General features: G+C 39.8%; 50 protein-coding genes and 1 riboswitch (1 of these 51 running past the window's edge). Of the genes, 26 read left to right on the top strand and 24 right to left on the bottom strand.

What is annotated here, in order from left to right:
* The 4 genes from JEP36_RS15545 to JEP36_RS15530 all read left to right on the top strand — a co-directional run.
* Window positions 1-923 carry part of the coding region annotated (locus JEP36_RS15545; RefSeq protein WP_198630437.1) for a phage tail tape measure protein on the top strand (this coding region is incomplete at its 5' end). Its footprint begins 1,859 nt before the window's first position, so 923 of the 2,782 annotated nt are shown.
* Window positions 923-1,387, top strand: coding sequence for a phage tail protein (locus tag JEP36_RS15540; RefSeq protein WP_036907694.1), 465 nt, complete (start codon window positions 923-925; stop codon window positions 1,385-1,387). The genes JEP36_RS15545 and JEP36_RS15540, both read left to right, overlap by 1 nt.
* Complete coding sequence (locus JEP36_RS15535; protein WP_198630436.1) at window positions 1,387-2,484, top strand: phage late control D family protein; 1,098 nt, start codon at window positions 1,387-1,389, stop codon at window positions 2,482-2,484. Before JEP36_RS15540 ends, JEP36_RS15535 begins: the two co-directional genes overlap by 1 nt.
* Before the next feature lie 52 nt (window positions 2,485-2,536).
* Window positions 2,537-2,755 carry an ogr/Delta-like zinc finger family protein gene (locus tag JEP36_RS15530; RefSeq protein ID WP_071233994.1) on the top strand — a complete coding sequence of 73 codons (219 nt, stop codon included), beginning with the start codon at window positions 2,537-2,539 and terminating at the stop codon, window positions 2,753-2,755.
* A 46-nt stretch (window positions 2,756-2,801) separates the two neighbouring features.
* On the opposite strand, the gene JEP36_RS15525 is transcribed toward JEP36_RS15530, so the two are convergent.
* Window positions 2,802-3,005 (bottom strand): hypothetical protein, encoded by a 204-nt coding sequence (locus tag JEP36_RS15525; RefSeq protein ID WP_064505875.1) that lies wholly within the window; start codon window positions 3,003-3,005, stop codon window positions 2,802-2,804.
* 94 nt (window positions 3,006-3,099) lie between these two features.
* On the opposite strand from JEP36_RS15525, the gene JEP36_RS15520 reads away from it, so the two are divergent.
* The gene (locus tag JEP36_RS15520) at window positions 3,100-3,423 is read left to right on the top strand and encodes a hypothetical protein (protein ID WP_072070640.1); all 324 of its coding nucleotides are present in this window, start codon (window positions 3,100-3,102) and stop codon (window positions 3,421-3,423) included.
* A 281-nt stretch (window positions 3,424-3,704) separates the two neighbouring features.
* Here the strand turns inward: JEP36_RS15520 and JEP36_RS15515 are convergent, their stop codons facing one another.
* Together JEP36_RS15515 and fabG are read right to left on the bottom strand one after the other, a co-directional pair.
* Window positions 3,705-4,829: a glycosyltransferase family 9 protein gene (locus JEP36_RS15515; RefSeq protein WP_196564333.1), complete on the bottom strand. Its 1,125-nt coding sequence runs from the start codon at window positions 4,827-4,829 to the stop codon at window positions 3,705-3,707.
* Window positions 4,830-5,043: 214 nt separating this feature from the next.
* Window positions 5,044-5,799: a 3-oxoacyl-ACP reductase FabG gene (gene fabG / locus JEP36_RS15510; RefSeq protein ID WP_198630435.1), complete on the bottom strand. Its 756-nt coding sequence runs from the start codon at window positions 5,797-5,799 to the stop codon at window positions 5,044-5,046.
* 532 nt (window positions 5,800-6,331) lie between these two features.
* On the opposite strand from fabG, the gene pfkA reads away from it, so the two are divergent.
* Both pfkA and JEP36_RS15500 read left to right on the top strand, forming a co-directional pair.
* A complete protein-coding gene (gene pfkA, locus JEP36_RS15505) occupies window positions 6,332-7,309 on the top strand; it encodes a 6-phosphofructokinase (protein ID WP_075673000.1) in 978 nt (325 codons plus the stop codon).
* 257 nt (window positions 7,310-7,566) lie between these two features.
* On the top strand, window positions 7,567-8,568 hold the full coding sequence (locus JEP36_RS15500) for a sulfate ABC transporter substrate-binding protein (protein WP_198630434.1): 1,002 nt from the start codon (window positions 7,567-7,569) through the stop codon (window positions 8,566-8,568).
* 101 nt (window positions 8,569-8,669) lie between these two features.
* On the opposite strand, the gene tpiA is transcribed toward JEP36_RS15500, so the two are convergent.
* Together tpiA and JEP36_RS15490 are read right to left on the bottom strand one after the other, a co-directional pair.
* Window positions 8,670-9,440 carry a triose-phosphate isomerase gene (tpiA, locus tag JEP36_RS15495; RefSeq protein WP_069366847.1) on the bottom strand — a complete coding sequence of 257 codons (771 nt, stop codon included), beginning with the start codon at window positions 9,438-9,440 and terminating at the stop codon, window positions 8,670-8,672.
* Between the two features lie 106 nt (window positions 9,441-9,546).
* Complete coding sequence (locus tag JEP36_RS15490; protein WP_198620343.1) at window positions 9,547-10,182, bottom strand: DUF1454 family protein; 636 nt, start codon at window positions 10,180-10,182, stop codon at window positions 9,547-9,549.
* Between the two features lie 97 nt (window positions 10,183-10,279).
* On the opposite strand from JEP36_RS15490, the gene JEP36_RS15485 reads away from it, so the two are divergent.
* Window positions 10,280-10,711 carry a DUF805 domain-containing protein gene (locus JEP36_RS15485; RefSeq protein ID WP_198626430.1) on the top strand — a complete coding sequence of 144 codons (432 nt, stop codon included), beginning with the start codon at window positions 10,280-10,282 and terminating at the stop codon, window positions 10,709-10,711.
* Between the two features lie 73 nt (window positions 10,712-10,784).
* Here JEP36_RS15485 and fpr read toward each other — a convergent pair whose 3' ends face one another.
* Window positions 10,785-11,531, bottom strand: a complete 747-nt coding sequence (gene fpr, locus JEP36_RS15480; RefSeq protein ID WP_198620345.1) for a ferredoxin--NADP(+) reductase — start codon at window positions 11,529-11,531, stop codon at window positions 10,785-10,787.
* Window positions 11,532-11,868: 337 nt separating this feature from the next.
* Between fpr and emrD the strand changes: the two genes are divergently transcribed.
* A complete protein-coding gene (gene emrD / locus JEP36_RS15475) occupies window positions 11,869-13,053 on the top strand; it encodes a multidrug efflux MFS transporter EmrD (protein ID WP_198620346.1) in 1,185 nt (394 codons plus the stop codon).
* A 116-nt stretch (window positions 13,054-13,169) separates the two neighbouring features.
* Here emrD and glpK read toward each other — a convergent pair whose 3' ends face one another.
* Window positions 13,170-14,702 (bottom strand): glycerol kinase GlpK, encoded by a 1,533-nt coding sequence (glpK, locus tag JEP36_RS15470; protein ID WP_151436595.1) that lies wholly within the window; start codon window positions 14,700-14,702, stop codon window positions 13,170-13,172.
* Between the two features lie 42 nt (window positions 14,703-14,744).
* Complete coding sequence (locus tag JEP36_RS15465; RefSeq protein WP_198620347.1) at window positions 14,745-15,560, bottom strand: MIP/aquaporin family protein; 816 nt, start codon at window positions 15,558-15,560, stop codon at window positions 14,745-14,747.
* 294 nt (window positions 15,561-15,854) lie between these two features.
* On the opposite strand from JEP36_RS15465, the gene zapB reads away from it, so the two are divergent.
* The gene (gene zapB, locus JEP36_RS15460) at window positions 15,855-16,097 is read left to right on the top strand and encodes a septal ring assembly protein ZapB (protein ID WP_109373414.1); all 243 of its coding nucleotides are present in this window, start codon (window positions 15,855-15,857) and stop codon (window positions 16,095-16,097) included.
* Window positions 16,098-16,190: 93 nt separating this feature from the next.
* Here zapB and rraA read toward each other — a convergent pair whose 3' ends face one another.
* The 7 genes from rraA to priA form a co-directional block, all read right to left on the bottom strand.
* A complete protein-coding gene (rraA, locus tag JEP36_RS15455) occupies window positions 16,191-16,694 on the bottom strand; it encodes a ribonuclease E activity regulator RraA (protein ID WP_100157725.1) in 504 nt (167 codons plus the stop codon).
* A gap of 109 nt (window positions 16,695-16,803) precedes the next feature.
* Complete coding sequence (locus JEP36_RS15450) at window positions 16,804-17,721, bottom strand: 1,4-dihydroxy-2-naphthoate polyprenyltransferase (RefSeq protein WP_109373415.1); 918 nt, start codon at window positions 17,719-17,721, stop codon at window positions 16,804-16,806.
* A gap of 97 nt (window positions 17,722-17,818) precedes the next feature.
* Entirely contained in the window at window positions 17,819-19,153 is a 1,335-nt protein-coding gene (gene hslU, locus JEP36_RS15445; protein WP_099073971.1) for an HslU--HslV peptidase ATPase subunit, read from the bottom strand.
* A gap of 12 nt (window positions 19,154-19,165) precedes the next feature.
* Window positions 19,166-19,696, bottom strand: coding sequence for an ATP-dependent protease subunit HslV (gene hslV, locus JEP36_RS15440; RefSeq protein WP_006534149.1), 531 nt, complete (start codon window positions 19,694-19,696; stop codon window positions 19,166-19,168).
* Between the two features lie 112 nt (window positions 19,697-19,808).
* On the bottom strand, window positions 19,809-20,600 hold the full coding sequence (locus JEP36_RS15435) for an SPOR domain-containing protein (RefSeq protein ID WP_198630433.1): 792 nt from the start codon (window positions 20,598-20,600) through the stop codon (window positions 19,809-19,811).
* A gap of 70 nt (window positions 20,601-20,670) precedes the next feature.
* On the bottom strand, window positions 20,671-21,702 hold the full coding sequence (gene cytR, locus JEP36_RS15430; protein ID WP_100157721.1) for a DNA-binding transcriptional regulator CytR: 1,032 nt from the start codon (window positions 21,700-21,702) through the stop codon (window positions 20,671-20,673).
* A gap of 305 nt (window positions 21,703-22,007) precedes the next feature.
* Complete coding sequence (gene priA / locus JEP36_RS15425) at window positions 22,008-24,209, bottom strand: primosomal protein N' (RefSeq protein WP_198630432.1); 2,202 nt, start codon at window positions 24,207-24,209, stop codon at window positions 22,008-22,010.
* A 203-nt stretch (window positions 24,210-24,412) separates the two neighbouring features.
* Here priA and rpmE point away from each other — a divergent pair, with 203 nt between their 5' ends.
* Complete coding sequence (rpmE, locus tag JEP36_RS15420; RefSeq protein WP_006534140.1) at window positions 24,413-24,625, top strand: 50S ribosomal protein L31; 213 nt, start codon at window positions 24,413-24,415, stop codon at window positions 24,623-24,625.
* A 200-nt stretch (window positions 24,626-24,825) separates the two neighbouring features.
* The gene (gene yjjJ, locus JEP36_RS15415) at window positions 24,826-26,130 is read left to right on the top strand and encodes a type II toxin-antitoxin system HipA family toxin YjjJ (protein WP_198630438.1); all 1,305 of its coding nucleotides are present in this window, start codon (window positions 24,826-24,828) and stop codon (window positions 26,128-26,130) included.
* Between the two features lie 201 nt (window positions 26,131-26,331).
* Here the strand turns inward: yjjJ and metJ are convergent, their stop codons facing one another.
* Window positions 26,332-26,649 (bottom strand): met regulon transcriptional regulator MetJ, encoded by a 318-nt coding sequence (gene metJ, locus JEP36_RS15410; protein ID WP_006534139.1) that lies wholly within the window; start codon window positions 26,647-26,649, stop codon window positions 26,332-26,334.
* A gap of 283 nt (window positions 26,650-26,932) precedes the next feature.
* Here metJ and metB point away from each other — a divergent pair, with 283 nt between their 5' ends.
* From metB to ppc, 3 genes are all read left to right on the top strand, one after another.
* Window positions 26,933-28,093, top strand: a complete 1,161-nt coding sequence (metB, locus tag JEP36_RS15405) for a cystathionine gamma-synthase (protein ID WP_198620349.1) — start codon at window positions 26,933-26,935, stop codon at window positions 28,091-28,093.
* Window positions 28,094-28,102: 9 nt separating this feature from the next.
* Window positions 28,103-30,541, top strand: a complete 2,439-nt coding sequence (locus tag JEP36_RS15400) for a bifunctional aspartate kinase/homoserine dehydrogenase II (protein WP_198630431.1) — start codon at window positions 28,103-28,105, stop codon at window positions 30,539-30,541.
* Window positions 30,542-31,467: 926 nt separating this feature from the next.
* Window positions 31,468-34,104, top strand: coding sequence for a phosphoenolpyruvate carboxylase (ppc, locus tag JEP36_RS15395; protein ID WP_109373421.1), 2,637 nt, complete (start codon window positions 31,468-31,470; stop codon window positions 34,102-34,104).
* An 82-nt stretch (window positions 34,105-34,186) separates the two neighbouring features.
* On the opposite strand, the gene phrB is transcribed toward ppc, so the two are convergent.
* Window positions 34,187-35,614 (bottom strand): deoxyribodipyrimidine photo-lyase, encoded by a 1,428-nt coding sequence (gene phrB, locus JEP36_RS15390; RefSeq protein ID WP_198630430.1) that lies wholly within the window; start codon window positions 35,612-35,614, stop codon window positions 34,187-34,189.
* 10 nt (window positions 35,615-35,624) lie between these two features.
* The gene (gene proP / locus JEP36_RS15385; RefSeq protein ID WP_198620353.1) at window positions 35,625-37,127 is read right to left on the bottom strand and encodes a glycine betaine/L-proline transporter ProP; all 1,503 of its coding nucleotides are present in this window, start codon (window positions 37,125-37,127) and stop codon (window positions 35,625-35,627) included.
* Window positions 37,128-37,836: 709 nt separating this feature from the next.
* On the opposite strand from proP, the gene JEP36_RS15380 reads away from it, so the two are divergent.
* Window positions 37,837-38,850, top strand: a complete 1,014-nt coding sequence (locus JEP36_RS15380) for a LysR substrate-binding domain-containing protein (protein ID WP_109373424.1) — start codon at window positions 37,837-37,839, stop codon at window positions 38,848-38,850.
* A 61-nt stretch (window positions 38,851-38,911) separates the two neighbouring features.
* Here the strand turns inward: JEP36_RS15380 and JEP36_RS15375 are convergent, their stop codons facing one another.
* The 3 genes from JEP36_RS15375 to JEP36_RS15365 are packed head-to-tail and all read right to left on the bottom strand — an operon-like array spanning window position 38,912 to window position 41,357.
* A complete protein-coding gene (locus JEP36_RS15375; protein ID WP_109373425.1) occupies window positions 38,912-40,090 on the bottom strand; it encodes a M20 metallopeptidase family protein in 1,179 nt (392 codons plus the stop codon).
* On the bottom strand, window positions 40,090-40,539 hold the full coding sequence (locus tag JEP36_RS15370; RefSeq protein WP_109373426.1) for a hypothetical protein: 450 nt from the start codon (window positions 40,537-40,539) through the stop codon (window positions 40,090-40,092). The genes JEP36_RS15375 and JEP36_RS15370 overlap by 1 nt, the downstream gene beginning before the upstream one ends.
* Entirely contained in the window at window positions 40,536-41,357 is an 822-nt protein-coding gene (locus tag JEP36_RS15365) for a DUF3100 domain-containing protein (protein ID WP_023583450.1), read from the bottom strand. The genes JEP36_RS15370 and JEP36_RS15365 overlap by 4 nt, the downstream gene beginning before the upstream one ends.
* A gap of 567 nt (window positions 41,358-41,924) precedes the next feature.
* Here JEP36_RS15365 and poxB point away from each other — a divergent pair.
* Window positions 41,925-43,649, top strand: coding sequence for a ubiquinone-dependent pyruvate dehydrogenase (poxB, locus tag JEP36_RS15360; protein WP_198620354.1), 1,725 nt, complete (start codon window positions 41,925-41,927; stop codon window positions 43,647-43,649).
* A 62-nt stretch (window positions 43,650-43,711) separates the two neighbouring features.
* On the opposite strand, the gene argE is transcribed toward poxB, so the two are convergent.
* Window positions 43,712-44,875 carry an acetylornithine deacetylase gene (argE, locus tag JEP36_RS15355; protein ID WP_198620355.1) on the bottom strand — a complete coding sequence of 388 codons (1,164 nt, stop codon included), beginning with the start codon at window positions 44,873-44,875 and terminating at the stop codon, window positions 43,712-43,714.
* Between the two features lie 100 nt (window positions 44,876-44,975).
* Here argE and argC point away from each other — a divergent pair, with 100 nt between their 5' ends.
* The 5 genes from argC to oxyR all read left to right on the top strand — a co-directional run bounded on the left by argC (window position 44,976) and on the right by oxyR (window position 50,634).
* Window positions 44,976-45,980 carry an N-acetyl-gamma-glutamyl-phosphate reductase gene (gene argC, locus JEP36_RS15350; RefSeq protein WP_198626435.1) on the top strand — a complete coding sequence of 335 codons (1,005 nt, stop codon included), beginning with the start codon at window positions 44,976-44,978 and terminating at the stop codon, window positions 45,978-45,980.
* Between the two features lie 20 nt (window positions 45,981-46,000).
* On the top strand, window positions 46,001-46,774 hold the full coding sequence (argB, locus tag JEP36_RS15345) for an acetylglutamate kinase (RefSeq protein ID WP_198620357.1): 774 nt from the start codon (window positions 46,001-46,003) through the stop codon (window positions 46,772-46,774).
* A gap of 75 nt (window positions 46,775-46,849) precedes the next feature.
* A complete protein-coding gene (locus JEP36_RS15340; RefSeq protein ID WP_198620358.1) occupies window positions 46,850-48,058 on the top strand; it encodes an argininosuccinate synthase in 1,209 nt (402 codons plus the stop codon).
* An 85-nt stretch (window positions 48,059-48,143) separates the two neighbouring features.
* Entirely contained in the window at window positions 48,144-49,526 is a 1,383-nt protein-coding gene (argH, locus tag JEP36_RS15335) for an argininosuccinate lyase (RefSeq protein WP_198626436.1), read from the top strand.
* A 190-nt stretch (window positions 49,527-49,716) separates the two neighbouring features.
* Window positions 49,717-50,634, top strand: coding sequence for a DNA-binding transcriptional regulator OxyR (oxyR, locus tag JEP36_RS15330; protein WP_198630429.1), 918 nt, complete (start codon window positions 49,717-49,719; stop codon window positions 50,632-50,634).
* Here the strand turns inward: oxyR and sthA are convergent.
* Entirely contained in the window at window positions 50,626-52,023 is a 1,398-nt protein-coding gene (gene sthA, locus JEP36_RS15325) for a Si-specific NAD(P)(+) transhydrogenase (protein WP_109373435.1), read from the bottom strand. The genes oxyR and sthA overlap by 9 nt on opposite strands.
* Before the next feature lie 199 nt (window positions 52,024-52,222).
* Between sthA and fabR the strand changes: the two genes are divergently transcribed.
* Both fabR and JEP36_RS15315 read left to right on the top strand, forming a co-directional pair.
* Window positions 52,223-52,909, top strand: coding sequence for an HTH-type transcriptional repressor FabR (fabR, locus tag JEP36_RS15320; RefSeq protein ID WP_069366914.1), 687 nt, complete (start codon window positions 52,223-52,225; stop codon window positions 52,907-52,909).
* A complete protein-coding gene (locus JEP36_RS15315) occupies window positions 52,909-53,310 on the top strand; it encodes a YijD family membrane protein (protein WP_109373436.1) in 402 nt (133 codons plus the stop codon). Before fabR ends, JEP36_RS15315 begins: the two co-directional genes overlap by 1 nt.
* A gap of 123 nt (window positions 53,311-53,433) precedes the next feature.
* Here the strand turns inward: JEP36_RS15315 and trmA are convergent, their stop codons facing one another.
* Window positions 53,434-54,531, bottom strand: a complete 1,098-nt coding sequence (gene trmA, locus JEP36_RS15310) for a tRNA (uridine(54)-C5)-methyltransferase TrmA (protein ID WP_198620360.1) — start codon at window positions 54,529-54,531, stop codon at window positions 53,434-53,436.
* 112 nt (window positions 54,532-54,643) lie between these two features.
* Window positions 54,644-54,851, top strand: a riboswitch (cobalamin riboswitch).
* 69 nt (window positions 54,852-54,920) lie between these two features.
* Between trmA and btuB the strand changes: the two genes are divergently transcribed.
* Window positions 54,921-56,777: a TonB-dependent vitamin B12 receptor BtuB gene (btuB, locus tag JEP36_RS15305; RefSeq protein WP_109373438.1), complete on the top strand. Its 1,857-nt coding sequence runs from the start codon at window positions 54,921-54,923 to the stop codon at window positions 56,775-56,777.
* Window positions 56,722-57,588 carry a glutamate racemase gene (murI, locus tag JEP36_RS15300; protein ID WP_109373439.1) on the top strand — a complete coding sequence of 289 codons (867 nt, stop codon included), beginning with the start codon at window positions 56,722-56,724 and terminating at the stop codon, window positions 57,586-57,588. Before btuB ends, murI begins: the two co-directional genes overlap by 56 nt.
* Window positions 57,589-57,671 lie beyond the last annotated feature (83 nt).

Raw genomic sequence — 57,671 nt, 5'->3', positions numbered from 1 at the left:
CATGGCAAGCATTGAAAGAGACTATTTTAAAAGCATGGGAAGGGATTAAATACATCTTCTTTAACTGGACGATTCCGGGCTTAATTGCAAAACATTGGGATAGTATTATTGGCTATACCAAAACCGCGTGGGCGTCGGTTAAATCTGTAATTTCAGGTATCTGGGAAGGAATAAAAACCTTTTTCATGACACAAACGTTACCGGGGATTATTTATAGCAATTGGGATCAAATCGTTAAGTACACCCAAGAAAAATGGGAATTCCTTAAAACGACAATATCGACTAAATGGGATGAGATTGTCGAAGACACCAAAGCGTTACCGGCTAAATTTTTACAGTTTGGTAGCGACCTGATTGATTCCATTATTCAGGGAATAAAAAACAAATGGACAGACTTTAAAAATAGCATTGGGGAATTGGCAACCGCTGCCAAAGAAGCATTGACACCGGAGTTTGCTAAAACCTCCGATCCAAAAGTGCAGTCTGCGTTAGATTCTTACAACAGTAATTTTGCCGGTATGTATGATTCAGGCGGTTATATTCCCCGTGGTCAGTTTGGTATTGCCGGCGAAAATGGCCCTGAAATTGTTGAGGGCCCTGCGAATATCACAAGCCGTAAACACACCGCCATGTTAGCGACAGCCGCATTATCGCTAGGCAGTGCCTTTTCATTACAGGCACAAAATGCCCCGTTACACCCGTACAGTTTGCCGGTTGAAAACTATCGTACGGCACCGGCTAACGTGAACATTCAGCAACAACGTTATCAAGGCGCGCCGGCACATTATGAAATTAATATTCATCCTCAATCGAATCAATCCGCGCAAGATATCGCACAACTTGTTATCGCGGAAATTGAACGCCGTGAACGTGACAAACAAGCACGATTAAATAGCCGTTATCAAGATAATGAGGTGTGGTAATGATGGCAGCACTTGGGGTATTTGTGTTTGAGTTACGCACAGTACCTTATCAATCTCTACAAAAACAACAAACGTGGCGACATGGTTTTACTCAACGTGTCGCACGCCGACCGGCACAACAATTTATTGGCCCTGATACTGATGTGATCACTTTATCGGGAGCGCTTTATCCCTCATTAACCGGCGGTAAAGTGTCGTTGTTAGCATTGGAATTAATGGCGGATAGTGGTAAAGCGTGGTCGTTTATTGATGGTACGGGCACCATTCACGGCATGTTTGTGATCACCGATTTACAACGCACCCATACCGAATTTTTCCAAGACGGCGCCGCCAGAAAAATTGATTTCTCGCTGACATTAAAGCGTGTTGATGACTCCATCAGTCAGATGTTGGGAGATTTAAGCGACCAATTAGGCATGATGGCCAATGGTGCCGGTGAAGCGATGAAAGGAGTTTTATCATAATGCTGCCAGAAATGATCACCGGTAAAAGTAGCACGCCAGCTTTCGTGTTAATTGCCGGTGATGAAGATATTAGCGCCAAAATTCAAGGGCGATTAATTTCACTTTCATTAACGGATAATCGGGGCTTTGAAGCTGACCGGCTTGATATTGAGTTAGATGATTCTGACGGCGCATTAATGATGCCAAAACGGGGTGAGGTATTAACTTTACATCTTGGTTGGCAGGGTGAAAACCTTATTCATAAAGGCTCGTTTACGGTCGATGAGATAGAGCATTCAGGTGTACCCGATAAAATGACATTACGTGCTCGTAGTGCCGACTTTAGGGCAACGCTGAATGTTCGCCGTGAAATGTCGTATCATCAAAAAACATTAGGCGATATCGTGAGAACCATTGCAGGGCGTAATAATGTCACGGCGGTGGTTGATCCTGGTCTTGATACAGTGAAGATTGAACACATCGACCAGACCAATGAGTCAGACGGCAGTTTTTTAACCCGCTTAGGGCAATTAAATGGTGCCACCGCCTGTGTTAAAAACGGGAGTTTGCTGTTTATGGTGCAAGGGGGCAATACCACCGCCAGTGGTCAAGCATTACCGCTAGTACAAATCACCCGCAGTGTGGGGGATGGACACCGTTTTTCATTAGTCGATAGAGGTGCTTACACTGGCGTGACTGCCAATTATTTAAATACCCGTAAGCCACAAGAAAAAACACAGTCACAAATTCGCCGTAGAAAACCGACTACCGATAAACCGAAAAAAGAAGAAGAGAAACAAGGGGAGTACCTTGTCGGTGAAGAAGGTAATGTGATGGTGTTGTCTCACACTTATGCAAGTAAAACCAATGCCGAACGCGCTGCTAAAGCCGCATGGGAAAAAATACAGCGGGGCGTTGCTTCATTTAGCATTACCCTTGCAAAAGGACGTGCGGATCTCTTTCCTGAATTGCCGGTACAAGTGAGCGGTTTTAAACCTGAGATTGATGAAGCCTATTGGACATTGGTCACGGTGAGCCATTCCCTGAACAATAGCGGGTTTACCACCTCGTTAGAATTAGAAGTTAAAAGCAGTGAGATAGATATGGATAAGGAATAGTGCCTGTGTATAATTACAGGTAATTTCCACATCATAAAGAGGTAACCCGTTTATGATGATTTGTCCTGTTTGTGGTCATGCCGCACATACTCGTAGTAGTCAGCAAATATCTTCCGATACCAAAGAACGTTATAACCAGTGCCAGAATATCAATTGTGGCGCGACGTTCGTCAGCCATGAAACCGTAACGCGGTTTATTTCAAAACCTCAATTGATTGAACGAGTAGAGCCACATCTTGATAAGTATTGCCAACAGGCGTTAGCGATTTAATGAAAATGCCCGGAGTGTTCCGGGCGTTGTTTATATCTGAAATGTTCTATTTTTTCTTTGTATCACTTTCATCAGTACAAACTCGTTTTGATTTACTTGTGCTTCCATCATTACAAATAAATTTACCATTCTCACAGTGAGATACACCGCCTTTTTTACCAGAACAAGGGTAGTTTTGAGCTGATACAGTATTTATTGAAAGCAGATTAAGGACTGCAATCACTAGTACAGAAATGACAATTTTACTCATTGTAGATACACTCCTTTATAATTACAGAAATTGAAGTAATTGAACCGCTATTTAGTTTAGTTGTTTAAATTGAAAAAAGTTATAAGGATTTTTAATGAGAAAAAATATTTTAGGGATGTTATTTGCATTGCTACCAATGGGCGTTGCAAATGCAGCATATCTTTCTAATGATTATCCTGTTTGTATTTCAGAAGATTCATTTAACAGGTTATCAGCCGCGGCTAAACATAAAGACTTGGATGCGATAGAAAAAATGTTAGCTTCAGAATGTACTTACGTGAAAGACGGAACGGAAATTGAGAAAGTGGTATCTCAAGGGTGGACGTCAGGTATTGCTCATGTAAAAGTTTATGTTTCTGGAAATTTTATTGATCTATGGACAAATTCAGAAAATCTTAAATCGGGTACAAAAGAGTAAGCCTTCCATTTTTAGAAGGCTTATCTTTTTTTTCAATGTGGTCGTTTTTTCGTGGATGTGGACAGTTGGTGGACGGTGTACTGTTAGAATTCAATAAAAACAAAGAGTTAAGTTCTATTTTTGGACACCATCCCTGTCTTTTGCAGCCCCTCTGGAGAGGGGCTTTTTTTTATTGAGTAACTCTATTTAAAATTACAAGATAAGAAATTTCAAAAGTGCCTTATATTTTATCTGAGTATTTTTTCATTATTTTAGTAGTTCTTTTATAAAAAGAGTTACTGCTATTTGGGGGCTAAATATTTCTCTGATGCAGCTATTATTTGTTCAACAATATTATTGTCTTCATATGTTTTTGCATTAGAAACGAAAATTTGTTGAGAATTATCATAGCCGGGTCCCCACAATTTATTATTGTGGATAGCATCTTTATATATTGCTACTAGAGGGCGTCGGAATGTTGCAGAAATATGCACAATAGAGGTATCGGGTGATATAACAAGATCTGCTTTTGAGATCAATGCAATAGTGTGTTGTAGTGATTTTGGTATATATATTTTTGCATGGTTAAATGTATTGTCTGGTATTACTTTTTTATGATCTAAAATAATAATATTAATATCATTATAGAGGGAATTTAATTTTTCATCTATTTCTTTAGCTTGAGTTAAAGATAAACAACGGTCATCACTACCAGCAAATATGTTTATTATAATATTCTTAGTGTTTTTAGGTAGAGTAAATAAATAACTCTCTATTTCTTCATCAATATCATTGGGATAGCAAATATCATAATCTATGCTTTCCTCATTAATATTAAATTCTGCTAATAATAGCTCATATGATTTTTTTATATGATCTAAATTATAATCAAAATAAATTGATTTACTATAATGTTTTAACCAACTTTTCTTATTAAAACTAATAACGTTTTTTGCTGAAATTTCTTTTAAAAGCCTAGGTCTATGTATAGGAATATTAAACATAGATGGATCTATGATTAAATCATAATTATTTTCATTTAATTTTCTCACAACGTCCTTACTAACATTGTGATTGTGTTTCTTCATGAAATCATTAAGACTTATATTATTGGCAATATATATTTTTCTTATATTATTATTATATTTTAATATCGAGTCATTTGTTGATGTAACTAAAATATCAATTATATAGCCGTGTTGAGATAGTATCTTTATAATTGCAGTGTCTACAATGACATCACCTATTTTTCCTTCATTGCGCAAAATTAGTATTGTTTTTACTGAGTTGAAATCAATAGTTGTTTTTTTAGGTTTATCCCAAAGGATTTTTTCTATAAACAAGTTGAAATAATAGCGAATATCTTTCATCACATAATTTCGTTTTCTATTCCAAGCTCTTAATGTTGCAAATTTTTTTTTCTTCATAAAAATACAGCTAATAATAGATATTGTTAATGTATATAGATATGGTTACATGCAACGGTAACACATAACAATAAATGATTGTATAGTATTTTAATATACAGCTTTGATTTCAATTTAACCCGTTGATTTAATTGAACTAAATCAGGTGTATGGCTGGAGGGTAATTAAGGTAGTATAGAGATATCATAAAAATAATATCTCTATACTATATAAGCTACAACAACTCCTCTGGAGATTCAGGTAAAATCTGCCCGCCATCCACGATAATTGTTTGACCTGTAATATACTTGGCTTCATTCGACGCAAAGAATGCGGCGGCATAGCCGATATCTTCTGGTTCACCTAAAGTATGTGTTGGAATAGACGCTTTCATCTGATTTAAATAAGCTTCACCTTGCGCCTGTAAGCCTTCGGTGAGGATATTTCCTGGCATCACAGCATTGATGGTAATACCATGGCGTGCATATTCTAGTGCTGCGCTACGCATAAAACCCAATTGTCCTGCTTTACTTGCACCATAGTGGCTCCAACCCGGGTAACCCGTAATAGCGCCTGTAATAGAAGAAGTGATAATTACACGACCTTGTTTTTGTTTTTCCATTACGCGAAGGGCTGCTTTTACTAAGAAAAACATCCCCTTGAGGTTAACGGTGTGCATTTTATCCCAATCGGCTTCCGTCATCTCTTTAATAGTGGCTTGAGGGAAAATACCAGTATTGGAACAAAGAATATCGAGTTTACCGTACTCTTTCACTACATCATCAACCACTTTTTCGCAGGCAGATTGATGAGTGACATCAAGGTGCATAAACTCAATATTCAATTCTTGTTTTGTTTTATTGCCTGCAACATCATCAATATCGGCAATAATCACTTTCGCACCACTATTTTTTAGGGCAATAACGATACCTTTACCAATACCTTTTGCACCACCTGAAACCAAAGCGATTTTACCCGTTAAATCAAACATAAAACCTCCTATTAAGTGTGAGTTCCACTGTATCAGTCTAGATTGAAAAGCGGTAAATCAACCAGAGAACTTTGTTGATGGTCACAAATGTACCCTAGATCATCTTTTTCGTTGAAAGGATGACATCACAAAATAGAGAGATAAACGGTAGATAGAACATCACACCAGAGAAAACTGAATATTTATCAAAATATGCCGATGCTATTTTTTAGCGTAAATAGCGTTTTTTTGAGATGAATGCAAAAAGGCAGTAAAGTGTCTGTATAAAAAGTGTTAACTTATTGGCGAAATGCGTTTGAGATAGACTAGTATAATATTTATACAGGCTACTTGATTAGTTTAATGCGCATCAAGTTTATGAAAAAAAATGTACGATAATGATGAACTGGTAAAAAATATGCGTACAATGGTATTGTTGAATCAATTCAGCATTTACGATATCGGAAAATTACACCAGATAAGCCGGTATTGAAATAAAAAGTTATTCCAACAATTTTGCAATAATTACATCGAATAAGAATCAGAGGTAATCATGGTCAATGGGATCAAAAGAATTGGGGTTTTAACAAGTGGTGGTGATGCACCAGGTATGAATGCCGCGATCCGTGGTGTTGTCCGTGCCGCACTAAGTGAAGGTTTAGAGGTTTATGGGATTATGGATGGCTACATGGGGCTATACGAAAATCGCATGAAAAAACTCGACCGTTTTAGCGTGTCAGACATGATCAACCGTGGTGGTACATTCCTTGGTTCTGCTCGTTTCCCTGAGTTCCGTGAAGACAATGTACGTGCTGTTGCTATCGAAAACATGAAACAAAATGAGCTTGATGCCTTAGTTGTTATTGGTGGTGATGGTTCTTATTTAGGTGCAAAAAAATTAACGGAAGCAGGTTTTCCATGTATCGGTTTACCAGGCACAATCGATAATGATGTTGCTGGTACTGACTACACTATCGGCTATTTCACTGCATTAGAAACGGCTGTTGAAGCCATTGACCGCTTACGTGATACTTCAACTTCTCACAAACGTATCTCTATCGTAGAAGTGATGGGACGTTACTGTGGTGACTTAACACTGTCTGCGGCAATCGCAGGGGGCTGTGAATTTGTTGTTCTGCCTGAATCTGAATTACCTTTTAATCGTGATGAGTTATTGGCAGAAATCAAAGCGGGTATTGAACGTGGTAAACGTCACGCCATCGTTGCAATCACTGAACACGTTTGTGATGTGCATGAATTGGCTCGTTTTATTGAGGCTGAAACTAAACATGAAACGCGTGCAACGGTATTAGGTCATATCCAACGTGGTGGTTCTCCAGTTGCTTACGACCGTATTCTTGCTTCTCGCATGGGTGCTTACTCTGTACAACTGCTATTAGAAGGCTATGGCGGTCGTTGTGTCGGTATTCAAAACGAAAAACTGGTTCACCATGATATTATTGATGCGGTTATGAATATGAAACGTGTCTTTAAGGCTGATTGGTATGAAACAGCGAAAAAATTGTACTAAGCAATAGCCTCACCGTAATACCAAAGCCTTTCTGAGTTCTATCCTTATTCGTGAACTGCTCTGATACTTTTTTGTGTCAGAGTAGTTTCTCGAGTGAAAACATTTCATTTAGCGATCTCTATCCTCCTTTATTTCTTCTGCTCCCCTTTATATTGATAGATATATTCCTGTTGTGTATATCCATCGGCTTTTTGTTATTTCATCGTTATAAAACTTTCTGTCAGCCTAGTTAAATACTTAACGATAGGGGGATAGATATGTTTAAACAATGGGGTGTGTTATCAACCGTTTTAATGGCATTACTTTTTTCCAATATTTTATGGGCTAAAGATATTCAATTATTGAATGTCTCTTATGATCCAACGAGAGAACTTTATCAGCAGTATAATCAAGCATTTAGTCAGTATTGGGAGCAGAAAACGGGAGATAAAGTGACTATTCGTCAATCACATGGTGGCTCAGGAAAGCAAGCAACATCGGTAATAAATGGTATTGAAGCGGATGTTGTTACCTTAGCACTAGCTTATGACATAGATGCAATCGCTCAAAGAGGGAGTATTGATAAACGGTGGCTAAAACGACTTCCTGATAATTCAGCCCCTTACACGTCAACAATCGTTTTTCTGGTCAGAAAAGGAAACCCTAAACAAATAGTCGATTGGGATTCATTAATCAAACCAGGTGTTTCAATTATTACCCCTAATCCAAAAACCTCAGGCGGTGCGAGATGGAACTATCTTGCAGCGTGGGGATATGGATTAAAAGCCAATCATCAAGACAGTGAAAAAGCCAAAGCCTTCGTCAAAGCACTTTATCAGCAAGTTGAGGTGTTAGATTCAGGTGCAAGAGGAGCCACAAACACCTTTGTTGAACGGGGCATTGGTGATGTATTGATTGCATGGGAAAACGAAGCTTTATTAGCGATTAATGAATTAGGGGCTGATAAATTTGAAATTGTTACTCCATCAGTTTCTATTCTTGCAGAGCCTACCGTTTCTGTCGTTGATAAAGTGGTTGATAAGCGAGGCACACGAGAAATCGCTACCGCTTATTTAGAGTATCTTTATTCACCACAAGGACAAGAAATCGCTGCGAAAAACTATTATCGCCCTAGAGATAAAGCGATAGCGGAAAAATATCAAAGTAGTTTTCCAAAACTAGAGTTATTTACGCTTAATAACGTTTTTGGCGATTGGCAATCTGCACAGAAAACACATTTTGCGACAGGCGGTGTGTTTGATGAAATAAGTCGTCGCTGATCACACGGCTAGAAACAAAAAAATCACCTTCTGCTTTATCTTCAGTAAGGTGATTTTCTCTATTTTTTATCGATTAATGGCATAGGCCAGAAAGATAAAAATTATTTTTTCGCTTTAGCTTGTGCTGCTGCTTTAACGATAACGGCAAATGCGTCCGCTTTCAGTGAAGCGCCACCAACTAATGCGCCATCGATGTCTGGTTGACCAAACAGTTCGGCTGCATTTTTATCATTAACAGAGCCACCGTATTGAATGATCACTTGTTCAGCGATAGCAGCATCTTTTTTCGCGATATGATCACGAATAAATTTATGAACCGCTTGAGCTTGTGCTGGAGTTGCAGATTTACCTGTACCGATAGCCCAAATTGGCTCATAAGCAATAACGGCATCTTTAAATGCTGCTGCACCATGTGCATTTAAAACAGCATCAATTTGGCGAGCACACACTTCTTGTGTTTTGCCTGCTTCATTTTCTGCTTCAGTTTCACCGATACATAATACAGGTGTTAAACCTAACTCTTTTAACACGCCGAATTTTTGAGCGATAAACTCGTCAGATTCTTTATGATAAGTACGACGCTCAGAGTGACCAATGATAACGTATTTAACATCAACGTTTTTCAGCATTTCTGCTGAAGTTTCACCAGTGAAAGCACCTGATAAGTTAACACCTGTATCTTGAGCACCTAATGCAATACGGCTTCCACCAATTTCATGGCGTGCTTGGCATAGGTAAACTGCTGGTGGTGCGATAGCAACATCACAACCCGCAACACCGCTAACTTCTTTACGTAATGCAGCAATTAATTCATGAACCATATGAATGCTGCCGTTGAGTTTCCAGTTACCCATGACTAATGGATGGCGCATAACTTTTCCTCCAACCGAGTGGTTTAAATTTAGTTTGCTAATAAACACGAATTCTGTTGATGCACAACAGTATAGAGAACAATGAATAGAATAGCTTTGTTTTTTATCACGGAATAGCTGAAACGATCTTGCTGTTTAAAGAAAGCTTAATCGGTTCAATGGCGAAGGTGGTTAATTGGTCATCTTCATGGGCAATAATATAGCGAATAGCACCCACATCATGGCTAATGTAATCAGAATTTTGATTTTTAAATGCGAATAAATTGAGAGCTTCTTGAATTTGCTCTTGGGTTATTGATGAGTCAAATTGGGCGATCAAAGTGATAATATATTGTGTTGTTAGCTCGCGATTTATTTTTTCTAATTCAGGTGAATCTGGGGAGTGGATCAGCGTGAGTTGTAAACTTTTTATTTTTTCACTCCCGCGCTCTAATATTGCAGATGAATAGAGATAAGGCGTAATACGCGTTGCAGCTCTAACAAGAGGGATCGCAATATCGTGATTAGTAATAATTTTATATTCGTTAAGCGATAACAACGGATTTTGTTGATTGAACTTAGCTCTTAGCTCTGGAATGGTTATCTCAAAAACAGGTGCATCTTGTTTAAGATAGGCAATATCATCTTTAGTGGGCTGTTTTTGTGTGACAGACATTTCTGTTGCAAAAACAGAAGTTGGCAAACAAAGAGCAATACTTATGATTATCAGGTATAACGTAGAAAGTGTGTTTGCTTTTATCATCTGTCCTCCGCTTATCTGTGCTGTTATTGGCTAGTCTGTATTATTTGATACCAAATGGACAGTGTAATTCACAAATTAAGTAAATTATTGAGAATTTATGACCTTACAACATTGGGCATTTTCATTCAAAGGACGAATTGGACGTCGTGATTTCTGGGCTGGTTTAGGGGCTTGTTTTGCTCTTTTTTTAGGCTTATTTATTATTAATGATATGATTTATCCATTACCAGCTATTGTTATGTGGATACTCATCTTTTTTATTCTTTATCCTTTATGCGCGATTTTTACAAAAAGACTGCATGATAGAAATAAAAGAGGAATATGGCTCTTATTACTCTTACTTGCCGTGATGTTAGGATTAGCCGATACCAGTAGTTTAGAACCTTTTTGGCAATGGGCGATTGGACGTTTTCTTCCTTCTTTTATTGGGATGATTATGTTGCTTGATTGTGGTGTATTTATTGGTAATGACGGTGAAAACTATTTTGGTAAACAAACTGAGCAAGTGGATTACCGACGCTTACGCTAATACTTTTTATTAAAATAAATTAATAAGGGCGAAAGAGAAGAATTCGCCCCTATTATTATTTCTCTTTTTCATATTACCAATATTGCTCACTGGTGATATGCCCGGGTTTTCGTCGTAAATGCTTACGCATTTCCCGCTGCTCTTTCAAGAGTTGTTGAGTGTCTCTGACCATTTGTGGATTACCACACAACATAATATGGCTCTCTTCTGGGCTGATGGTTAGGCCAACTGTTTTTTCTAAAGCCCCACTTTCAATGAGTGCAGGAATACGTCCTGTTAATGAGCCAATATGATTTTCACGGCTGACAACGGTTTGAATGCGTAATTTGCCTTGATAACGTTCAACGAGTTTTTCCATTAAAGGTAAATAGCTTAAGTCATTAGCATATCGAACAGCGTGGACAAGAACGATATTTTCAAATCGAGAAAGATCTTCACCTAATTGTAAAATAGAGAGGAAAGGGCCGATAGCGGTGCCTGTCGAAAGCATCCAAAGTGTATTCGCGGTGGGTACTTCTTCTAATACAAAAAAGCCACTGGCTTGTTCGGTCACAAGAACTTCATCACCTATTTTTAGTGCGCACAATTTAGGGCTTAATTTTCCATCAGGCACAGTCACCAGATAGAACTCTAAATTGGGATCATTAGGTGCATTCACATAAGAGTAGGCTCGTTGTACTCGCTCGCCATCAATATCTAGCGCTAATTTTGCAAATTGCCCAGCTGTAAACTTATCAATAGGAGCATTGACGACAAGACTCATTAACGCATCAGTCCAGTGATGAACTTGAGTAACTTTTCCATTCACCCAATTAGCCATAGAGATTATCTCCTTTTGATAAATATGCTTATGTTGATTATTTATTCTAAATAGGAAGCGATTTTTTATTTATCAAGATGGTGTGGTGATGTTATTTATCTGAGATTTTGTCAATCAATGACACAATATGTACATTTATATTGACAGCTATGGTGTTTTTCTCTGACATTAGGTGTCATACAAAAATTGCTGGCTATCTCGCAAATTTCTCCAAATTTGTTAACTTAGTCTCATTCTGAAAAGGCATGCATTTTGCAGAGTTTATTTTTATAAATTCTCTGTGGTGTGTGCCTGTCCGTTAATTTATTTATCTGAAATTCTTGAGCAAAGAAAAGAAATGAGAAAGTTAGAGCATGCAAATCTATTATTATTGATAATTGCACTGGTTGCTGTGGGTCAAATGACTCAAACTATTTATGTTCCTGTTATTGCTGATATGGCCGTTTACTTTGGTGAGCCAACCGGAGCGGTACAGCAAGTTATGGGTGCCTATCTTTTTTCTTATGGTTTTTCACAGCTAATTTATGGACCTATTTCCGACAAAGTAGGGCGCCGTCCTGTTATTTTAGTTGGTATGACTATTTTTTGTTTATCAACACTCGTAGCGATTTTCTCGCAAAATTTAACCACACTGGTGATTGCAAGTACCTTACAAGGGATGGGAACCGGTGTTGCAGGTGTAATGACACGTACCCAACCTCGTGATTTATATACAGGAACTGCATTACGTTACGCCAATAGTTTGTTAAATATGGGCGTTTTAGTTAGCCCATTATTAGCGCCGATGATTGGTGGTGTTGTCGCTCACTTCTTTGGCTGGCATGCGTGTTATATCTTCTTATTATTATTGGGAAGTAGCGTTCTTTTCTGTATGTATCGTTGGATGCCTGAAACACGTCCTGTACAAGTTGAAAAACGTAAAATGTTATCATCATTTTACTTACTGCTTTCAAACAGTACCTTCAGTGCATTTTTAATTATGCTGATTTGTGCGTTATCAGGTATTGCGGTCTTTGAGGCATCAAGCGGTGTATTGATGGGCGGCGTGTTGGGATTAAATAGTATTACTATCAGTATATTATTTATTTTGCCTATTCCCGCTGCATTTTTTGGTGCTTGGTATGCAGGCCGTGAAGGCAAAACCTTTGTACAGCTGATGTGGCATTCTGTGTTTTGTTGTTTATCCGCAGGGATTTTAATGTGGATCCCCGGTTGGCTAAATATTATTAATATTTGGACTTTATTAGTACCCGCAGCACTATTTTTCTTTGGTGCAGGTATGCTATTCCCATTAGCAACAACAGGGGCGATGGAGCCATTCCCTTATTTAGCGGGTTCAGCAGGTGCACTGGTGGGTGGTTTACAAAATGTAGGTTCCGGTGTAGCAACATGGTTTTCTGCTTTACTGCCACAACATAATCAATTCAGTTTAGGTATGATTATGTTTGCTATGTCAGTAGTGATTATGCTTTGTTGGCTTCCTTTGGCTCATCGTTTTAGCCATGAAGAACATACTATTTAGTTGATTGATGTAGTGACTGAAATAAAAAATGCCGAGATAAAAATCTCGGCATTTTGGTTTTGTAGCCTAGGCTACTTCTCTCTCAAACAGTTTTACTGCAATTAACCTTTACTGAATTAACCGCGATCTTCCCATTCTTGAGCGCGAGCGACGGCTTTTTTCCAGCCGTTATAGCGATAGTTACGCTCAGTGGTTTCGATGCCAGGGCGGAATTCCTTATCAATAGCGGCTTTGTTTTTCACTTCTTCTAAATCACTCCAAAAACCGATAGCAAGACCAGCAAGGAATGCAGCACCTAATGCGGTACTTTCACGAACAACAGGGCGTTCTACACGCGTACCTAAAATATCGGATTGGAACTGCATTAAGAAGTTGTTGGCAACAGCACCACCATCAACACGCAGTGATTGTAAACGTGCGCCTGAATCAGCTTGCATTGCATCAAGCACATCGCGTGTTTGATAAGCGATAGACTCTAAGGTTGCACGAATAATGTGATTACGGTTAGCGCCACGGGTTAAACCAAAAATAGCACCACGAGCATACGGATCCCAATATGGTGCGCCTAAACCTGTAAATGCAGGAACAACATAGACGCCATTAGTATCATTAACTTTAGTTGCGAAGTATTCAGAGTCAGTAGCTTCATCAATGAGTTTTAGCTCATCACGTAGCCATTGAATAGAAGCACCACCAACGAATACCGCACCTTCTAGGGCATAGTTCACTTCACCGCGAGGACCACAACAAATTGTTGTTAACAAACCATGATTAGAACGAACAGCTTCTTTACCTGTATTCATCAGTAAGAAGCAACCCGTACCATAGGTATTTTTTGCCATGCCGCTTTGTACGCAAAGCTGACCATAAAGTGCAGCTTGTTGGTCACCCGCCATACCGGCAATAGGAATACGTGTCCCCCCTTTACCACCAATGTTTGTTTGGCCATAAACTTCTGAAGATGGCACTACTTTTGGTAGCATATTGCGAGGAATATCCAGCAGATCGAGGATTTTTTGATCCCAATCTAAAGAGTGGATATTAAATAACATGGTACGTGAGGCGTTAGTGAAATCTGTAACGTGAACGCGACCTTGTGTCATTTTCCAAACTAACCAAGTATCAACAGTACCGAATAACAATTCGCCTTTTTCTGCTTTTTCACGAGCGCCTTCGACGTTGTCGAGGATCCATTTTAATTTTGTACCAGAGAAATAAGGGTCAACCATTAAACCCGTGTTTTGACGGATATATTCTTCAACACCTTCTTTATCTTTTAAGCGAGTACAGAAATCCGCAGTACGACGGCATTGCCATACAATTGCATTATAAACAGGTTTACCTGTTTCTTTATCCCATACAATGGTGGTTTCACGTTGGTTTGTGATACCAATACCTGCAACGTGGTCGGATGGAATATCTGCTTTTGCTAATACTTCAACTAAGGTTGCACTTTGTGTCGCCCAAATTTCCATTGGATCGTGTTCAACCCAGCCTGGCTTAGGATAGATTTGGGTGAATTCACGTTGTGAAATACTGACGATATTGGCATCGTGGTCAATGACTACGGCGCGTGAACTGGTTGTACCCTGATCCAGTGCAACAATGTATTTTTTCTCGGTATTCGATGTATTTGTTTCTGTCGTCATGTTAGTAACCTGTTCTGATAATCAACAATATTGCTCTTAATTTTATTTATCGTCTTCAATTTTGCAGGTATCGCAAGGTAAGTGACGGCCAATTAATTTACGGTAAGCCAATGCACCTAAGATACCACCGATAAATGGAGCAATCATTGGAACTAAGAAATAAGGGATATCACGTCCACCAGTCAGCGCAATATCACCCCAGCCAGCAAAGTACGCAACCAGTTTTGGACCAAAGTCACGAGCTGGGTTTAAGGCGAATCCAGTTAATGGGCCAAATGCACCACCGATTACGGCAATTAAGATACCAATTAATAAAGGTGCTAATGGACCTTTAGGTACACCGTTGCCATCATCAGTTAAGGCTAAAATTAAGCCAACTAATATAACGGCAATGATAACTTCAACAAAAAAGGCATGTACAACGGAAATTTGAGCTGCAGGATAAGTTGAAAATACACCAGCAGTGAAGAGACTTTCTTGTGAGCCTCTGACAATGCCATTAACTTGTTCGTAGTCGAGGAAAACACTGTAGTACATAAAATACACAATAGCAGCGGCAAAGAAGCCACCTAACATTTGTGCAATAATATAAGGGATAACTTTTCTGCGTTCAAAGCAAGCAAATAACCAAAATGCAACGGTAACTGCTGGGTTTAAGTGAGCACCAGATGTGCCCGCGGTAAGATAAACGGCTAAGGCAACACCCAGCCCCCAGATAATACTTATCTCCCACAGTCCTAGCTCTGCGCCTGCAATACGTACCGCAGCAACACAACCAAGACCAAAGAAGACTAGTAACGCAGTTCCGATAAATTCAGAAATGCATTGACCCATAAGAGAGGTTTTCGTCTGGCTCATATATTCTATCCTGAAAGAGGGTTATTTATTGTTAGTATTCTTTTCGAATTGAAAAGATAACTGTGAATTTATCGTTAATGAGCGTAAACGAGAATAAGCGAAATTGAAATTTGTGTGTCTCATCAAGAAAATGAGTGAAAACGCTCTTAATTAGTGACTTGTTCGACATTTGTAATGTGATCTGACCAGTATTTTTGATAAATTGAAAAAAGAATGTAATTCCTCGGAAGATGCTAGACAGTTGTTGATAGGCTACTTACAATCGGAAGTATCGATTATATGGGGGATTACAGTATGTCATTTGAAGTTTTCGAGAAGTTAGAATCAAAAGTACAACAAGCAATTGATACCATCACGTTATTACAGATGGAAATCGAAGAGTTAAAAGAAAAAAATAACGCGCTGAGCCAAGAAGTTCAAGAAGCAGCAGGATCACGCGAAGCCCTTGTTCGTGAAAATGAAGAACTGAAACAAGAGCAATCAACTTGGCAAGAGCGTTTACGCGCGCTGTTAGGCAAAATGGAAGACGTGCAATAATTGTCTTTATTTGCTTAAAGCCTAAAAAACAAAAGCCACCGTTAGGTGGCTTTTGAGTATTGAAATCGTAAGAACGCAGATAAAAAGTAACAATTACTCTTCAATCAAATCTTCATCTAAGCCTAATGGCTCTTCAGATAAAATGATCCCTGTGTTATCAGCATAAAGATAATCACCAGAGAAGAAGGTAACACCACCGAAGTTAACACGGATATCACTTTCACCAATGCCTTCACTTTGGCAACCCGCAGGAATAGCAGCCATTGCTTGAATACCTAAATCAAGCTCTGATAATGCATCAACTTGACGTACGGCGCCGTAAACGACAATGCCTTCCCATTCATTAGAAACAGCAAGTCGCGCTAGTTCAGCATCAACTAAGGCTTTACGTACAGAGCCACCGCCATCGACCAAAAGAATACGACCCTTGCCATTTTCTTCGAGTAAGTCATAAAGCAGGCCATTATCTTCAAAACATTTAACGGTGATGATTTGCCCGTTAAAGGCACTTTGACCACCAAAGTTTGAGAAAAGCGGTTCTACGACATTGATATCTTCTTGATAGATATCACAGAGTTCAGAAGTATCATATTTCATAGGAGATTACGTCAGGTTGCCACAGGAAAGTCCAGTATATCCCTTAACAGGGGCGGTTGGCAAAAGACTCACTGAAAATTCAGTGAGTCAAATCAACAATCGAGTGAAATTATTCTAAAACTAAACCTAAAGAGAAAAGAACGTTAGTTAACAGTGCTGCTTTTACCATATGTTCGAGTAGTGGACGCATCGCCTCACCTGAATGATCGGCATTCACACGTTTGATATGCAGTAAAAGCATAGGGGTGGCGAGTAAAAATAACCACGCGGTCCAGCGATGCATATAAAGTAGAGTGAAGATAATTAAGCAGGCAATAGAGAGAAAAATAACACACGTATGGTAAGTTCGTGAGCCAGCAGGGCCTAAGCGAACAGCTAATGTATGTTTACCTGCCTGAATATCACTTTCTAAATCGCGCATATTATTGATGTTTAGAACAGCGACAGAAAGTAAACCACAGGCTGTGGCAGGAAGTAGGGTAACAATATCAAAAGTGTTGGATTGTAAGTAATAAGTTCCGATGACACTTAACCAGCCAAAGAAAATTAAAACAGAGATATCACCCAGCCCCATATAACCATAAGGGCGCTTACCCACGGTATAAGTAATCGCAGCAACAATAGCGAGTAAACCCATCACTAAGAAGCCAATAGCATCTTCTGGCTTTTTACAGGCGACAATAATCAGTGCAATACCACAGATACAGGAAATAATAACATTTAGGATCAGCGCTTTTTTCATTTGAGCCGCTGTTATTATGCCTTTTTGCATTCCACGAAGTGGCCCTAAACGCTCTTCAGTATCTGTTCCTTTTACGGCATCACCATAGTCATTGGCAAGGTTTGATAAGATCTGTAACGTTCCTGCTGTCAATATAGCAAGCAGTGCAATAGGTAGCTCAAAATGACCCATCCAATACGCTAATGCGGAACCAGTCACAATGGCAATTAACCCTAAAGGTAGAGTTTTGGGTCGTAAACTTTCAAGCCAGGCTTGGGTCCGGCTAGTGGAATTTAGAGAGCTCATGCTGAAATTCGATACTCATGTTCGTTGTTATTATAAAAATAAGAATGGGAGGCAAGCCTCCCACGTAAATATTGCTGATAAGGATCGCACAAGTTGATTATAAAATAAATCGACTCAGATCTTCATCTGCGACAAGCTCATCCAGATGCTGTTTCACATATTCTGCATCAATCAATACTGATTGACCTTGACGTTCACTTGCATCGTAGGAAATTTCTTCCATCAAACGCTCTAAAACAGTATGCAAACGACGAGCACCGATATTTTCAGTGGTTTCGTTTACGCGCCATGCTGATTCAGCAATTTTGCGAATACCGTCTTCGGTGAAGCTAATAGACACACCTTCGGTTGCCATTAATGCTTCATACTGTTTTGTTAACGATGCATTAGGTTCAGTTAGAATACGCTCAAAATCTTCTGCTGTCAGCGCTTGAAGTTCAACACGAATTGGCAGACGTCCTTGTAATTCAGGAATTAAATCAGAAGGACTTGAAACTTGGAAAGCGCCTGATGCAATAAACAGAATATGGTCTGTTTTTACCATACCGTGTTTTGTTGAAACTGTACAACCTTCAACCAGTGGTAAGAGGTCACGCTGTACACCTTCACGAGAAACGTCAGGGCCAGAACTTTGTCCACCACGTTTACAGATTTTATCTACTTCATCAATAAAGACGATACCGTGTTGTTCTACCGCATCAATAGCTTGCTGTTTAAGCTCTTCAGGGTTAACTAATTTAGCAGCTTCTTCTTCAACAATAAGCTTAAACGCATCTTTGATTTTCATCTTGCGCGCTTTTTGCTTTTGTCCCGCTAAATTTTGGAACATAGATTGTAATTGGTTCGTCATCTCTTCCATTCCTGGAGGAGCCATAATTTCAACACCCATTGGTGTTGCAGATAACTCAATTTCAATCTCTTTATCGTCTAATTGGCCTTCACGTAATTTTTTACGGAAAGATTGACGTGCAGCTGAAGGTTCTGATGCTTGTTCTGTTACGCCCCAGTTATTTTTTGCTGGTGGAATAAGTACATCAAGGATACGTTCTTCAGCCATTTCCTCAGCGCGGAAGCGATTTTTTTCAATTGCTTGGCTACGTACCATTTTTACCGCAGAGTCGGTTAAGTCACGGATAATAGAATCGACTTCTTTACCCACATAACCCACTTCGGTGAATTTAGTTGCTTCGACTTTGATGAAAGGTGCATTTGCCAATTTTGCTAAACGGCGTGCAATTTCAGTTTTACCAACACCGGTAGGTCCAATCATCAGAATATTTTTAGGTGTGACTTCATGGCGTAGCGCTTCATCAAGCTGCATACGACGCCAGCGGTTACGTAGGGCAATCGCCACAGCACGTTTCGCTTTATCTTGACCAATAATAAATCTATCAAGTTCACTGGCAATTTCGCGAGGAGTCATTTCAGACATGCTCTCTAATCCTTACTCTTTTGAAGAGAGTTCTTCAAAGTTGACATTATGGTTAGTGTAAATACAGATATCTCCAGCGATGCTAAGTGCTTTCTCAGCAATTTCTCGTGCAGAAAGTTCAGTATTTTCTAGCATAGCTCTAGCCGCTGCTTGTGCATAAGGGCCACCGGAACCGATAGCAATTAAATCGTTTTCTGGTTGAACCACATCACCATTACCTGTGATGATAAGAGATGTATTTTCATCTGCAACAGCAAGCAACGCTTCTAATTTGCGTAGCATTCTGTCTGTGCGCCAATCTTTAGCAAGTTCTACCGCAGCTTTAGTTAAATGCCCTTGGTGAAGTTCTAATTTGCGCTCAAACAGTTCAAAAAGAGTAAAAGCATCAGCAGTGCCGCCAGCAAATCCCGCAATGACTTTGTCGTTATAAAGACGGCGTACTTTGCGAACATTGCCTTTCATGACGGTATTACCCATCGTCGCCTGTCCATCACCACCGATTACAACTTGGCCCTTACGGCGAACACTTACGATTGTAGTCATGAGTCAGCCCCTGGTTTAATCAATAAAAATGAGACGGGAAGTGTCTTTATTTAAGATAAAGCACTGCCCGTTGTGTGAATTAGAATTATAGGTGGGGGAGAAAATTTATTTTTCAACCCCCAGAAGAGCGAAGAATACAACCTGATACGCCAGCTCCAGCTGCTTGTCTACTCACAGAGTTGGCTTGTTCTTTACTGTAAGGACCTGATAAGACGCGGATCCAACCATCATTTCCTTTCGTTACTCGGCTTTCAACACCAGAAAAAGCCAGAGTTGCTCTCACTGATTCAGCTTGTTCGGTATTTTTAAATGAGCCGCATTGCACTAAAAAGTTTGCTTCAGTAACAGCAGGTTTAGGCGGTGTAACAATTGCAGGTACTTGCGGTGGTTGAGTTTGTACAGGCTGTTGTGCAACAGAAGGTGTTGTTGTTGCAGGTGGTGTTACAACCACTTGTGAGCGCGGTACTTCACCATTGTAAGGCACTTCTGGCAGTTGAACAGCAGGTTGACGCTTATCCGCTTCAATTTGTTGTAAAAAACGTAACTGCTCAGGCGAAAGTGTTGCTTTCGGATTAATCTGGCTACCCGATGAAGGATATTCAGGCTGTAAAGGCGTACCGACCTGACGATTTTCCAATTCTTTAATATATTGCCAACGCTCTTGCGGTTTTGGCGGTAGGCTATTCGCTGGATGTTGCCCAGTGATGGTTGGCGTTGTTTCTACGGCTTCTTTTTTATCATGTGTAATAAAATAGAGGCCGCCGATAAACAGCGCCACAATAGCGATTGCCGCAATAAGCGTCGTTAAAGGCAGCCCTTTAGCAGCCTTTTTGCTTTTACTTTTCGTTGTCTTTTTACGACGAGCAGATGTCTGCCCTCGTCCCACATAGTCTCGTTGTGCCACAGTTCGATTCGCTGATAATTAAAGGAATAGGTATCACAAACGATATGTTACTTAACATAGTGTGTTTTGCCTAGCTTTTAAGCCGACAGACACTCTCTCTTATAATTAGCTCACAATCTAATAAGCGAGAACCAGGTGCAACAGGTCTACCTTGTAGTTGGTCGAGTAATAACAACATAGATTCACGACCAATTTGATAACGAGGTTGCTCCATTGTTGTTAGGGCTGGTTCGCTATAACGTGTGATATCAAGATTATCAAAACCAATCACAGAGAGATCTTTAGGGAGCTCTAATCCTAATTTTTTCGCCTGCCACATAACGCCAATTGCCATAATATCACTATGACAGAACACGGCTGTTGGTGGCTCAGGTAAAGAAATCAGCTTTTTCAGACTTTCTGCACCGCTTTCATGGGTAAAATCACCACGGATAATATAATCTTCACGCAAAGGTACGCCTGTTCTACGCATGGCTTGAATATAGCCTTGCAAGCGATAACGACATAAAGGCATATCTTCAGGGCCTGTAATACATGCAATACGCTTATGACCCATTTGCTGTAAATAGTGTGTTGCTCTAAAAGATGCCGTGAGATTATCAATATGCACGGTAGGTAATTCGAGTTCAGGCGCAAACTCATTTGCCATGATCATCGGCGGTAAATTTTTCTGTTCTTCTTTGGAAACATCAAAAGGGATATGTGAGCCAAGAAGTAACATACCGTCAATTTGTTTGGTGATAATGAGATTAATAAAGGCATTTTCATGTTTTTGCTGATGTTTACAATCACCAATTAACACGAGATAACCATGTTGAGCAGCGGTTTCTTCGATGCCACACACAACATCAGTAAAAAATGGATCGCTGATGTTAGGTACGATCACAAGGATCGTTTTTGACTCGTTACGCTTAAGGTTTTTTGACAGGTTATGTGGGTAATAGCCCACATCAAGAACAGCCTGTTCAACTTTCTGACGGGTTTGTGAGGATACTTTTTCCGGATTCATTAAAGTACGTGACACAGTTGCTGTGGACACGCCGGCTGCAAGGGCAACATCTTTCATTGTTGCTTGCGTATTATCTTTATTATTCTGTTGCAAACCCCATACCTCCCTTCTGGATGGTTTAGTTAAACGATTGCTTTTTTGTTGCAAAAAAACCGCCAATATTCAAAAAAGGATTTTATCGACGGTTTTTAATTCAAGAAATATTCTAAATTGTTATTCTACCCACTTTTTAAATAGATACTGTTACCTAGTTTGCATAAAAAATGTGATACCAATCGTTTTTATGAGGTAGTTCGCAAAATTGATAAATAATCTCGGGCTGTAACGAGTATTCAAGCAAAATTGTATCCGCAGCATAAGTCTGACTAAAATATTCCCAATTTGAGCAGGAAAGATCCTTAACAGTCTGTTGGGTCAACATCAATATTCCATTTCACTTTTTTACTCTCAGGTAAGGCGACAATCTGAGGATAAGTGACAGACATCAATTTTTGTAAATAACCCCGTGAAGGATGCTGGAGCAATAATTGCCAACGATAATTTCCACCTCGTTTAGCTTGAATTGCTGGAACGGGTCCCATTACCCATAAATTCGCGTCTCGCATTGGGTGTTGTTCAAAAAACTGTTTGAGCTGTCGTAAGAACTGAGGCGCACGCTGATTATTGTGATCTTCAGAGCGGATCATAATATGGCTAGAATAAGGCGGTAAAAAAGTCGCTTGTCGCTCTTGCAAAGCTTCTTTAGTGAAAGCGTCATAACCTTTTTCTAATAGTGTCAGCAAAAGAGGGTGATCAGGCTGGTGAGTTTGTAAATACACCGCGCCTTGTTTACCCGCACGACCCGCACGACCTGATACTTGTATATAAAGCTGAGCAAAGCGTTCGGCTGCACGAAAATCACTGGAGAACAGAGCGCCATCCACATCAAGTAAAGCCACTAAGGTGACATCAGGAAAGTGATGCCCTTTGGCTAGCATCTGTGTACCAATAAGAATGCGTGAGCCACCCTGATAAATATCTTCCAGTTGTTGCTCTAAAGCACCTTTGCGACTTGTTGTATCTTTATCAATTCGCGTCACTGGTGTATCAGGAAATAATTCACCAATCCCTTGCTCAAGTTGTTCGGTTCCTAATCCTACGGGGATTAAATTAGTTGAACCACATTGTGGACATTGTGCTGGAATTCGTCGCTGACTATCACATTGATGGCAACGTAACATGCCATGTTTTTGGTGGATCGTATAATAGTGATCGCAGCGAGGGCATTCTGCTATCCAACCACATTCATGGCATAACAATGCAGGTGAAAATCCTCGGCGATTTAAAAAGAGCATTACTTGGTTACCTGCATTAAGGTGCTCTTTTATTGCTTTAATCAGAATTGGAGACAACCCTGTTGTCAGCGGTTGCCCTTTTAAATCAATTAAATGCTCTGTTGCGGGTTTTGCATTGCCTGCACGTTGAGTCAGCGTGAGTTGTTGATATTTCTTTTGCTCAACATTAAAACTAGTTTCAATTGATGGGGTTGCGGTTCCCATCACGATAGGAATGTTTTCTTGCTTTGCTCGGAAAACGGCGAGATCACGAGCATGGTAACGCCAACCATCTTGTTGTTTATAAGAGCCATCATGCTCTTCATCGATAATAATAATGCCAAGATGCTGAAAAGGGGTTAGAAGTGCCGATCGTGTGCCAATAATAATGGCGTTATCACCTCGTTTTGCTCGTAACCAAACGGCTAAGCGTTCAGTATCATTTAATCCTGAATGAAGCACATCAACAGGGGCATTAAAGCGTGCTTTAAAATGGCGGATTGTTTGGGGTGTTAAACCAATTTCAGGCACCAGTACCAGTGCTTGTTTACCTTGCGCGAGAATTTTTTCTAATACACTTAAATAAACTTCCGTTTTTCCTGAACCTGTAATACCCAATAATAACCAAGGTGAGAACTGGTCAGCCTGCGCGGTGATTGCACCTACTGCAATAGCTTGTTCTGTGTTTAACTTAAAACGTTCGCCTTGAACCGCAAGATCATTGTGCCAGTGTATAGGAGCTGGTTGAATAGGGCGAAGGTCTGCAAACTCTTTCTTTTTTAAGTTATTAAGTGTTGCAGTTGTGATTTCAAATTCATCAAGTTGATGGCGATATAAAGGTGTACGGCGAAGGGCAGCTAATGCTTGTTGCTGTTTTTTCGCACCTTTTAAACTATTGAGATCGAGATTAATCCCCTCTTCAGTAGCATACCATTGCCATAATGGTGTGAATTCTGCGGGTTTTCCTTGTCGTAATAAAATCGGCATAGCATGAAATAGCACTTCCCCTAAAGGATAGTGATAATAAGCCGATGCCCAATTTAACATATCCCACAAAACACCCGGAAAGAGTGTTTCGCTATCAAGGATCTCATCAATTGGCTTTAGCTTTTCGATAGGAAACTCACTGTGTGTACTGAGTCCTTTGACAATACCAAGAGAGCGGCGTTTATTACCAAAAGGCACGATCACCCGACTGCCGATAACAGGCGCATCAATCCCTTCTGGTAACAGGTAATCAAAAGAGGAGAATAGTGGTACAGGTAAAATTACCTGAACTATAGTCATATCAGGGTTTCCGAGAGTTTTAGCGAAAAGATGACACTAAGAATATCACAAAAAGTGTGCAGATTTCATTGCGCGTTTAGCGGATATTCTGTATGATCCGCCCCCTTTGGTAGATAAATTACCAAACACTTAATTTCAATCAACACGACGTGTGGTGTTCGGCTGTGGGCTGAATGGCGACACGGCCTTAGTAGAGGTTTTCCATGCAAAAAGATATCCATCCTAAATACGAAGAAATTACTGCATCTTGTTCTTGCGGTAACGTTATGAAAATCAACTCCACTGCAGGTCATAACCTGAATCTGGACGTTTGTGACAAATGCCACCCATTCTATACTGGTAAACAACGTGATGTTGCAACTGGTGGTCGTGTTGATCTGTTCAACAAACGCTTCAAAATTCCAGGCAGCAAATAAGATATTTGTTGTCACAAGATGTCAGCTTAGTCTGGCATCTTGCAGACAGTTCGGAATTGAAGAAAAGCCCAAAGTTTTTGCTTTGGGCTTTTTTTATGGGCAAAGTCCTCTCTTTTTAGATAACGTTTTTGGTAGTGACAAGCCAGATCACAACTGATAAATTATCTATTCACTTACCTATTCATAAAGCAATTAATATCATGACAATACGCTCTGAATTGATACGGCAAATACTACGTAATAAACCTAGGTCAGCAAGACAACTTACTGATATTATGAATATTAGCCAGCCAACATTGTCACGGGCATTAAACGCGCTAAGTGATGATATTGTGCGAATTGGTTCAGGATCTTCTATTCAATATGCTTTACGCGATAGTTCCCGTGGGTTTAATTCAGTTCCTATTTATCGGATAAATGAAGAAGGTAAGGTCAAGCCGCTAGGTAAATTGACGCCAGTTTTCCCAGAAGGTTTCGTCATGGAGCGGATAGACAATGTGAACCGACATAGTGAAGGTTTGCCATGGTGGTTATTGGATATGCGTCCCCAAGGATATCTTGGGAGAGCATATGCTTCAGCCTATTCGGCTGAGCTTGGTTTGCCCCAAAACCCAGATCGTTGGTCTGATACCGATATAATCAGAGCATTACTGACTCATGGACATGATGCAGTGGGAAATCTCCTAATAGGAGAGCAGGCAAGAGATCAATTTTTGGGTATGCAGACACCAGAAATTGTTGAGCGTGATAAAACTTATCCCACATTAGCACGAGCTGTTAGTTCGGGAGAGGATCCTGGTTCATCCGCTGGTGGGGAGCAACCCAAATTCTGCACCTATACAGAGAAAGGTCATGTTATCGTAAAATTTACGGCGCCTGACGATAATGCTGTTAGTGAGCGTTGGCGTGATCTGCTTCAAGCTGAGCATCTGGCATTAAAAGTACTTGGAGTTGAAACAGAGGTATTTGATTTTGAAGGGCAACGCTTCCTCGAAATCCCACGATTTGATCGTGTAGGCCCACTAGGTCGTATAGGTCTTTTTTCTTTACAAGCACTAGATGCTGAGTTTATAGGACGGGCAAGGGAGCCTTGGCCAGTATTAGTTAATGAGCTAATTAAGCAAAAACGAGTTCATTCAGAGGCTGCGATTAGCACGGCACGCCGTTGGGCATTTGGTATGTTGATTGGAAATACTGATATGCATCATGGCAATTTGTCGTTTATCAGTAGACATGGCCGCCCATATGAGCTTTCACCCGCCTACGATATTTTACCAATGGGATTTGCGCCTAAGTCTGGTGGTGAAATAGTCAATACACTTCGTCCAGTGACATTACTTGATGGGATCAGCTGTGAAATCTGGCAGGAATGTTTAGAGTTGGCCGAGCAGTTTTATACTTTAGCTGAGAGCTGTAATTGTTTTTCTGACAATTTTTCTCCATGCCTTAAAGCGTTACGTAGTCATCTTGATGAAGCAAGTTCGCGTATATCTCGTCTAGGGTGATGACAAATAGACCTAAAAAAATTAATTTAAGATGATGTGTTGCTGGATTTTGTGCATGCGGTTGATGAGAACAATCTTCGATACATACCGAAAGAACCCCCTCTCGCTAAAAGCTAGGGGGGCATAATCTGAAGCCCAAAGTTTTTGCTTTGGGCTTTTTTGTTCGTGTTAATCAAGCAATAAGTCAAAAACTGACGCTGATTAATACTCCCAAGTATCGGGATCAACCCCGCGCTGGCGCATTATTTCTTTTGCCTCTTCAGGGATTTCATCGTTACGTTCTTTACGTAAGTCTTCATCATTTGGGAGAGGCTGTCCGGTAAATGCGTGCAAAAATGCTTCACACAATAATTCACTATTGGTTGCATGTTTTAGGTTATTAACCTGACGGCGAGTGCGTTCATCGGTCAAAATTTTTAGCACTTTCAATGGAATTGAAACTGTAATTTTTTTAACTTGCTCACTCTTTTTGCCATGCTCAGCGTAAGGGCTGATATATTCACCGTTCCATTCAGCCATGGATTACCTTAATTAATATCATTTAGTTGAAGTCAGAATAGGGTTAACCCACATTCTGATGGGCAATACCAGTTTATCATGACTTTTCTAAAACCACCGACTCTTCTGGCTGAAGGTGAGAGAAAAAGTAACAGTCACTGGCGATATTCTTAATCTGTGTATTATTCCATTACTTAATCTATCCGTAAAGTAGTTTAGATGGCTAGATGTGTTGACGTCTTGGTGTCTAATTGGATATGCTGTCATTCGACGTTTCCACTTATCGCTGTGACAAGGTGCCTGTATGACGAAGAAAACAGCAACAATTGCTATCCATAATGGGCTAAATGAAGACACTCAATTTGGTTGTGTCGTACCGCCTATCTATCTTTCTAGTACCTATAATTTTTTAGAGTTTAATCAGCCTCGTGCTCATGATTATTCTCGTCGAGGTAATCCAACACGCGATATGGTGCAAAAGGCATTAGCCGAGCTAGAAGGTGGAGTGGGGGCAGTTGTCACTAGCAGTGGAATGTCAGCTATTCATTTAATTTGTACGGTTTTTCTAAAACCTGGCGATGTGATTGTTGCGCCTCATGATTGTTATGGAGGAAGCTATCGCCTTTTTAACAGCCAACAAGAGCGTGGTGCTTACCGTGTGATTTTCGTTGATCAAAATGATGATATTGCACTTAAGCAAGCTTTAGCGCATCAGCCTAAAATTGTTTTTATCGAAACACCAAGTAATCCTCTTTTAAGAATAACGGATATTCAAAAAATCAGTGAACTTGCTCATCAACAAGGTGCTTTAGTGGTTGCTGATAACACCTTTATGAGCCCTGTCTTGCAAAAGCCGTTAGCATTAGGCGCTGATATTGTTGTGCACTCATGCACAAAATATCTTAATGGACACTCAGATATTGTCGCTGGTGTTGTTATCTGTCAGTGTCAGAAACAGCTTGAGGAGCTAAGCTGGTGGGCGAATAATATTGGCGTCACATCTGGCGCATTTGATAGCTATTTATTATTACGAGGCATAAGAACATTAGTTCCTCGAATTCGACTTCAGCAAGAAAATGCACAGGCATTAGTGGCGTTTTTACAAGCACAGCCATTAGTCGAAAAAATGTATTACCCCGCACTGGAAAATCATGTTGGTCATCAAATAGCAAAAAAACAGCAACAAGGTTTCGGTGCAATGTTAAGTTTTGAGTTAAAAGGGGGATTGGATGTGATTAAACTCTTTTTATCTCAATTAACACTCTTTACACTGGCAGAATCTTTAGGTGGGGTAGAAACCTTAATTTGTCACCCTGCCACCATGACACATGCAGGTATGTCAGAAGAAGCGAAAAAAACAGCAGGGATCAGCCCCTCATTACTTCGTATCTCGGTGGGTATTGAAGATAGCCAGGATTTAATCAATGATTTGCAAAGTGCGTTTGATGCAGCAACTAAAAGGTAACCATGGATCATGAGCGTAGTGGCGATTAAACAACAGGCGGAGCCGATTTGCCGTCAGTTACATAAATTCGGTGGTAGCAGTCTTGCGGACATAAAATGTTATCAACGTGTCGTGAATATCATGACGAACTATAGCCAACCTAATGACCTAATGGTGGTTTCTGCGGCGGGCTCCACGACGAATCAGTTGATTAGCTGGCTGAAACTTAGCCAAAGTGATCGTATTTCTGCCCATCAAGTTCAGCAAACGTTGCGCCGTTACCAGTTATCTTTAATTGAAGGGTTACTTTCAAAAGAGAATGCAGAATTACTTTCTCAAGCCTTTATTGCTGATCTTGAACGCTTAAGTTATTTGTTAGATAAACCTATTACAGACGCAACTTATGCGGAAGTTGTCGGCCACGGTGAAATTTGGTCTGCAAGATTAATGGCGAATTTGCTTACAGAGCAAGGTTTACCTAGTGTGTGGTTAGATGCGCGTGAGTTCTTGTGTGCTGAAAGGGCGGCTCAGCCACAAGTCAACGAAACGTTATCTCGCCCATTACTTCAAGCACTCTTAGCTAAACATCCTGAAAGCCGTTTTGTTGTAACGGGTTTTATTAGTCGCAATCAACAAGGTGAAACGGTCTTATTAGGTCGTAACGGTAGTGACTACTCTGCAACACAAGTTGGGGCTTTAGCCGATGTTGGTAAAGTCACAATTTGGAGTGATGTTGCGGGCGTTTATAGTGCAGATCCTCGCAAAGTAAAAGATGCTTGTTTATTACCCTTGTTGCGTTTAGATGAAGCGAGTGAATTGGCTCGATTAGCCGCCCCAGTTTTACATACGCGTACACTTCAACCCGTTTCAGGCAGTAATATTGATTTACAACTTCGTTGTAGCTATCAACCAGAGCAAGGATCAACACGTATAGAACGTGTGTTGGCATCAGGAACGGGCGCTAAAATAGTGACTAGCCATGATGATGTTTGTTTGATTGAGCTCCAACTTCCATCACATCAAAATTTCGAACAAGTGGCGAAAGAGGTTGATGAATTACTTAAGCGTGCACAAATTCGTCCTTTAGCTACTGGTGTGGATAAAGACAGTCAACTTTTACAACTTTGCTATACCAGTGAAGTGGCTAATAGTGCATTGGACGTGCTACAAGATGCAGTTTTACCAGGTAAATTACATTTACGAGAAGGCTTCTCATTAGTGGCTTTAGTGGGGGCGGGTGTTTGTAAAAATCCTCTGCATTGTCATCGTTTTTATCAACAACTTAAAGACCAACCAGTTGAATTTATTTGGCATGCGGAAGATAACATCAGTTTAGTTGCGGTATTACGTAATTATACTGAGCATTTGTTGCAAGGTTTGCATCAAACGTTATTTAGAGCTGAAAAACAAATTGGTTTAGTGCTGTTTGGTAAAGGGAATATTGGTTCACGTTGGTTAGAATTGTTTGCTCGAGAACAAGAGCCTTTATCAGCACGCAGTGATTTTGAATTTATCCTTGCGGGCGTGGTCGATAGCCGTCGCAGTTTGCTGGACTACCAAGGGATTAATCCTAGTCGTGCTTTGGCATTCTTTGATGACGAAGCAACTGAACATACGGAAGAGTCACTCTATCTTTGGATGAGAGCACATCCTTATGATGATTTAGTGGTAGTTGATATTACTGCCAATGAGTCTCTTGCCGCTTCTTATGAAGATTTTGCTAGCTACGGTTTTCATGTTATCAGTGCAAATAAGATTGCTGGCTCGGCTTCAGGTGTGCGCTATCGTGCCACACGAGATGCGTTTTCTAAAACAGGTCGTCATTGGTTATATAACGCTACAGTGGGTGCGGGTTTACCCATTAATCATACGGTGCGTGATCTGCGTGAAAGTGGTGACACTATTTTATCCATTAGCGGTATTTTCTCTGGCACACTTTCTTGGTTATTTTTGCAATTTGATGGCACAGTTCCTTTCAGTGAGCTGGTGGAACAAGCTTGGCAACAAGGATTAACAGAGCCTGATCCACGAATTGATTTATCAGGGCAAGATGTGATGCGTAAACTGGTTATTCTTGCTCGTGAAGCGGGTTATGACATCGAGCCAGAGCAGGTACGTGTTGAATCTTTAGTACCTGTGCAAGCTGAAATTGGTTCGCTAGAAGAATTTTTTGATAACAGTGCGCTGATTAATGAACAAATGGCACAACGATTAGCTGCTGCAAATGAAATGGACATGGTATTACGTTATATCGCCCGTTTTGATGCTAATGGTAAAGCTAAAGTCGGTGTTGAAGCCGTGAGAAAAGATCATCCCCTCGCTTCGCTATTACCAGGGGATAATTTATTTGCGATTGAAAGTCGTTGGTATCGTGATAATCCGCTTGTGATCAGAGGGCCGGGAGCTGGCAGAGATGTGACCGCAGGCGCAATTCAGTCAGATTTAAACCGTCTTTCTCAATTACTGTAATTTAATTATTTCTTTTTTATAAAGGTTATCAGCGGGTTATTTTCTGCTGATAACCTTTTGTCATTTTTGTGTCATATCACCCAATTTTTTTAATTTCTTTGGCTATACTTAATTTATCTCTAGTCACAAAGGAGCGATTGATGTCAAAGGTAGTAAGACAGATTGTCCCACTAAGAAATGAAATGACGGAGGTGAACCATCAAGCTAAAGAGAACTTTTGTCAGTAGCTCATGATGTGAAATTTAAGCATCTTGAGTGGAAGTTGAAGTGGAAGTATGGTTACAACGTGTTAGAACGTTATTTAAAGTACAATTCGATTAACCACATGTTTTACAACAGACAACTTAACTTACTGAAAGAACAATTCGTTATTCTTAATTTAAAGCGCTGATATTCAGCGCTTTATTCGTTTTTATCTTATGAAAATTTTAATCGGAAAATTTAATCGAGTAAAAATGTAAAAGAGAAGAAAAATAAGGAATAAAATAGAGACATGAGTTATAGCCCATCGGTGAAATAAGCTAAGAATCAAAAAATAGACCAGACAATTTATCAATATTAAAAAAAATCATCTAAATTTACCGCCAGATAAACCCTCACGTATCTTGCCCTTTCTAGTAAAAAACGCTTCTTAGTCGATAAGAAACAAAAATATGTCCTTATTTTTGGCAAAATTGAGCCAAAACAACATGAATATTAGCCATTCTTATAACACTAAAGCCGTAATTAAATTTCAGAAAAATCCCCCAAACCGATTATTTTCTGATATGAATAGTAGGCTAAGTAAAAAAAGCAGTGTGGCTTATCACAAAAATCAAAATAAAGTCACATCAGAAATGAAAGTTAATTACACAACTGGGAGGACATGACTTTTCTAATAGGAAGAAGCATGTTGTTACCGCCACAAAGACAAGGTCAGGAGTCTTATGAATCAACAATATTCTGCTATGCGTAGCAATGTCAGTATGCTTGGCAAGCTACTTGGAGATACGATAAAAGAAGCACTCGGTGAAGAAATTTTAGATAAGGTTGAATCTATTCGAAAATTATCTAAATCGTCACGAGCAGGTAATGAAGTTCAGCGACAAAAACTGTTGTTGACGTTACAAAATCTCTCTAATGATGAATTATTGCCTGTTGCTAGAGCATTTAATCAATTCTTAAACCTGACGAACGTGGCAGAACAATACCATAGCATTTCGCCTCATGGCGAAGCGGCTAGCAATCCTGTGGCATTGGCAAAACTGATCACCCGACTAAAAGATAAGAATTTTACCGACGAGCAATTAAAAGAAGCCGTAGAGCAAATCTCTATTGAGCTGGTATTAACGGCACACCCAACCGAAATTGCACGTCGCACACTTATTCATAAATTAGTTGAAGTAAATACCTGCTTATCTCAACTCGACCACGATGATTTAGCGGATTACGAGCGTACTAATATTATGCGCCGTCTGCGTCAGTTAGTGGCTCAATCATGGCATACTGACGAAATTAGAAAAATTCGCCCAACACCAATTGATGAAGCAAAATGGGGCTTTGCGGTTGTTGAAAATAGCTTATGGGAAGGTGTTCCTGCTTTTTTACGTGAATTTAATGAGCAGCTTAGAGAGTCCATTGATTACAACTTACCAGTAGAAGCTTCTCCTATTCGTTTTACCTCATGGATGGGTGGAGATCGTGATGGTAACCCAAATGTGACGGCTGAAATCACACGCCATGCTTTACTATTAAGCCGTTGGAAAGCCGCTGATTTATTCTTAAATGATATTCAAGTCCTTGTTTCAGAACTTTCAATGACAGAAAGTACACCTGAACTGCGTGAATTAGCGGGTGGTGCTGAAGTTGCAGAGCCTTATCGTGAAATTGCTAAACAATTGCGTACACGCTTACAAGTGACTCGCGATTATCTAGAGCAACGCATTAAAGGGCTACAATCGTTACCGCCAGAAGGCTTATTGATTGATAATGAAGAACTTTGGGAGCCGTTATACGCGTGTTATCAATCATTAACTCAATGTGGTATGCGTATTATTGCCAATGGGCAACTGTTAGATACATTACGCCGTATTCGTTGTTTTGGCTTACAACTGGTGAAACTGGATATTCGCCAAGAAAGCACCAATCACACTGAAGCACTCTCTGAATTAACACAATATTTAGAGCTTGGTGATTATGCAAATTGGTCTGAAGAGCAAAAACAAACTTTCTTACTTGAAGAATTAAATTCTAAACGCCCATTGATCCCGACAAATTGGCAACCAAGCGCAGCGACTCAAGAAGTATTTGAGACTTGTCGTGTCATTGCACAATCACCTAAAGATTCTATTGCCTCTTATGTGATTTCAATGGCAAAAGTGCCTTCTGATGTATTAGCGGTAAAACTATTACTGAAAGAAGCTGGTGCGAATATTCGTTTACCTGTTGCTCCTTTATTTGAAACGCTTGAAGACTTAAATAACGCTGAAAGCGTAATGACCCGTTTGTTTAATATCCCTTGGTATCGTGATCTAATTGATGACAAACAAATGGTGATGATTGGCTATTCAGACTCAGCAAAAGATGCGGGTGTGATGGCGGCATCATGGGCGCAATATCGTGCTCAAGATGCATTAATCAAACTCTGTGAAAAATCAGGCGTAACATTAACACTATTCCATGGACGTGGCGGTACGATTGGTCGTGGTGGCGCGCCAGCACATGCAGCTTTACTTTCTCAACCACCAGGAAGTTTAAAAGGCGGTCTGCGTGTGACAGAACAAGGTGAAATGATCCGCTTTAAGTTCGGATTACCACAAGTCACAATCAGCAGTCTTGCTCACTATGCTGGTGCAATTTTAGAAGCCAATTTATTGCCACCACCAGAGCCAAAAGCACCTTGGATTGAGGTCATGGATTCTTTGTCTGACGTTTCTTGTGCAATGTATCGTGACTATGTGCGAGGGCAAGAAGACTTTGTTCCTTACTTTAGAGCGGCAACTCCAGAAGGCGAGTTGGGTAAACTACCATTAGGCTCTCGTCCTGCAAAACGTCGTCCTACTGGTGGTGTCGAAACCTTGCGTGCTATTCCGTGGATCTTCGCATGGACTCAAAACCGCTTAATGTTACCTGCTTGGTTGGGCGCTGGTGCCGCATTACAACATGAAATTGATAGCGGGAAACAAGCGGTATTAGACGATATGTGTGAGAACTGGCCGTTCTTTAATACACGTATTGCGATGTTGGAAATGGTCTATGCTAAAGCGGATTTATGGTTAGCGGAATATTACGATCAACGTTTAGTTGAAGAGCGTTTATGGCCACTAGGAGCTAAATTACGTCAGCAACTTTCTGATGATATTAAGAGTGTTTTGGCGATTTCAAAAGATGAGCACTTAATGGCAGATTTACCTTGGGTTGCAGAATCTATCGCACTACGTAATGTCTATACTGATCCATTAAACGTACTTCAGGCCGAGTTATTACAGCGTTCTCGTACACATAGTGAGTCGGATCCTCGTATTGAACAGGCACTAATGGTCACTATTGCAGGTATTGCGGCAGGTATGCGTAATACAGGCTAGAGGCATCAGTATTTAGAAATAAAAACAGCGCGTAATGATAGCGCTGTTTTTTGTTTTTTATCTCTTATCTCTGATATTGGTTTTATTTTTTTGCTTCTTCATAAGACTCAATAGCTCTTATTCGTGCTTTTGCGTGATCAACTATGGGTAATGGGTAATCGAGAGAATTATTGGTTTTTGCTGCCCATTCGTGAGGCGTATGAATATATCGACTCGGCACATTGGCGAGTTCAGGAAGCCAATGGCGGATAAATTCACCATCAGGATCGAACTTACGACCTTGAGTGGTAGGATTAAAAATTCGAAAATAAGGTACGGCATCAGTTCCTGTTGATGCGGCCCACTGCCAACCCCCATTATTTGATGCGAAATCACCATCAATCAGTTGTGACATAAAATAACGCTCACCCCAACGCCAATCAATTAACAAGTCTTTGATAAGAAAGCTCGCCGTGAGCATACGTAAGCGGTTATGCATCCAACCTGTTTGGTTAAGCTGTCGCATCGCAGCATCAATAATAGGGAAACCCGTTGAGCCTTGAGTCCAAGCATTAAATTCATCTTGATTATTACGCCAATTGATTTTTTCTGTCCAAAGCTGAAAAGCAATGTGTTTGCATAAATTGGGATTTGCCACAATTAAGTGTTGGTAAAACTCTCGCCAAACAAGTTCATTAAACCAAACAAATGCACCTGATGTGCTGTTTTCTAAGAAATCAGGTTCAGTTTGATAAAGGCGATTAAAACATTGTCGAATAGACAGTAATCCAATCGAAAGATAGGGGGATAATCGACTTGTACCATCAACTGCGGGAATGTCTCGCCATTTTGCATAATGTGGGACGCTTTCATAACAGAATTGCTTTAAGCGTTTAAGTGCCTCTTCTTCAGTAGAGATAAAAGAGGACAAGCTTGTATTTTCAAGTGAAAATAGCGGAGCTTTTAAAGGTGATACCGCTTTTTGATGTGTCCTGATCTCTGGGATAGGTAACGAAGCGTTATTTTGTGAAAAAAAGAGCCGAAGGAATGCATTTCTAAAGGGAGTAAAAACCTTATACATCTCCCCTTGTTGGGTGACTACATTACCTGGTGGAATAAACACATTGTCATGATAAGCATAAACGGTTGTCTTATTCTTCAGTAACTCAGTGACTTTTTCATCACGGCGTTGTTCATTAAAGGCATATTGGTGATTGAAAAAAAGGGCGGTGGCTTGATGCTGTTGGCAATACTCAGCCACTTTATCGGCTGCATTTGAATAAGTATCGCTAATCACGATTGTCAGTGGAATATTGAGTTTTGCCAGTGATATTGAAAGATCCAGCAAAGCATTATGAATGAACGCCTGACATGACAAAGCCATATTGTGGGCTTTCCATTGTTCAGGCGTTACGGTGAAAAGAGCATGCACCTGTGCTTGTTTATCTTGGCAAGCGTTAAAGAGTGCTTTGTTATCCGTCACTCTTAAATCATTACGAAACCAGACCAAATGAACAGAAGACGGGTGCATGTGACCTCTCTTAATCTAATTTAGGATGTTGATCGATAAGCGCTTGGCGTTTTTTCTGTAATGCCTCAATTTCAGCTTCAATATCTTCAACACGTTGCTCGATATTATCATAATGCTCAGACAGAATTTCTTTTGCCTCTGATCTATCTGATGCCGCAGGTGTTGCACCTCGTAAAGGTTTATTTGCGGTTTCAATCATCTTAATCCCTGTGATCAAACCGACAACGGCAACAATCATCAGATAATAAGCAGGCATATATAAGTCACCAGTTGCTTCAACTAACCATGCCGCTGCCGTTGGTGTTGCACCTGCCACTAATACAGAAATATTAAATGCAATAGCTAATGCACTATAACGAATATGTGTTGGGAATATGGCAGGTAAAATAGACGCCATTACCCCAGTAAAACAGTTGAGTAGAACCGCAAGAATTAATAATCCTAAGAAAATTAAACCGATTTCATCACTGTTAATCATCATAAACGCAGGGTAAGCAAGAATAAACAACCCAATACTACCACCGATAACAAACGGTTTACGGCCAATTTTATCACTGAGTAAGCCGATCACAGGCTGTACAAATAACATCCCTATCATAATCGCGATAATAATCAAAACACCGTGATCTGCCGAATAGTTTAAGTTATGGGATAAATAACTCGGCATATACGTTAATAACATATAGTAGGTGACGTTAGTGGCAATCACTAAACCCACGCAGACGGTCAAACTTTTCCAATATTTTGAGGCGATTTCACGTAATGAAACACGCGGTGGATTTTCGATAGATTTACGGTCATCGCTGTTCATTTCATCAACATGCTGTTGGAATGCAGGCGTTTCTTCTAAAGCATGACGTAAATACAAACCAATAAGACCTAATGGTAATGCTAAGAAGAACGGGATACGCCATCCCCACTCATGGAATGCTGTTTCTCCAAGGATAGTAGAAATAAGTACAACAACACCTGCACCCATAACAAAACCAGCAATAGAACCAAAGTCTAACCAGCTTCCCATAAATCCACGTTTACGGTCTGGTGAGTATTCAGCAACGAAAATCGCCGCTCCTGAATATTCACCACCAATGGAGAAACCTTGTGCTAATTTAGCGAGTAATAATAAAACGGGAGCCCAGATCCCAATAGTTTCATAAGCAGGGATCAGACCAATGGCAAACGTACTGAGCGCCATAATAATGATGGTGACAGATAACACTTTCTGACGACCAAATTTATCCCCTAGCATCCCAAACACAATGCCACCTAATGGTCTTACAAGGAAAGGTACAGAGAATGTGGCAAGGGCTGCAATCATCTGCACACCTGGAGATGCGCCAGGGAAAAACACTTGACCTAAAACATAAGCGAGAAAGCCGTAGACACCGAAGTCGAACCATTCCATGGCATTACCTAATGCCGCGGCGGTAATGGCTTTTTTCAGCTTACTATCATCAATAATTGTTATATCATTGATTTGTAATGGTTTGTTTCTTTTCTTCTTCATTTTCATATTAAGTGACCTTTTATTAAGGTATTCGTAATTTCTTGTTATTCAATTAATTAAAAGAAATGAAGTGACTATTTGATAGCGAGAAGAGTGAGTAATAAAAATTCACTAAAAAACAGCTTACTTCTACCTATTTTAAATAGTGGTATTAAGCTAATAGATAAGAGAATATTTATTAAGTATAGATGAGATTAAATAAGATTTTAGGAAGTTTTCTTTGTCGTTTTGATATAACAAAACATAGCCTCTAGTATTAAAATGTGATCGTTATCATAACGTAATTCTGCTTTTGTGTAAAATTTGTAGTGTGAGAGGTTTTAAATTTACGTTAAGTAAACTTAAAATATCGAAAAGAAAAATCAAAAAATAAGATCGATTTTTATCATAAATAACAATTGGTTAATCTAATTTGTTGTGTTTTTTGATACAGGCTAACGCATTTATATGAGCATTATGCATAATACAAATACCGAAAGGTAAATAGAAAATAATAACGCCTTATTTTACTTTATTATTCTTTCGAATAGTGAAGATGAAAATGTGGATAATAGAATAGATCTCGCTATTCTTATTATTGATTACATCAAGATAGTATGACGGGATATCATGGCAGAGATATTAAAGATAGCCTCGTCATTCCCCATATTTAGAATAACAACTTATAAATTTAATAATTAACCGCGCATTTGTGCAAATTAACCCAGGTACCTCTATGAACATTAATCAACTGAAAAGCTTTGTTGAAGTCGTGAAAAATAATTTCAACATTACTAATGCGGCTGAAAAACTTTATACCTCACAACCGACAATCAGCAAGCAACTAAAGATATTAGAAGATGAATTAAGTGTATCGCTGTTTGTTCGTAAAAATAATAACTTATTAGCATTAAGCCCGATGGGTAAAGAAGTCCATAAAATTGCTTGTGATATTCTTGGGCAAGTTGACCGAATCAAAAGCATTGTGGCGGAAGAAGATCGTAATAAAAAAGTCGATTTACATATTGCGACAACGCATACGCAAATTCGTTATTCATTGCCGAATGTGATTGATCACTTTCGTCGCTATTACCCCAATATTTCTCTACATTTTCATCAAGGCGCACCAGCTCAATTAGCGGAAATGGTTAAAAATGGTGATGTGGATTTTGCGATTGCCACAGAATCTATGCACCTTTATGAAGATCTAATTACACTGCCTTGTTACCGCTGGACTCGTAGTTTATTAGTCCCTTATGACCACCCTCTTGCTTTATTGAAAGACGATGAGCTGGTTACCATCGAGCAGATGGCGGAGTATCCACTGATTACTTATGTTTTTGGTTTTACAAGAGGATCTAAATTAGACAAGGTATTTTATAAAAATAATCTTAAGCCTAATGTGGCGTTAACTGCGACGGATACAGAGATTATTAAATACTATGTTAAGCGACATTTAGGTATCGGCGTTATTGCAGCTGCTTCATATGATGAGACAGAAGATGGTGGCGCACTAAAATGTATTAATATCGATCATTTAGTGCAACCGAGTTATACCCATATTTGTGTCAGTAAACATACCCATATGAAAGATTATATGCATGAGTTTATTTCTCTCTATGCCCCCCATATTGATAGAAATATTATTCAGATGCCAGAGCAGTGGGAAACACAATGGCACAGTAAAGAGGTCTATCAGGGATTGCCTGATTTGCGTTCTGTGAATATTAATAATATCGCGACAGAATAAAAGTAATAATAAAGCCCGTTTTGCGGGGGCAATAACGGGCTTAGGCAGAACAAGAGAAAGATTAGCGAGTCAGAATATTCACAAAAATCTGAGCACCCACTAATAAACAATCATCATCGACAAAATAAGGATTGGCGTGAAGGTAATTATTAATCCCTTTCGCTTGGTTACCACTTCCTAAGAAGAACATGGCACCGACCTTACCTTTTGTGGCATTAACCATATAGCTAAAGTCTTCACTGCCTGTCATTGGCTTACCGTTTGATTCAATATTCTCTTCTGGTAAGAATTTACGCATCGCATCTAATAAACGCTGATGTGCAGTTGGATGATTCACAACAGCTGGGTATCCACTATAGCTTAATGTGGTTTTAAATCCACCAGCCGTACTGCGGGCAACAATTTCGTCGAAGCTGGCTTTCAGTATTTGATCGGTATTTTCATCCATAGAACGGATAGTACCGCGCGCTTGTACGTGATCAGCTAATGCATTAGGGATTGTTCCCCCATTGATCATGCCACAACCAAATACCGCAGGGCTAAATGGATCTGTCTTTTTCGCAACAACATAATCCATATAGTCAATTAAGCGCGTTGCTTCACGAATGGCATCTAACCCTTTGTGTGGTGTTGAACCATGTGCAGAAACACCATAAACATCTAATGTCCATGCTGAACCATAAGACGACATCACACCATCATTAAAGCGAACACAACCTGTTTCGATAGCGGCATCATTATGAAGTGCGTATGTTTCATCAACGCCTTCCATACAACCCATTTCCACCATTTTTTCAGCGCCAGGTACACGCATATCTTCTTCCGCCATTTGGAAAATAAAGCGGACATTTGACGTCATCTCTTCTTTATTTTCGGCAAGATACTTAGCACTGGTTAATGCCATGGTCATATGGGTATCGTGGCCACAGTTATGTGCACAACCTTGGTGAACTGAACTGTGTTCATTATTGGTTAAGTCTGGCATTTCTAGTCCGTCCATATCAGCACGGATAGCAATTAATGGAAATTCAGAATTAACAATTAAGTCTGCTGTGAAACCAGTATATCCATCAAAAGTTTTAATTTTATAACCAAAACTTTCCATTAATTCACGACAGTATTTAGATGTTTTATATTCTTCACCTGATAGCTCAGGTATTTTGTGCAGGTCTTGTCGTGTTTTTTTACTAAAGTCATTTAATTGAAAGAGTTTTTCACTGACATTATAAATATTATTCATTAGATAACTCCCTGGATACTAAATCCAATTTGCGCGACGATTGATGCTCCAAAGAAACAACAAGTTGAAACAATCATGAAAATAAGAATAACTTTCCATGACATTTTCTTAAGTTCTTCTAATTGACCACCAACAGATAAACCCGCAAATGCTAATAAAGGAACACAACAAGATAAGAAAGAAACTTTACCAATAGAACTAATAAAGAAATCTCTTACCGGAGTTTCGGGTAAACAAATAAGGATCCCGATAATTGTTGCATAAGCAAATGTGGGTAAAGATGAAGGTAAATAATGTTTTGCAACGAGTGAAATAAATACCACTAATGACATAGCAATAAAGCTATCCCACATTGCATAAAGAGCGATCCCTGATGTTAATGTTTGAGTAAACATTGCCAGTAAAATAGCAACGAATACAAACTTCATATCAATAATTATATTTTTCATGCAGTTTTGCCTCTGGTGAAAATTTTATAAATTTTTTCTGAAAGAGGTAAACCTAAATAGGTTAATGACAGTGCGCCTAATGCGGAAGATAATAAATTAGATGCAGCGGCAACACTTAATACTTGCTGTGCTAATGCTTCATCAAGACCATTAATTAATGCGCCTGATGCAGCACTTAACATTGAACCAGAACCCACACCAGAGCCTGCTGCAAGAGCAAGTGGATGTAATCCAGTTAGTGGAGCAATACTACCTAATACGCTAAACCATAAAGTACCGATAACAGAACCACATAAATAAATGGCTAATACACCAATATATTCTTGAGAGCCTGTACCAAATTTACCTTGGATAACAGCGATAGACGGTTCACGGCTAATAGATGAACAAGCACCAATTGCACGACGACCAAATCCAAATTTAATGGCTAATGGTACCGCAATTAATACTGGCAATAAGTTACCGAGTTCCTGAACAAATAAAGGAATACCGACACTTAAAATCATTTTAATATTAGGAACAATCATTCCCGCATATTGCGTACCTAAAATAAGTAGGCTGAAACCTACCATTTTACCGCAGAAGCCTTCTTCTTTTTCTGTGAATAATTTACCCCATACTTTAATTTTTTTACGGGTAAATCCAGCAGATATACACATACCAATAATTACAGCAAATAGCATTGGTAAAATAGGTATTACCGCAATGCCAATCTTAATTTCTTTTTTACCAATGACATATTGTGAAATAAAAATTAAGAAAAGGACTGCAAGAATACTAATAAAGAAAACCTTTATCGGACTTCTACTTTTGTCCATCCGTTAATCTCCGTTGAAAAATAATCAGGCTTTATTCTAGAGGACAAAAAGCAAAAGGTAGCGTGACCAATGTCATGTTTATTTCATACCTCTTTTTCATGGTGCATGAAATAATACAATGGTGATAAATTTATTAACAAATAGGAGAAAGTTAAATTTTTTAATAAAGACAGTGAGTAAGGCTGAAATGAGTCAGCTTAATTGTTAATAAAAATGTGAAGAGAAAAATCATAATTAAAAATTATTTTAATTATTAAAATAATACTATAAGAAAGTATTGTCTATAATTTAATAAAGAATAATATGTTATTAATGAGATGTATTCTTATTTGATGCGGTTATTATAAATTTAATGAATGTATTTGGAAGTGATATTTTATTTTTTGTATTTTTGAGGGCTGATTTTATCCCCACAGTGACATTATAGTGATTGGTGTTATTCTTTATATTTTAGTTAGTAAGATAATTTTCTCTGCAAGCTGATGAGGAAGAGAAACAGAATATGGGAAGGAGATAAGTGTAGCTCGCAGAGGCGTAATTCACCCAAAACTGAGGAAAGACATCACCATGAGTAAGCAAACAGTTGCAACTTATATTGCTAAAGTACTCCATAATGCAGGTGTGAAACGTATTTGGGGCGTGACAGGCGATTCTCTCAATGGATTAAGTGATAGCTTGCGAAAGATGGGAACGATTGAATGGATGGGAACCCGTCATGAAGAAGTCGCGGCTTTTGCCGCAGGAGCAGAAGCAGCAGTTAATGGTCAATTAGCGGTTTGCGCTGGCTCTTGTGGACCAGGAAATTTACATCTTATCAATGGGCTTTTTGATTGCCATCGTAATCATGTTCCAGTGTTAGCCATTGCTGCGCATATTCCTTCTGCTGAAATTGGTAGTAATTACTTTCAAGAAACACATCCTCAAGAACTTTTTCGCGAATGTAGCCATTATTGTGAATTAGTCTCAAACCCAGAGCAGATCCCTCAAGTGCTTGCCATTGCAATGCGAACCGCTATTTTGAAAAAAGGAGTCGCTGTTGTTGTTTTACCGGGAGATGTTGCACTAAAACCAGCCCCAGAAGATGCGCATGAAAACTGGTATCCGTTGCAATCTCCACTCATCATGCCAAATCGTTTCGAAATTGAAAAATTATCCGATGCGCTAAATAATGCAAAAAATATCACTTTAATGTGCGGTGCTGGATGTGCTCAAGCTCGCGACGAAGTGATTAAACTAGCTCAAACATTAAAAGCCCCTGTTGTACACGCATTGCGAGGGAAAGAGTACATTGAGTGGAAAAATCCCTATAGTGTAGGAATGACAGGATTAATTGGTTTTTCATCGGGTTATCATGCGATGGAAAATGCCGATACGTTAGTGTTATTAGGTACGCAATTCCCTTATCGTGCATTTTATCCATCAAAAGCCAATATTATTCAAATTGATATTAATCCAAGTAGCCTTGGTTCGCATTGCCATGTCGATATGGCGATGATTGGCGATATTAAAGCCACACTCAATGCGATACAGCCTCGTTTAAAAGAGAAAACAGATACCACTCATCTTGATGCTTCACTGAAACATTATGCTAAAGCACGAGAAGATCTGGATGCACTTGCACAACCGAGTGAACGTGAGCTTATTCATCCACAATATCTGGCTCGTCGATTAAGTGAATTGGCAAATGATGATGCTATTTTTACTTGTGACGTAGGTACACCAACGGTATGGGCGGCACGTTATGTGGGTATGAATGGCAAACGTCGTTTACTGGGCTCGTTTAATCACGGCTCTATGGCAAATGCGATGGCTCAAGCCATTGGTGCACAGGCGTTAGATAGAAAGCGTCAAGTTGTGGCAATGTGTGGTGATGGTGGATTTACCATGTTAATGGGGGATTTTATCTCATTAGCTCAAATGAATTTGCCTGTAAAAGTGATTATTTTTAATAACAGTGTATTAGGTTTTGTCGCGATGGAGATGAAAGCGGGTGGCTATTTAACCGATGGTACGGATTTACATAATCCAGATTTCGCGGCTATTGCTAATGCATCTGGTATCAAAGGTATTCGCGTTGAGAAAGGTGAAGATCTGGATAATGCACTGAAAGAAGCTTTTGAACATGATGGCCCTGTGATTGTGGATGTGGTAACCGCAAAACAAGAGCTTTCAATGCCCCCCGAAATTAAATTCGAACAGGCGAAAGGGTTTAGCTTGTATATGATGAAAGCGATTATTAATGGTCGCGGTGATGAGATTGTTCAACTCGCGAAAACTAATTGGTTACGCTAGTTATTAAGTCAGATTGAAGGTAAATAACCCTATCAAAATAAATCGATAGGGTTATTTTATTATTATTGGGCTTTCTCTGTTAAACAGAAGTTTTCAATTAATTGCCCCATTAATTCACGCGTCGGCTCAATAAATGCCATATCAATAAATTCATCAGGTTGATGTGCTTGCTCAATAGAACCTGGGCCTAAAACTAAGGTAGGGCAGAGATCTTGAATAAACGGCGCTTCAGTACAGTAATTTACAGTTTGCGCTTTCTCACCCAATAGTTTTTCGATCACGGCAACCATTTTATGATCGGTTGGGCACTCATAACCCGGAATAGGATCGTGTAATGCCTCAACACTTAAACGACCCGGCCAACGTGCTTTGACTGGTGCTAATGTTTCGTGAAGTAAATCATCCAAGTCTTGCAGTGTTAATCCCGGTAATGGGCGAATATCCATATGTAATTCACAGCAAGCACAAATTCTATTTGCTGCATCACCGCCATTAATATAACCAAAGTTCATTGTTGGATAAGGGATAACAAACGCAGGGTTGTTATAGCGAGTTTTTAACGTATCGCGCAGTGTACTAAGGTGAGTAATAGACTCATGCATCAGTTCTATCGCATTCACTCCTTTTTCTGGATCACTAGAGTGTCCTGATTGCCCAGTAATGCGTATTGCATTTGATAAATGCCCTTTATGAGCACGAATAGGTTTTAACGATGTAGGTTCGCCAATAATGGCAAAATCAGGGCGGATTGCTGTATTAGCAGCAAAATAACGCGCCCCTGCCATAGAGGTTTCTTCATCAGCGGTAGCAAGTATATAAAGTGGATGCGTTAGTGTTTTAGTATCCACGTCACGTAATGCGTCAAGAATAAAGGCAAAAAAGCCTTTCATATCCGCTGTACCTAAACCGTATAACTTATTTTCTTTTTCTGTCAGCGTAAAAGGATCTTGCGTCCAACGGCCTTCATCAAACGGCACAGTGTCAGTATGACCACAGAGTAATAATCCGCCTTTCCCCATCCCTAATGTTGCGAGAAGGTTAAATTTTCCTCGCGTTTCGGGTACAGGTTGAATTTCAATTGAAAAACCTAATGTTTCCAACCAATTAGCAAGCAGGTTAATCAATGCTTCGTTGCTTTGATCGTTTTTAGCATCTGTTGCACTGATAGAGGGAGTTGCAATTAATTGACGATAAATCTCAATAAATGTAGGTAATTTAATATTCACTGTTGACAGCCTTTCTTCATAATAGTATCAATATTCATGCACTTTTTTTGAATAAAAATACATTAATCGGTTTGTGTTCATAGTACAAGGTAAGAATGACATGTTAAATACTCTGATTGTAGGAGCAAGTGGTTACACTGGCGCTGAATTAGCCGCCTATCTTCAGCAGCATCCTCATGTGAATTTGAGCAGACTGATGGTATCAGCTCAAAGTGCAGATGCAGGAAAGTGCTTTTCTGAACTTCATCCACAATATCGTGGTTTAGTAGATCTCCCACTAGAGCCGATGGTTGATGTGGCTAAAGCCGTTGAAAATATTGATATCGTTTTTTTAGCAACAGCACATGAAGTCAGCCATGACATTGCCCCTATTTTTCTAGAGCAAGGTTGCGTGGTGTTCGACTTATCTGGCGCCTATCGAGTACAAAACAAGCATTTTTATCAACAATACTATGGATTCGAGCATAAGAATACTGATTGGTTATCACAGGCAGTTTATGGGTTAGCTGAATGGAATGCCGACATTATTAGTAAGGCTCAATTAATTGCAGTGCCGGGTTGTTATCCAACGGTGTCTCAGTTGTCTCTAAAACCGCTTGTGGAAGCGGGACTTTTAGATACAGCACAGTGGCCAGTGATTAATGCTACCAGCGGTGTGAGTGGTGCTGGTAGAAAAGCCTCTTTAACCAGTAGCTTTTGCGAAGTGAGCTTGCAACCTTATGGCGTGTTTACGCATCGCCATCAACCTGAAATTGCAACACATTTGGGTATTGATGTCATTTTTACACCTCATCTGGGTAATTTTGCCAGAGGGATCTTAGCCACTATCACCTGTAAGTTAAAAGTGGGTGTGACACAAGAGGATGTAAGACAAGTCTTTGAAGATGCTTATCAAGATAAACCATTAGTGCGTGTTTATGAAAAAGGGTTACCTGCATTAAAAGCCGTTGTAGGAACCGCATTCTGTGATATCGGCTTTGCTCAACAAGGTGAACATCTGATTGTGGTCGGTGTTGAAGATAACTTGTTGAAAGGGGCTGCTGCACAAGCGGTGCAATGTATGAACATTCGGTTTGGTTTCGCTGAAACCGAATCACTTATTTAAATAATGAGTAGGGAAGTTTCATGGAACCATTAATTATCAAACTGGGTGGTGTGCTCCTTGATAATGAAGAAGCGTTAACGCGGTTTTTCACTGCATTACAACAGTATCGTTCAACACATTCTCGCCCCTTAGTCATCGTACATGGTGGTGGCTGTTTGGTGGATGAGTTGATGGGTAAATTGCAATTGCCTGTGGTGAAAAAGCAGGGGCTTCGTGTCACACCGGCTGATCAGATAGACATCATCACAGGGGCACTTGCCGGAAGTGCCAATAAAACCTTGTTATCGTGGGCAACTCAGTTTGGGCTTAATGGTGTGGGGCTTTCTTTGGGTGATGGACAATTAGCTAAAGTCACTCAAATCAATGAAGAGCTAGGCCATGTAGGAAATGCAAATCCCGGCTCTCCTGATTTACTCAATTTATTATTGGGTGCTGGCTATCTACCTATTATCAGTTCTATCGGTATGACTGAAAAAGGTGAACTGATGAATGTGAATGCTGACCAAGCGGCAACCGCTATCGCTGAAACGTTAGGTGCTGATTTAGTGTTGCTTTCAGACGTCAGTGGCATTTTAGATGGTAAAGGCCAGAAGATAGCCGAGATGTCAGCAGAAAAAGCACAGACATTAATCGACCAAGGCATTATCACTGACGGCATGATAGTGAAAGTAAACGCAGCATTGGAAGCGGCTAAAACGTTAGGACGACCAGTTGAAATTGCAAGTTGGCGCCATGCTGAAAAACTAACGGCTCTGTTTAATGGTGTTGCAGTCGGAACCCGTATTTTAGCTTAAAAATCTTTCTAGAAACCTTATCGCTATTTGATAGTTGGCAGAATTTAAACAAATTAGGAATTGAAGGTTATCACTATGACTAAAGGTATAAAAAAAATCGTATTGGCGTACTCTGGCGGATTGGATACTTCGGCAATCATTCCTTGGCTAAAAGAACATTATGATAACTGTGAAGTTGTCGCTTTTGTCGCGGATGTGGGTCAAAGCCGTGATGATTTAGTGGGTGTGGAACAAAAGGCCTTAGCATCAGGTGCTTCTGAGTGTCATATTGTCGATTTACGCGAAGAATTTATCAAAGACTATGTTTACCCAGTATTAAAAACGGGTGCGTTATATGAAGGTAGCTACTTATTAGGTACTTCAATGGCACGTCCTGTTATCGCTAAAGCGCAAGTTGAACTAGCCTTAAAACTCGGTGCCGATGCAGTTGCTCATGGTGCAACAGGTAAAGGTAACGATCAGGTTCGTTTCGAAAGTACTTATGCGGCACTTGCTCCACAACTTAAAGTGGTCGCGCCTTGGAGAGAGTGGGATTTACGTTCTCGTGAAGCATTACTGGATTATCTGAAAGTTCGTAATATCCCAACCACAGCAACGCTTGAGAAAATTTATAGCCGTGACGAAAACGCATGGCATATCTCAACAGAAGGTGGTGTATTAGAAAGTCCGTGGAATGCCTCAAACGAAGACTGTTGGGCATGGACGGTTGATCCGAAGAAAGCACCAGAAACACCAGAACTCGTTACTGTCACCGTAAAAGCGGGGGAAGTCGTTGCCGTAAATGGTAAAACACAATCACCTTTTGAATGTTTAGATACCTTAAATGCATTAGGCGTTAAACATGGTATCGGTCGTATTGATATTGTTGAAAACCGTTTAGTGGGAATGAAATCTCGTGGCTGCTATGAAACTCCGGGGGGCACTATCATGATGGCGGCTCTGCGTGGTGTTGAGCAACTTGTACTCGATAGAGATGCTTTTAAATGGCGTCAACAGCTGGGCTTAGAGATGTCTTATGTGGCTTATGATGGTCGTTGGTTCACGCCAATTCGCGCTTCACTGCAAGCGGCGGCAGAGTCACTGGCAAAAGATGTGAATGGTGAAGTGGTATTAGAGCTGTATAAAGGTCATGTTAATGCTATTCAGAAGAAATCAGATAACAGTCTGTATTCTGAAGAGTTTGCAACCTTTGGTGAAGATGAAGTTTACGATCACAGCCATGCTGAAGGGTTTATCCGTTTATATTCCTTACCATCACGTATCCGTGCATTGAGTAAGAAATAAGGTTAAACAATAGAGTGATGCTATATATCTATATAAGGCATCACTCTCACTCTTTTATTACACAGAATAAATACAGGAAGCGATTATGGCACTCTGGGGTGGACGTTTTAGTCAGGAAGCTGATCAACGGTTTAAACAATTCAATGATTCACTGCGGTTTGATTTTCGACTGGCACAACAGGATATCTTTGGCTCAGTAGCTTGGTCTAAAGCGTTAGTCACAGTTGGCGTATTGTCGCAAGATGAACAAGCTCAACTTGAGCAAGCTTTAAATGAATTATCAGAAGAAGTAACAGCAAACCCGCAGTCTATTTTGCAGAGTGATGCGGAAGATATTCATAGCTGGGTTGAAAGTAAGCTTATTGCCAAAGTGGGTGATTTAGGTAAAAAATTACATACGGGTCGTAGCCGTAATGATCAGGTCGCAACAGACTTAAAATTATGGTGTAAAGAAGAAGTTATTCATCTACGCCAAGCCATTGTTGAGCTACAAAAAGCCTTAGTTATCACCGCAGAACAAAATCAAAATTCGGTGATGCCAGGTTACACCCATTTACAGCGTGCTCAGCCGGTGACTTTTGCACATTGGTGTTTAGCATACAATGAAATGCTAGCTAGAGATGAAAGCCGTTTAGCTGATGCGTTGAAGCGTTTAGATGTCAGCCCATTAGGATGTGGTGCGCTGGCAGGTACGGCTTATGATATCGATCGTGAACAATTAGCTGGATGGCTGGGTTTTGCGAGTGCAACCAACAATAGTCTAGACAGTGTCTCCGATCGTGATCATGTCTTAGAGCTATTATCTTCTGCGGCCATTGGTATGGTGCATTTATCGCGTTTTGCAGAAGATCTTATTTTCTTTAATAGTGGTGAAGCGGGTTTTATTGAATTATCAGACAAGGTAACTTCTGGCTCATCATTAATGCCACAAAAGAAAAACCCAGATGCACTTGAGCTTATCCGTGGAAAATGTGGACGAGTGCAAGGTGCATTAACTGGCATGATGATGACCTTAAAAGGTCTGCCTCTCGCTTACAATAAAGATATGCAAGAAGATAAAGAAGGGCTGTTTGACGCTATCGATACATGGTCTGATTGTTTGCATATGGCAACGCTTGTTCTTGATGGGATCCAAATCCGTCGCCCTCGTTGTGAAGAAGCCGCGAAGCAAGGTTATGCTAATGCCACTGAATTGGCCGATTATCTTGTTGCGAAAGGTGTGCCATTTCGTGAAGCTCACCATATTGTAGGTGAAGTGGTGGTTTGCGCCATTGAGCAAGGTAAAGCGATTGAAGAGCTCCCTCTTTCTGAATTACAGATGTTTAATAGTAAAATTATGATTGATGTGTACGATATTTTATCGCTTCAATCTTGTTTAGATAAACGTCTTGCAAAAGGGGGCGTTTCTCAAAAACAGGTCGCTTATGCGATAGTAAAAGCCAAAGAAGTCTTAAATATGGATAAATAAGCAAAGCGTTTACCTAAGACAACTTACTGTTATTCAAAAAGAACAGGGTGGATCTCACTCTGTTCTTTTATTTTAAATTGCCGATAATATCGAAAAAGAGAGGCAGAATAACATTCGACTGATAGAAAAATTTATCAGTTACTATATTATCTATAGACATTAACTATCAGCAATAAATGTGGGATCTGCAATGAATATCCGTGACTTGGAATATCTGGTGGCTCTAGCTGAGCATAAACATTTTCGTCGTGCGGCAGATTCTTGCCATGTGAGTCAGCCAACATTAAGTGGTCAAATTCGTAAACTTGAAGATGAACTTGGTGTGATGTTGCTTGAAAGAACTAGCCGTAAGGTTCTGTTTACTCAACAAGGTTTGTTGCTGGTGGATCAAGCGAAAACCGTTTTACGTGAAGTCAAAGTGCTACAAGAAATGGCTTCATTGCAAGGCGAAAGTATGGCAGGGCCTTTACATATTGGGCTTATCCCTACTGTTGGCCCTTATTTATTGCCTCATATCATTCCTGAATTACATAAAAACTACCCTAAGTTAGAGATGTATCTTCATGAAGCACAAACTCATAGCTTATTAGCTCAATTAGATAGCGGAAAACTCGATTGTGCTATTTTAGCAATGGTAAAAGAGAGTGCGCCGTTTATTGAAGTGCCCCTATTTGAAGAGCCAATGAAATTAGCAATTTATGAAGGACACCCGTGGAATGAGCGTGGATCTGTGCCGATGGGCGACTTAGCGGGTCAACGCTTATTAATGTTAGAAGATGGGCACTGTTTACGCGATCAAGCGTTAGGGTTCTGCTTCCAAGCAGGTGCAAAAGAAGATACTCATTTTAGAGCAACGAGTTTAGAGACTCTGCGTAATATGGTCGCTGCTGGTAGTGGAATAACCTTATTACCTGATTTATCGGTACCTCAAGAACAAAAACGTGATGGGGTTTGTTATCTAGAATGTACTGATCCCAATCCATCACGTTCTATTATTTTGGTTTATCGTCCCGGATCGCCTTTGCGTAATCGTTATGAACAGTTAGCAGAGACAATCCGTGAACATATGATCGCATTTTATGCAGAAAAACAGAGTGCATTAAAATAAGCGGTTTAAACCATTAAGTGCGGCAACACGATAGGCTTCTGCCATTGTTGGATAGTTGAAGGTAGTATTAACGAAATACTCGATAGTATTGCCTTCACCTTTTTGCTCCATAATCGCTTGACCGATATGAATAATTTCAGCGGCACGCTCACCGAAGCAGTGAATACCTAAAATTTGCTTGGTTTCACGGTGGAAGAGAATTTTCAAACTCCCTACATTCATACCTGCAATTTGTGCTCTTGCCAGATGTTTAAATTGAGAACGTCCCACCTCATAAGGAATTTTCATTGCAGTGAGTTGTTGCTCTGTTTTACCAACAGAACTAATTTCAGGAATGGTATAGATCCCAGTTGGAATATCTTCGATTAAATGTGTTTCTGATTTTCCAGTGGTAATTGCCAAAGCAGCAATTCGACCTTGATCATAGGCGGCAGAAGCTAGACTTGGATAACCAATTACATCACCGACGGCATAAATGTGTTCACAACTGGTTTGGTAATGAGCATTAACAGAAACTTGTCCACGACTATCTGTTTTAATACCCACGTTTTCTAAGCCCAGTGTGTCAGTATTTCCTGTTCGACCATTCGCATAAAGTAGGCAATCTGCTTTGACTTTTTTACCTGATTTTAGATGAACAATAACACCATCATCGACACCTTCAATGCTTTCATATTCTTCATTATGACGAATAACAATACCGTTATTCCAGAAGTGATAAGAAAGTGCATCAGACATCTCTTGATCAAGGAAAGACAATAGGTGATCACGAGTATTAATTAAGTCTACTTTTACTCTTAATCCTCTAAAAATAGAGGCATATTCACAACCAATGACACCAGCACCATAAATAATGACATGGTGAGGCTCATGCTCTAAATCGAGAATAGTGTCACTGTTATAAATACGAGAATGAGAGAAATCGACATCTGGCGGGCAATAAGGACGTGAGCCTGTTGCAATAATAAAACTATCAGCTGAAAGAATATCGCACGTACCATCAGGATAACGCACGCTGATCCTGTGCTCGTCAATAAATGCAGCTTCACCCGAATACATCGTACAATTATTACGCTCGTAAAAACCTTGACGCATTTTAGTCTGCTGACTAATTACGGTACTGGCTTGACGAAGTATTTGAGAGAAAGAGGAGTTAATAAGGCGAGATTGGTCACTGTAAAGCGGATTTTGATTAAATTCTATGATACGACTTACTGCGTGACGTAGGGCTTTTGAAGGAATGGTTCCCCAGTGAGTACAGCCCCCACCGACTTTGTTATAACGTTCTATAACTGCGACGCGCTTTCCTTGTTTAACAAGCCCCATGGCCGCGCCTTCACCACCAGGACCTGAACCGATCACAATTGCATCGAAATGAGAATGTTGCATAGGAAAAGACCTGTTTTATACAAACCGACAACGCTATATTAACATTAGAATGAATAATAGCCCAACTGACATTAAGGGCATTAGTCACACTTTGTTGAGTTTTTATGAGAATGTGTCTTGAGAGATGATTGTACGCACTGCTTTTTTAACAAAGTTTGATATATTGGGTATAAACCAAATTAGGATTATCAGGATTTCTGTGAGTAATAATATTGGCATCAGAGCTAAACAAAAAGAAAAAACCCGTCGCTCTTTAATTGAAGCTGCTTTTAGCCAACTCAGTGCCGAGCGTAGCTTTACAAGTCTAAGTTTACGAGAAGTGGCTAGAGAAGCTGGTATTGCACCCACCTCATTTTATCGTCATTTTAAAGATGTGGATGAACTTGGGCTCACCATGGTTGATGAAAGTGGATTGATGTTACGTCAACTAATGCGCCAAGCACGTCAACGCATTGCGAAAGGTGGCAGTGTTATCAGAACATCAGTAGCAACTTTTATGGAATTCATTGGTAATAATCCTAATGCGTTTCGATTATTACTTCGTGAACGTTCAGGGACTTCAGCTGAGTTTCGTGCGGCTGTCGCACGAGAGATCCAACATTTTATTGCAGAACTGGCAGACTATCTTGAGCAAGAAAGCCATATGCCACGTTATTTTACAGAAATGCAATCTGAAGCAATGGTCACTATTGTATTTAGTGCAGGCGCAGAAGCACTGGATATCGATATTGAAAAGCGTCAACAATTAGAAGAAAGATTAGTTATACAACTGCGAATGATTGCTAAAGGTGCCTATTATTGGTATCGACGTGAGCAAGAAACGCAAATACCTCTACAAGATAACCCAGAGATAAAGAAAAAAACGCATCAGAAAGGAGACAAATGATGGAACAAAATCGCTGTGAAAAAAGCACGCTATTACTTGCCACAGTCATTGGTGTCGCTTTACATGGTACTTATTCAAGCCTTTTTAACCCGTTTATTGAGACGTGGTCAGTTTTCCCACTCGTCAGCTTAATTTTGGCAGTTTACTGTTTATATCAGCGCTACTTAAATCAACCCATGACCGATGGTATGCCTAAGCTGATTTTTTCATTCTTTTTATTAGGCTTATTCGGTTATAACGCTTACACCAGAACCGTTAACCCTGAATGGGGTTCAAATTTCTTCTCTTCAGTTTGTATCGTTATCGTTGCATTGTGGATTTATCGTCAATTCAAACAGCGTCAACGCTTACGTATACAGGCAGAAGAAGCTGAAAAAGCATCACGAGCAGAACAGTACTAGCCTGTACTCCTCTCTTTGTTGTAAACACAGCGAAATTTTGACACCAGCAAGCTATCTTGCTGGTGTTTTTGTTTTTATTGGCGTTATTGAAAGATTTTCTATTCTAACGTGAGAAATAAGCTGTTATCTTTTTTCTAATAATACGCCACATTCCATATGGTGGGTGTAGGGGAATTGGTCGAATAATGCTAATTTGCTGATTTTATGTGTTTTAATTAGAGTTTCTAGATTTTCGCACAGTGTTTCTGGATTACAAGAAATGTATAAAATGCTAGGGTAAGTTTTAACCAATTCTACAGTTTTCTCATCTAAACCACTACGAGGAGGGTCAACAAAAATGGTTTCACATTGGTAATCTTTTAAATTAATCCCTTCTAAGCGTTTAAATTCTCTTACACCATTCATTGCTTGCGTAAAATCTTCTGCGGACATGCGAATAATTTTCACATTATCAATGTGATTCATTGCAATATTGTATTGGGCTGCATGAACAGACGGTTTTGCAATTTCTGTTGCCAGTACTCGCTCAAAATTACGTGCAAGCGCTAATGAAAAGTTACCGTTGCCGCAATACAGTTCAAGCAGATCGCCTTTTGCATTTTCTGTTGCTTTTAATGCCCATTCCAACATTTTAATATTGACCTGTGCATTAGGTTGCGTGAAGCTATTTTCAACTTGGCGATAAATCATCTCTTTACCTGCCACTGGTAACACTTCATCAATAAAATCATTATCGAGCATAATTTTTGTTTTATAAGCTCGACCAATTAATTGAACATCAAAGCCTTGAGCAATTAATGATTGGCGTAATGCTATTGCTTCTTGCTGCCAAGTTTCATCAATTTTCTTGTGATAAAGCAGGGAAACAATAATTTTATTACTCAACGTAGAAAGATAATCAATCTGAAACAGTTTCTTTCTGAGTGTTGGTTTATCTTTTATTTCTGCCAACAAGGCAACCATCATTTTATTAATAAGCTGGCTGGCAACCGGAAATTGGTCAACACGAATACGCTGCTTAGTCTCTTGGTCAAACATAATATGATAGAGAGAATCTTCTTCATGCCAGATACGGAATTCCGCACGCATACGATAATGCTGTTCTGGTGATGAAAAAACCTCTGCTTCAGGCGCATTAAAAGGAGCCATCATTGTTTGTAGACGTTGTGTTTTTTCATTCAGTTGAGACTGATATGTTTGCGTTGGTAATGAATTCTGCATGGTATCTCGCCTTTTTTTGGCAGTAATAAAGTTAAGCGAGCGAAATTGTAGAGATCCTCATGAAGATGTCCAGTATTCTTCATGTTCAATTTCTGGACTCAGTGGATTTGAAATCGTAGCATAGTTATTCGGTCTCCTAATAGGAGTTAAAAGGGAATCTGGTGCAAAGCCAGAACTGACGCGCAGCGGTAATAGGATCAAGGATAATAAAAGACACTGCAAAGCACTTATATAAGTGCAGTGGGAAGTCATTATCTTAAAGACATAAATTTGTTTCTTTAACCTAAAGTCCGAAGACCTGCCGAAGACCTGTCGCATCTTAAATTAAATACGCGTTTTATTTAATTTTGGCGGCATCCTGCTACTTATTCTGTTGGATGCAGATTTTCATGAATAATAAAAAAGTTTTTTTCATTTCCAGTGTGGCTTTGAGTGTTATGGCGGGCAGTTTTGGTGCGTTTGCAAATAACAGTGATACGTTAAGCGTGACAGCAAACCGCTTTCAAGAGCCTAACTCTTCTATTTTAGCGCCGATAACAGTTGTTGAACGTGAACAAATCGAACGTTGGCAGAGTAATAGTGTTATTGATGTATTACGCAGAATGCCAGGGATTGATGTGGGGCAAAACGGTGGAATAGGGCAGATGAGCTCTATTTATGTACGTGGAGCTGAATCTCGTCATGTTCTTATTTTAGTGGATGGTGTGCGTTTAAATCAGGCGAATGTGTCTGGTAGTTCTGATATCAGCCAAATTCCTCTTTCTCTTGTTCAACGTATTGAATATATAAGAGGGCCTCGTTCTTCTGTTTATGGTTCTGATGCGATTGGTGGCGTGATTAATATCCTCACAGAAAGAAAAACGGAAGGAGGAACACTTAATGCCACAATGGGTTCTCATGGTTATCAAGAATATGATGGCTCGATAAAACAAAAAGTCGGTGATAAAACCACATTAACAGCCGCTGGCAGTTATCTCTATACCAAAGGTTATGATGTAGAAGCGAATGGAAATACTGGTGGACATCCACAACCTGATCGTGATGGCTTTATGAACAAGTCATTATGGCTAGGGGTTAATCACGATATTAACGATGATGTTTCTTTATATGCACGCGCTTATGGTTTTGATAATCGCACGGCTTATGATGCTTATTATGACAGTTATAACGATATGTTAACGGATACAAGAGCATTATTTAGTCGTACTTATGATGGTGGTGTGAAATTTAATCGTGATAACTACTCTTCTTCTTTAAATACCAGCTATAACTACACCAAAGATTATGACTATGATCCTCGTTATGGTCGCTATGGTAAAGGAAGCCGTTTTACCAACTCTGAACAATATAATGTGCAGTGGGGAAATCACCTTTTATTAGGGAATGGCAGTATCGGTGGTGGTGTCGATTGGCAACGTCAATCTATTAAAGCTGGCTCTAGTGGATTTCCTAATAAAGAACACTTCGACAATACAGGTTTGTATCTAACTGGACAGCAAAAGTTAGGCGATATTATTGCTGAAGCATCAGTACGCTCGGACAAACACTCTGAATATGGCTGGCATACGACTTGGCAAACTAACCTAGGTTGGGAATTTGTTGAGGGTTATCGTGTGATTGGTGGTTATGGTACGGCATTTAAAGCACCGACACTGATGCAACTTTATAGTGAGTGGGGAAGTAATCCAGACTTACAACCCGAAAAGAGTAAACAGTGGGAAGGGGGCTTTGAAGGATTAACGGGGCCTTTAGCGTGGCGATTAACTGCGTATCGTAATGATGTAAATTCTTTGATCCAAGGTGAATCGAGTTATCCATACCGTAACTACAATGTTGGTAAGGCCTTAATTAAAGGTGTGGAATTTACGGGTGAAATGGATACGTGGATTTTTCATCACACCTTTAACCTTCAATATATAGATGCAAGAAATAAAGAAACGCATCAACGTCTTGATCGTCGCGCTCGTCAACAACTGAAATATCAGCTTGATTGGCAAGTCGAGAAACTCGATATGGGGGTGACTTACCAATATATCGGTCAACGGACAGATAAAGATTATGGGACTTATGAGAATGTTTCTTTAGGTGGTGTGAGTATTTGGGATTTAACTGCTTCATATCCTATTACATCACATCTCTCAATTCGTGGTAGAATAGCCAACCTGTTTGATAAAGATTATGAGACAGCTTATGGCTATCGCACGCCAGGACGTGAATACTTCCTCACAGGAAGCTACAACTTCTGATGCACAACTTACCGCTAACCCTACTGTATTGGTTTTTGATTCAGGGGTTGGCGGTTTATCTGTTTATCGTGAGATCCGTGAAAAATTACCGGATGCTCACTATATCTATGTTTTCGATAATGAAGCTTTCCCCTATGGTGAGAAATCACAAGACTTCATTATTGACCGTGTTGTTCGAATAGTTAGCGCGGTTGCTGAAAAACATGATCTCGCGACCATCGTTATTGCTTGTAATACAGCAAGCACAGTGAGCCTCCCTGCTTTACGTGCCAAGTTTACTGATATTCCTATTGTGGGCGTTGTACCTGCTATTAAACCAGCAGCTAAATTAACATGTAATGGCGTAGTTGGATTATTAGCAACAAGAGCAACAGTTAAACGTCCTTATACCCATGAACTTATTGAACGCTTTGCGACTGATTGCAAAGTTCACTCTTTAGGTTCGGCAGAGCTGGTGGAATTGGCTGAGAGAAAACTTCATGGTGAAGCCGTTTCTTTAGACGAGCTACGTAAAATCCTTACACCTTGGCTAAAAATGAAAGAGCCACCGGATACTGTGGTATTAGGTTGTACTCATTTCCCTTTATTAGCTGATGAACTTCTTTCTGTTTTACCTGATGGTACCCGAATTATCGATTCTGGCGCTGCAATTGCACGAAGAACTGCGTGGTTAGTCGTAAATCAAGCGAAAATAAAGGGTTCAAATGAAATTAACTTCGCTTATTGCTTAAAAGAAGATGAGAATAGCGAATTATTAAAACCTGTTTTAGCGGGTTTTGGTTTTGAATCGCTCAGAAAACTGGCGCTTTAAGTGCAATTTGATTGAAAATTCAACGGTCAGTAAAAAAACTCAAAAAAAGTGTTGCCAGCTTCACAAAACTCCCTATAATGCGC

Origin of the sequence: Proteus sp. PR00208 (assembly GCF_016238545.1) — a bacterium.
Classification (GTDB): Bacteria; Pseudomonadota; Gammaproteobacteria; order Enterobacterales; family Enterobacteriaceae; genus Proteus.
This window is presented reverse-complemented; position numbering and strand designations above follow the sequence as displayed.

Excerpts from the sequence above, each read along its gene's own strand:
- JEP36_RS15515 (WP_196564333.1), bottom strand. The coding sequence starts at position 4,829 with ATGAAGAAAAAAAAATTTGCAACATTAAGAGCTTGGAATAGAAAACGA.
- JEP36_RS15490 (WP_198620343.1), bottom strand. The coding sequence starts at position 10,182 with ATGATAAAAGCAAACACACTTTCTACGTTATACCTGATAATCATAAGT.
- murI (WP_109373439.1), top strand. The coding sequence starts at position 56,722 with ATGGCTATCGCACGCCAGGACGTGAATACTTCCTCACAGGAAGCTACA.
- JEP36_RS15375 (WP_109373425.1), bottom strand. The coding sequence starts at position 40,090 with ATGAATAATATTTATAATGTCAGTGAAAAACTCTTTCAATTAAATGAC.
- trmA (WP_198620360.1), bottom strand. The coding sequence starts at position 54,531 with ATGCAGAATTCATTACCAACGCAAACATATCAGTCTCAACTGAATGAA.
- JEP36_RS15540 (WP_036907694.1), top strand. The coding sequence starts at position 923 with ATGATGGCAGCACTTGGGGTATTTGTGTTTGAGTTACGCACAGTACCT.
- hslV (WP_006534149.1), bottom strand. The coding sequence starts at position 19,696 with ATGACTACAATCGTAAGTGTTCGCCGTAAGGGCCAAGTTGTAATCGGT.
- JEP36_RS15400 (WP_198630431.1), top strand. The coding sequence starts at position 28,103 with ATGAGCGTAGTGGCGATTAAACAACAGGCGGAGCCGATTTGCCGTCAG.
- rpmE (WP_006534140.1), top strand. The coding sequence starts at position 24,413 with ATGCAAAAAGATATCCATCCTAAATACGAAGAAATTACTGCATCTTGT.
- fabG (WP_198630435.1), bottom strand. The coding sequence starts at position 5,799 with ATGTTTGATTTAACGGGTAAAATCGCTTTGGTTTCAGGTGGTGCAAAA.
- btuB (WP_109373438.1), top strand. The coding sequence starts at position 54,921 with ATGAATAATAAAAAAGTTTTTTTCATTTCCAGTGTGGCTTTGAGTGTT.
- JEP36_RS15465 (WP_198620347.1), bottom strand. The coding sequence starts at position 15,560 with ATGAGCCAGACGAAAACCTCTCTTATGGGTCAATGCATTTCTGAATTT.
- phrB (WP_198630430.1), bottom strand. The coding sequence starts at position 35,614 with ATGCACCCGTCTTCTGTTCATTTGGTCTGGTTTCGTAATGATTTAAGA.
- JEP36_RS15525 (WP_064505875.1), bottom strand. The coding sequence starts at position 3,005 with ATGAGTAAAATTGTCATTTCTGTACTAGTGATTGCAGTCCTTAATCTG.
- JEP36_RS15520 (WP_072070640.1), top strand. The coding sequence starts at position 3,100 with ATGAGAAAAAATATTTTAGGGATGTTATTTGCATTGCTACCAATGGGC.
- argB (WP_198620357.1), top strand. The coding sequence starts at position 46,001 with ATGGAACCATTAATTATCAAACTGGGTGGTGTGCTCCTTGATAATGAA.
- metJ (WP_006534139.1), bottom strand. The coding sequence starts at position 26,649 with ATGGCTGAATGGAACGGTGAATATATCAGCCCTTACGCTGAGCATGGC.
- JEP36_RS15370 (WP_109373426.1), bottom strand. The coding sequence starts at position 40,539 with ATGAAAAATATAATTATTGATATGAAGTTTGTATTCGTTGCTATTTTA.
- argH (WP_198626436.1), top strand. The coding sequence starts at position 48,144 with ATGGCACTCTGGGGTGGACGTTTTAGTCAGGAAGCTGATCAACGGTTT.
- JEP36_RS15500 (WP_198630434.1), top strand. The coding sequence starts at position 7,567 with ATGTTTAAACAATGGGGTGTGTTATCAACCGTTTTAATGGCATTACTT.
- JEP36_RS15365 (WP_023583450.1), bottom strand. The coding sequence starts at position 41,357 with ATGGACAAAAGTAGAAGTCCGATAAAGGTTTTCTTTATTAGTATTCTT.
- metB (WP_198620349.1), top strand. The coding sequence starts at position 26,933 with ATGACGAAGAAAACAGCAACAATTGCTATCCATAATGGGCTAAATGAA.
- JEP36_RS15380 (WP_109373424.1), top strand. The coding sequence starts at position 37,837 with ATGAACATTAATCAACTGAAAAGCTTTGTTGAAGTCGTGAAAAATAAT.
- JEP36_RS15450 (WP_109373415.1), bottom strand. The coding sequence starts at position 17,721 with ATGAGCTCTCTAAATTCCACTAGCCGGACCCAAGCCTGGCTTGAAAGT.
- pfkA (WP_075673000.1), top strand. The coding sequence starts at position 6,332 with ATGGTCAATGGGATCAAAAGAATTGGGGTTTTAACAAGTGGTGGTGAT.
- JEP36_RS15340 (WP_198620358.1), top strand. The coding sequence starts at position 46,850 with ATGACTAAAGGTATAAAAAAAATCGTATTGGCGTACTCTGGCGGATTG.
- JEP36_RS15485 (WP_198626430.1), top strand. The coding sequence starts at position 10,280 with ATGACCTTACAACATTGGGCATTTTCATTCAAAGGACGAATTGGACGT.
- glpK (WP_151436595.1), bottom strand. The coding sequence starts at position 14,702 with ATGACGACAGAAACAAATACATCGAATACCGAGAAAAAATACATTGTT.
- oxyR (WP_198630429.1), top strand. The coding sequence starts at position 49,717 with ATGAATATCCGTGACTTGGAATATCTGGTGGCTCTAGCTGAGCATAAA.
- sthA (WP_109373435.1), bottom strand. The coding sequence starts at position 52,023 with ATGCAACATTCTCATTTCGATGCAATTGTGATCGGTTCAGGTCCTGGT.
- fpr (WP_198620345.1), bottom strand. The coding sequence starts at position 11,531 with ATGGCTAATTGGGTGAATGGAAAAGTTACTCAAGTTCATCACTGGACT.
- argC (WP_198626435.1), top strand. The coding sequence starts at position 44,976 with ATGTTAAATACTCTGATTGTAGGAGCAAGTGGTTACACTGGCGCTGAA.
- hslU (WP_099073971.1), bottom strand. The coding sequence starts at position 19,153 with ATGTCTGAAATGACTCCTCGCGAAATTGCCAGTGAACTTGATAGATTT.
- JEP36_RS15535 (WP_198630436.1), top strand. The coding sequence starts at position 1,387 with ATGCTGCCAGAAATGATCACCGGTAAAAGTAGCACGCCAGCTTTCGTG.
- rraA (WP_100157725.1), bottom strand. The coding sequence starts at position 16,694 with ATGAAATATGATACTTCTGAACTCTGTGATATCTATCAAGAAGATATC.
- JEP36_RS15315 (WP_109373436.1), top strand. The coding sequence starts at position 52,909 with ATGGAACAAAATCGCTGTGAAAAAAGCACGCTATTACTTGCCACAGTC.
- zapB (WP_109373414.1), top strand. The coding sequence starts at position 15,855 with ATGTCATTTGAAGTTTTCGAGAAGTTAGAATCAAAAGTACAACAAGCA.
- yjjJ (WP_198630438.1), top strand. The coding sequence starts at position 24,826 with ATGACAATACGCTCTGAATTGATACGGCAAATACTACGTAATAAACCT.
- poxB (WP_198620354.1), top strand. The coding sequence starts at position 41,925 with ATGAGTAAGCAAACAGTTGCAACTTATATTGCTAAAGTACTCCATAAT.
- JEP36_RS15530 (WP_071233994.1), top strand. The coding sequence starts at position 2,537 with ATGATGATTTGTCCTGTTTGTGGTCATGCCGCACATACTCGTAGTAGT.
- proP (WP_198620353.1), bottom strand. The coding sequence starts at position 37,127 with ATGAAAATGAAGAAGAAAAGAAACAAACCATTACAAATCAATGATATA.
- emrD (WP_198620346.1), top strand. The coding sequence starts at position 11,869 with ATGAGAAAGTTAGAGCATGCAAATCTATTATTATTGATAATTGCACTG.
- priA (WP_198630432.1), bottom strand. The coding sequence starts at position 24,209 with ATGACTATAGTTCAGGTAATTTTACCTGTACCACTATTCTCCTCTTTT.
- ppc (WP_109373421.1), top strand. The coding sequence starts at position 31,468 with ATGAATCAACAATATTCTGCTATGCGTAGCAATGTCAGTATGCTTGGC.
- tpiA (WP_069366847.1), bottom strand. The coding sequence starts at position 9,440 with ATGCGCCATCCATTAGTCATGGGTAACTGGAAACTCAACGGCAGCATT.